A 57,671-nucleotide genomic window follows, 5' to 3' on the forward strand; every position below is an offset into this window, starting at 1 on the left:
CGCATAAATATTGCATAACTATTCTGCGAAAGGTACTATCTGCGGCTTCAATAGCTATCAGACTGCCTGTATACGAGTGTCAATGAGTATTCAATTAAACGGCATTAATTGCTTTTACGGCGCGCATCAGGCGCTGTTCGATATCACGCTGGATTGCCCCGAAGGCGAAACGCTGGTGTTGCTTGGCCCAAGCGGGGCGGGTAAAAGTTCGCTGCTGCGTGTACTCAATCTGCTTGAGATGCCGCGCTCCGGCACTCTGACTATCGCCGGGAACCATTTTGACTTTACGAAAACGCCGTCCGATAAGGCGATTCGTGAGCTACGTCAAAATGTCGGAATGGTCTTTCAGCAATATAATCTTTGGCCGCATCTCACCGTTGTGCAGAATCTGATTGAAGCGCCCTGCCGCGTACTGGGTCTGACAAAAGATCAGGCGCTGGCGCGCGCAGAAAAGCTGCTGGAGCGTTTACGTCTGAAGCCATATAGCGATCGTTATCCGTTGCACCTTTCCGGCGGTCAGCAGCAGCGCGTCGCGATTGCCCGCGCGCTGATGATGGAACCGCAGGTGCTGCTGTTTGATGAACCGACCGCCGCGCTGGACCCGGAAATTACCGCTCAAATCGTCAGCATTATTCATGAGCTGGCGGAAACGAACATTACTCAGGTGATCGTTACGCATGAAGTCGAAGTGGCGCGTAAGACCGCCAGTCGTGTGATTTATATGGAAAATGGTCACATCGTCGAGCACGGTGATGCGGGTTGCTTTGCCCACCCTCAGACCGAAGCGTTCAAAAACTATCTCTCTCACTAAGATTCGGGACAATGACAATGAAAAAAGTTCTGATTGCCGCGCTAATTGCAGGCTTTAGCCTTTCCGCTACAGCAGCCCAGACCATTCGTTTTGCGACCGAAGCGTCCTATCCGCCGTTCGAATCGATGGATGCTAATAACAAGATTGTCGGCTTTGACGTCGACCTGGCCAACGCGCTATGTAAAGAGATCGACGCCTCCTGTACCTTTACCAATCAGGCGTTCGACAGCCTGATCCCCAGCCTGAAATTCCGCCGCTTCGACGCTGTAATGGCGGGAATGGATATCACGCCGGAACGTGAAAAGCAGGTGCTGTTTACCACGCCATATTACGACAACTCCGCGCTGTTCGTGGGTCAGCAGGGCAAATACACCAGCGTTGATCAACTGAAAGGCAAGAAAGTCGGCGTGCAGAACGGTACGACGCACCAGAAATTCATCATGGATAAGCATCCGGAAATCACCACTGTACCGTATGACAGCTATCAGAACGCGAAGCTGGATCTACAAAATGGCCGTATCGACGCTGTTTTCGGCGACACGGCGGTCGTGACCGAATGGCTGAAAGCCAATCCTAAGCTGGCGCCGGTCGGCGATAAAGTCACCGATAAAGATTATTTCGGCACCGGCCTGGGTATCGCGGTACGTCAGGGCAACACCGAGCTGCAGCAGAAATTCAATACTGCGCTGGAAAAAGTGAAGAAAGATGGGACTTACGAGACCATCTATAACAAATGGTTCCAGAAGTAATCTTTGATGAACGAATTTTTTCCTTTAGCAAGCGCCGCCGGGATGACCGTCGGCCTTGCCGTCTGCGCGCTGATCATTGGCCTCGCGTTAGCCATGTTCTTTGCCGTCTGGGAGTCCGTAAAATGGCGCCCGATTGCCTGGATAGGCTCCGCGCTGGTCACTATTTTACGCGGCCTGCCGGAAATTCTGGTGGTGCTGTTTATCTATTTCGGCTCCTCACAACTCCTGCTTACGCTGTCTGACGGGTTTACCCTCCATCTCGGCTTTACGCAGATCCCGGTGCAAATGGAGATTGAGAACTTTGACGTCAGTCCGTTCCTGTGCGGCGTGATTGCGTTGTCCCTGCTGTATGCGGCCTATGCGTCGCAGACGCTACGCGGCGCGCTGAAAGCCGTTCCGTCTGGTCAGTGGGAGTCGGGTCAGGCACTGGGATTATCAAAGACGGCGATTTTTTTCCGTCTGGTGATGCCGCAGATGTGGCGTCACGCCCTGCCAGGGCTGGGTAATCAGTGGCTGGTGTTGCTAAAAGATACGGCTCTGGTCAGCCTTATCAGCGTTAACGATCTGATGTTGCAGACCAAAAGTATTGCCACACGCACCCAGGAACCGTTTAACTGGTACATTATTGCGGCGGCTATTTACCTGGTCATTACGCTGATCAGTCAGTACATTCTCAAACGCATAGACCTGCGCGCGACACGTTTTGAGCGGAGGCCGGACTAATGCTTGAGTACTTACCTGAACTGCTAAAAGGGCTACACACCAGCCTGACGCTGACCGTGGCTTCTATTGCCGTCGCTTTGGTGCTGGCGTTAGTTTTTACCATTATCCTGACACTAAAAACGCCGTTCGTGGTGTGGCTGGTGCGCGGCTATATCACGTTGTTTACCGGTACGCCGTTGTTGGTGCAAATTTTCCTGATCTACTACGGACCCGGTCAATTCCCGACACTGCAAGAGTATCCGCTACTCTGGCATCTACTGTCTGAACCGTGGCTGTGCGCACTGATCGCGTTGTCGCTAAACAGCGCCGCTTACACCACGCAGCTATTTTATGGCGCGATTCGCGCGATTCCGGAAGGTCAGTGGCAGTCCTGCGGCGCGCTGGGGATGAGTAAGAAAGATACGCTGGCGATTTTGTTGCCCTATGCGTTTAAACGCGCCCTCTCCTCCTATTCTAATGAGGTGGTACTGGTCTTCAAAAGTACCTCGCTGGCCTATACCATCACCTTGATGGAAGTCATGGGGTACAGTCAGTTGCTCTATGGTCGTACCTACGATGTGGTGGTATTTGGCGCGGCAGGCGTAATTTACCTGGTCGTCAACGGTCTATTGACGCTGATGATGCGTTTGATTGAGCGTAAAGCCCTGGCGTTTGAGCGGCGCAATTAACCAGGCAGGATAAGGCATTCTCGCCGCCGTTCGACAATGGTCAGATGGCGCTGCGCTTATCAAACCTACGATGCATAATATTGAATAAATCCGACGGACAAGTGGTTAACCTGTCCGTCTTTTTTTATCAATTTTAAAATATTTAATCATTTTTATTGCATACAAATTCAATTAATGGCATTGTAAATCTATGCCGCAGACACGGCGCATAATCATAAGATTACGGGAGTGACATCATGAAAAAATTAGTTCTGGCTGCATTACTCGCCTCTTTCGCCACTGGCAGCATCGCCGCTGAAAAAATCAATTTCGGGGTTTCCGCCACCTATCCCCCGTTTGAATCCCTGGATGCGAGTAATAAAATTGTGGGCTTCGATATCGATCTGGCAACCGCATTATGCAAGCAAATGCAGGCAGAATGTACTTTTACCAATCATGCTTTCGATAGTCTTATCCCGGCGCTGAAATTCAGAAAATATGATGCCGTCATTTCCGGAATGGACATTACCCCGGAGCGCAGTAAGCAGGTCGCCTTTAGCAATCCCTATTATGCGAACTCCGCGCTGGTGATTGCCAAAAAAGACACCTATAAAACCTTTACCGATCTAAAAGGTAAGCGTATCGGTATGGAAAATGGCACCACGCATCAAAAATATCTCCAGGATAAACATCCGGAGGTCAAAACCGTGGCCTACGACAGCTACCAGAATGCGATTATCGACCTGAAAAATGGCCGTATTGACGGCGTCTTTGGCGATACCGCAGTGGTCAATGAGTGGCTGAAAACGAATCCGCAACTGGGTCCGGCAACAGAGAAAGTGACCGATCCGCAATACTTCGGTACCGGACTTGGCATCGCGGTGCGCCCGGACAATAAGGCGTTGCTGGAAAAACTGAATAATGCGCTGGCCGCCATTAAAGCGGACGGCACTTATCAGAAAATCAGCGATCAGTGGTTCCCGCAGTAAAACATATGTGATTAGCCCACCGTGTTGCGAAATGGCAGTATAAATACCTTATTCAGCCCACGGGCCGCCATCGGAAACTATCCTGGCCTGATAAGCACAGCGCCATTGAGCATTCTACAGTTTGTCATCAGTCTCAAACGCCTGCATCAACAGGCGATTCGGACTAATACTTGCCGGGTGACGCTGACGCGTACCCGGCTTACAACATTGTTACGTTTTAGATAACATCCAGACCCAGACGGCGATACTGCTCCGCCGGAGCATCATTTTCTTTCATCAAACGGATAAGTAAGTTGATCATCCTTGCTTCGATGGCCTCATCATGAATAGGATGTTGCTGCTGCGGATCGTCTCTGAGATCAAACAAGAGATGACCAAAGCTATTCACACCTTTATATTTTTCCCTGGCCGGAATACGTAATACCTGAAGCCCTTTAGTAAAGTTAAACGGAGGTGCCAGAGATAATTTTCCCAGTTCATCCACATCATAACGCGCATTCATCTTGATCGGCATTAACGTGTAGTTCGCAATGTCATGCTCACGCCCCGGCTGCGCGGCCCGCATATAAACATAGCGTCCGTCGGTAACATTAACATGTCCGCTAAACACGCCAAACAGCGCGCCTTCCCTGACGGGTTCATCACTGGCAATGACTTTCGCCAGCGGTTGGCCCTGCATATCTGCGGGAATAGGTTGCTGAAAATAATCCAGTAGCGTTGGCGCCCAGTCAATCATCTGCACCAGCGACTGCCGTCGCGCTCCGCATACCGCGCTGCGCGGGTCCCAGATAAACAGCGGGTTATTCGCCACCTCGTTATAATAGGGCATTTGATTTTTAGCCCACCAACCGTGCTCCCCCAGCAAGAAGCCGTGATCGGTACCGACAATCAGCATCGTATCGCGCCAGAGATCGTGTTCATCCATCAGATCAAGGATACGTCCCAGATTGCGGTCGCACATGGAAACCAGGGCCCGATAACGACAGCGAATATGCGCTATCGCCTCCTCGCTTTCACTGACTTTGCCGCGCGGCCAGTCATAATGCGGGCCTTGCCACTCATCGTCATAGAGCGATAAATATTCCTCGGTGGTATAAAACGGCTCATGCGGATCAAACGTCTCAACCTGCAATAACCAGTTATCTTCGGCATGATTTTTATGGATAAAATCGCACCCGGCGTCAAAAACTTTCGTCTGGGGAAAATCGGCTTCCTGCTGGATGTATTCGCGGTTCGCCCAGTCATGACGCCATAGCCCGGAAACGCCGCCTCCGGTTTGTTTTTGTGGAACGCGCAGTACTTCCGGAATGGGCGGCTCGCCAACGCTCGCCTTCCAGTGATCGCCCTCCTGACCGCGTACTACGTCCCAGGAGCTATAGCGGTTATGGTAGTTACCGCCGCCGTCTTCCCAGTAATGCAGATGATCGCTGATAAGATGGGTGTAGATCCCCGCTTTTTTCAATAATTCCGGCATGGAATCATCAAAGGGTTCCAGCGGCCCCCACTCACGATGCAGGAAATTATAGCGCCCGGTGTGCAGTTCCCGACGGGCTGGCATACAGGGCATACTGCCGACATAACTATTGTCAAAGGTGGCGGCATGTGCCGCCAGGCGTTGAAAGTTAGGCGCTTTCGTTAGCAAATCACCATAGGGCGGCAAATAGTTTTTATTCAGACTGTCAAACAGCAGAATAATCGCTTTCATGACTCACCCTCATTTGTTGAGCAGGTGCGGAAAATTTTTCTCTACCACATCGTAAATCTGTTTACCTATTGATTCGCCATCCATGATATTTTCAATGGGAATAAGATATTGTCCGTGTTTAGGGTCAAGGCTAACGACATCAAGCAATTTTTTCGAAATCGCATAAATATCTGCCCAGTCGGTAAATCCACCGACCTCTCCCGCTGCCGTATGCTCCATATCAAAAGAGAAGTCATATTTTGCTAACGCTTTTTTAACAACAGTCTGTAACATTACGCTACTGCCTACACCATAACCGCATACGAATAAAATATTTACAGAATCTTTCATAATAAAATCCTTTATATAAACCGAATCAATTAAATGGAATAAGGACCAAGATGGAACGTTGAAGCAATAAATTTCAGTAATTCACAAATCGCAGGCCACAGAGTCGCCCAGTCAAATATTCCCGTCCAGCCCACGCCTTCTTTTGCCAGCCCGGTTAAAGGAATGGCCCATACCGTACCGAAAGTCTGAATAATCCCTAACAGGAAAGTACAAATAATAACGGAACGATATCCCCCCATTCGGTTGGCTAATACGCCGATGGGACCGCCGGAAAAGAAGAGCGGAACAAAACCAGGCAATACCATAATAGGGCTATGGATGAGCAGCAGAATGCCCATGGAAAAAATCGTGCCGAAGGTACAAAAGACGAATCCCAGCGTGGCCGCGTTCGGCGAAAAAGGTAATAAAGCAGCAACATCCACAGCCGGTATGGCGTTAGGAATAAAACGATCCTGCCATCCTTTAAACGAACCGTTAATTTCGCCTACCATCATCCGCACGCCCTGCAGCAAGATGACCATATACATAGAGAATTGCAGGCCCAGATTGATAATATAGATATACCAGGGTTTGCCTTTCGCCATTAACTGTACGTTATCGATCCCTGTCGCCAATAGAAAACCGCCAACGAAGAGCGTCATCACAATGGCGATTGCCGTCACGTTGTGGTTAAAAATGGCTAACCAACCGGGAAGTTTCAGGTTTTCGGCGTCATGCTTTTCCGGATCGCCGAATTTATGCGCGAATTTCGAGAAAAACCACAGTCCCAGCATCTGGTTATGCGCAATGGTAAAACCGGCGTTATTGGTCACTTTGGCGATGGGTTTAACAATAAGCGTAGTTGAAAACGCCCAAAAGACCCCGGTCAATACCCCGGCAATTACAATGGATTGTACCCAACCGAACCCCAGCCAGAAGACGATTAACCACAGTACTGCCTGTGAATGAGAGACCCCGGTATTACCGGTAAGAAATATACCTTTTGCGCCGGTATAACGGCCAAATAAAACTAATAACAGGTTAGTAAAAAACGCCAGTACAAAAACGTATCCTACATAGCCGAAATTATCGCCCAGCGCTATTTGCGTCGCGGCTTTCATGGCGTATGAATCCATTAAGTATCCATGCACGCCATAAGCCTTGCTGACTGCCTCTGCAACCGGTTTAAAAGTGGCTGAAAATTGAAAGCCGCCAAATAACACCATCATCAAACCGACCATCGCGCTGATCATACCGGTGATAATTTTTATAGGCGTCTTTTTATCCAGCGCATAGCCAACACCGACTAATATCCCAATTAATATTGCCGGTTCAGTTAAAAACGTTTGAATAACATCTATAAATTTGGCAAACATCGTCTGAACGCCCTCCATAAGCGTGCCTATTCGTTGTCATGATTGACCCCTTTACTGACGTTACGTATTGCTTCGCTGATGCTATTGAAAGTTACCCGATAAACCACCTTGTCTGATTTTGCCTTACACGCACTGTAATAATCAAAAGTAGTCATTAAAAGATTTAAAGTGATTATTTGTGATTTGATTTGCAAAAATAGGGTAATATATAAATACAACCAATTGAATTAAATAATCAATTGATTGTATTTATTATTTTTATGAAATAGTTAAGGGATAAAAATAAATATTGTGAATAGATTATATTGACCTGCGCAGTAACGTTAAAACCTCATAATGCGCGGTATGCGGGAACATATCGAAAAGCTGAACACGTTGAATACGGTAGTTCGGCAGATGACGAATATCCTGCGCCATCGTCTGCGCGTTACAGCTCGAATAAATGATAAAACGCGGCGCCATTTGTGCAAGGTAATCGCACAACGGCTTGCCAATGCCGCGGCGGGGAGGATTCACCAACACCAGGTCGGGCGTTTCGCCTTGTGCGGTGGCGAATTGGGTGGAATCCAGCGCCTGGAAATGAAGGCGGGTCAATCCCAGCTCGGCAGCGGATTGCTTCGCGCAGGCAATCGCCTCCGGCGCGATCTCAATACCGGTTAATTGCATCTGCGGCGTCGCGCAGTGCAGGCCGAATCCGCCCACTCCGCAAAAAAGATCCCACATATGGCGTACCGGCAGTTGCCCTACCCAGTCGCGCGCCGTTGCATATAATCGGCTGGCGACCGTAGGGTTGGTCTGAAAGAAACTTTGCGGACGAATCCACAGCGGCACATCGTTAAAACGTTCCGCCAGCGCCTGCTGATCCGTCAGGTAGATTTCCGTCTCCCCTTCCATAATCGCCATATGTACCGGCTGGATATTCGCGGTGATCACTCTGAGCTGCGGCAGTTGCGCGCGCAGCCACGGTAACGCCGCGCGCAGTTGCGTAAGTTTGGTTTCTGAACGCAACACGAAGCGTAGCATCATACCGCCATCGAACTGACTTTCCGTCAGCAACAGGTATTTCAGTTCGCCGCGTTTTCGCGCCACGTTATAAGGCGTGAGTCCGGCACGGGCAATAAAAGGTTTTAGCGCGCTGAATACGGGGGCAAAGGAGGCGGGATACAGCGGGCAGCCGCAAAGATCGACCGGCGTACCGTCGCGATGCAGCATCCCGAAGAGCGGTTTTTCTACACTACCGCTCACGACCATTTTCGCTTTGTTGCGGAAATGCTGTTCCGGGCCGCTAATCGGCGCGCACCACTGTTCAACAGGCAGCCCGGCCAGCAAACGATGTAAATCGGCTGTTTTTGCGGAAAGTTGTTCGTTAACCGACTGCGTAATCCATTGACAGGAACGGCAGCGACCCGCGTCATAGAGTGCGCACTGCATACCAAAAAACCTTCATATTATCCGGGGCGACGATTATACACATTATTGCAGCCGGAAGAACCGACGGCTGGGAGCGGGAATAAACAGCAGAAACAGAATTAAAAGATCGGGGAGTTTTTGCATGACCAGGGAATGCAGGATATCACGCTTCGATTCTCCCGCGATGCTAAACAACTCCGGATACCCGTAGCCTAACGACGCCGCCCACAGATACCCACTTACAATAATTTGTGTCGCCAGGTACACCCAGCGCGCCCAGCTACGGCCTTTCACCAGCGAAAACGCACAATAAATTTCAATAAAGACCAGCACTAAGCTGGCCAGAAAGACCAGGGTTAAGCTCCACGTCTGCACGCTGCGATGAATAAACTCGCCCATCCCGCGTATGCCGAGGGTATTCATAATCATCAGCACATCGAGACCGCGAATCAAAATAATCGCCATAGCCGCAACCTGCACCAGCGTAGGCACATTTAAACGGGCATGTGATGAGGTTGATTGCTTTATAAATCCCAATGAATGTCTTCCCTGAAAATGATGCCGCGACCCGCGCGGCAACGCATTGCCATAGTGGAAGATTTTAGTGGCTTCAGCCGCGTCTTGCACGCTGGATATCGCGAATCCGCTGTTTTTCCGCTCGCGCCATCAGGTACCAGGCAATAAATCCGACGATTCCTACCACGCCGAGGATTAACGTCGCCAGCGCGTTGATTTCCGGGTTCACGCCCATGCGCACGCTGGAGAAAACCAGCATCGGTAGCGTGGTAGCGCCGGGACCGGAAACGAAGCTGGCAATCACCAGATCGTCAAGGGAAAGCGTAAAGGCCAACAGCCAGCCCGAGATCACCGCTGGCATGATCATCGGTAACGTAATGACAAAAAAGACTTTCAACGGCGGCGCGCCAAGATCCATCGCCGCCTCTTCAATCGAACGATCCAGTTCGCGTAATCGCGAAGCGATCACCACTGCCACGTAGGCGGTACAGAACGTGACGTGCGCCAACCAGATGGTCAGCATCCCGCGATCGGAGGGCCAGCCGATAGCATGACCGAGCGCAACAAACAACAGCAGCAGCGACAGCCCGGTAATCACATCCGGCATCACCAGCGGCGCGGTGATCATAAACGCAAAGCCGTTTGCGCCGCGAAACCGTCCAAATCGCACCATCACCACCGCAGCAATGGTACCGAGCACCACCGCCATCGTCGCCGCGCAGGCGGCAATTGTCAGGCTTAGTCCCACTGCGCTCATCATGGCGGTATCCCGAAAGAGCTCGCCATACCAGCGCGTCGACCATCCCGCCCACACCGTCACCAGCTTCGAACTGTTAAACGAGTAAATCACCAACATTAACATCGGCGCATAGAGAAAAGTAAACCCCAGCACCAGAATCAGAATGCGCCAGGGCGAGCGAACGACCGGTAAGTTATTCATCCGTGCTCCCCCACACTTTTTTGCTGATGTTTATGGAACCACATGATCGGGACTATCAGCAGCAGCAACATAATAATGGCGACCGCAGAAGCCACCGGCCAGTCGCGGTTATTGAAAAACTCCTGCCACAGGACGCGACCAATCATGATACTGTCCGGCCCACCAAGCAGTTCCGGGATCACGAACTCGCCCACTGCCGGGATAAAAACCAGCATCGAGCCGGCGATGATTCCGCCTTTGGTGAGCGGGACAATGATGCTAAAAAACGTTTTCAGCGGTCGGGCGCCGAGATCCAGCGACGCTTCCACCAGCGAATAATCAATGCGCGTCAACGCGGTATAAATGGGCAGAACCATAAACGGCAGATAAGCATAAACAATGCCGATATAAACGGCCAGGTTAGTGTGCAGGATCGTCAGCGGCTGATCGATAACCCCTAGCCACAGCAACACATTGTTCAGCACGCCGTTGTTTTTCAAAATGCCCATCCAGGCATAGACGCGTATTAAAAAAGACGTCCACGAGGGCAGAATCACCAACAGCAGCAGGATATTGCGCGTGGAGGGCTTGCTGTGCGCCACCGCCCACGCCAGCGGGTAGCCCAGCAGCAGGCAGCAGATTGTGGAAATACCGGCAATTTGTAACGATTGTAGATAGGCTTCGAAATAGAGCGGATCGTCGGTCAGTTGCAAAAAATTGCCGAGGTTGAGCGTAATCGACAACTGACCGTCAGCCCATTCCAGCAGATCGGTATACGGCGGGATCGCCCGCGCCATTTCCGCCAGACTTATCTTAAAGACGATAAGAAACGGCAGTAAAAACAGCAGAATGAGCCAGATATAAGGCAAAGCAATAACCAGCTTACGCCCATGTTTCATTTGCATTCGCGCCAACCATAGCGCCGCGCCGCCAGGTTTACTGATGCGTGCCGGAGGTTCAAGTGCGCTCATGTTTCCCCCTTATACCGTCAGGACCACGCAGCTATCCGCTTCCCAGCACAAACGCACTTCATCGCCCCAGGTCGGTAACCCTTTCCGGTAACGGTGCGCATTCTGCAGTTGAGCGCTGATCATCTGCCCGCTTTTTAGCCGCACGTGATAAATAGACAGATCGCCGAGATACGCAATATGCGCCACTTCGCCGACGGCGAAATTATAGCCATCGGCAGGCAGCGACTCACACAGCATGATTTTTTCCGGACGTAGCGCCACATATACCGGCACATTATCAACGACAGAGGCATCCGCATCGACTTTTAACGGATGTACCAAACCGGGCGCGTCAATGACCAGACCGTCCTCTTCACGCGCTTTCAGTAAGCCCTCAAAAACATTTACCGATCCGATAAATTCGGCGCTATAGCGGGTCGTCGGATGCTCGTAAATCTCCTCCGGTTCGCCAATTTGCACAAATTTTCCACGGTTCATGATGGCAATGCGCCCCGCCATCGTCATCGCTTCTTCCTGATCGTGCGTCACCATGACGCAGGTCACGCCGACGCGCTCAAGGATATCCACCACTTCAAGCTGCATCCGGTCGCGTAATTTTTTATCCAGCGCGCCCATCGGTTCATCCAACAAGAGCAGTTTAGGACGTTTCGCCAGGCTGCGCGCCAGGGCCACGCGCTGGCGCTGACCGCCGGAAAGCTGATGCGGCTTACGTTTTGCAAACTCCTGCATGTGCACCAGACCCAGCATCTCATTGACGCGGCTGGTAATCTCCGCCTTCGGCAGTTTGTCCTGCTTCAGACCAAAAGCGATGTTCTGCTCTACCGTCATATGCGGAAACAACGCATAGGACTGAAACATCATATTAATCGGACGCTGATACGGCGGAACATGCGCCAGATCGACGCCGTCGAGCATAATTTGCCCGCTGCTCGGCGGTTCAAAACCTGCCAGCATCCGTAGCAGAGTCGATTTTCCACAACCTGACGCGCCCAGCAGGGCAAAAATCTCGCCTTTATAGATAGTCAGACTGACATCATCGACAGCATGTTGCCCGTCGAATGACTTCGTCAGGTTGCGAATTTCCAGAAGCGGCGTCAGCGCTTTACGGGTTTTCACCTGCGGGCGGTGGGGGACATCATTCACAAGGCGCTCTCCGGCATAACACAATCAAACGATACAAACGGTGGAATGCCCGATAGCGCACGCTTATCAGGCCATACCGTTAATAAATTACTTACCGCTTTTCACCTTCGTCCATGCGCGGGTGCGGACGCGATCGATCTTCGGCTCCTGCACTTTCAGGGTAAACAACTTGGCCCGCACATCCGCCGGCGGATAAATTCCCGGGTTATCGCGCACCTGCTGGCTGACCAGCGCCGTCGCCTCTTTATTCGCATTGGCGTAGAAAACGTGATCGGAAATATGGGCAATCACATCAGGGCGCAGCAGATAATTAAGGAACTGGTAGGCCTCGTCTTTATTTTTGGCGTCAGCCGGCATGGCAAACACATCAAAAAACGCCATTGCCCCCTCTTTGGGGATCGAGAAAGAGATATTGACGCCATTTTTCGCCTCTTTCGCCCGGTTAGCGGCCTGCCAGACATCGCCCGCCCAGCCAATGGCTACACAAGTATCGCCATTAGCCAGATCGTTAATGTATTGCGAGGAGTGGAAATAGCGAATGTTTGGCCGTAGCTTCAACAACAGATCGGTTGCCGGGCCGGTGTAGTCATCCGCTTTGCTGCTATTCGGATCTTTATCCAGATAGTTCAGCACAGTGGCAAAAATTTCTTCAGGCGCATCAAGGAAAGAGACACCGCAGCTTTTTAGCTTCTCCAGATTTTCCGGCTTGAGGACTAAATCCCAGCTATTCACTGGCGCATCATCCCCCAGCACCGCTTTCACTTTATCAACGTTATAGCCAATGCCCGTCGTGGCCCACATATAGGGCATGGCGTATTTGTTGTCAGGATCGTGCTTCGCTACCAGTTTCAGCAGTTCAGGATCGAGGTTTTTCCAGCCGGGAAGTTTGCTTTTATCCAGCGGCTGAAAAACGCCCGCGGTGAGCTGGCGCTCAAGAAAACTGGCCGATGGCACCACCAGATCGAACCCGGTGCTGCCTGCCATTAACTTGCCTTCCAGCACTTCGTTAGAGTCAAAGACATCATAGATAACGTTAATCCCGGTCTCTTTTTCAAAGTTCGCCACCGTGTCCGGCGCGATATAATCTGACCAGTTATAAATGTGCAGCGTTTTTTGTTCGGCAGCGAGCGTGCCGACAGAGACGACCATCAGAGCACCCGCAACCAGACCCGATAGCCATTTTTTCTTTAAGGCGGTCATCATCGCTTTCCTTCTGAAATCCGTTAACAAATGAACCCATTAGGCGTGGTTTAAAACATGCCTGAAATGTGCATACCTTTTCATTTGATACAAATGAAGAAGAGAGGTCGCCCTCCCTGCCATCAAGCTCGCTATAGAAGCTTCGCAAGAATAACTTTAGCTAAGGTTTGAGGCTATAGCCCAGATTAAAAAACGCCTTTTATCAATTTTTTATGCAGGTTTTGTCTATGTGATAAAGCGAAATGGTCAGAAAGGAGGTGAATAATTCTTTAAATAAAGGTTAATAGCAGCATAAAAAAACGTAAACAGCAGCCGCGCTGGCAGCGACTGCCTGATTATCGGAAGGGATTAGTGAAGAAAATGGTCAACTGCGCTGGTTTTTTGCGCGTCTTCTTCCGCGTTAAACAGAAGCTGATGCGCCCCGGCCTCAAGGATCACCATAGAAATCTGCTCTTCACTTTGGCGAACAAACCATTCGAACTGTTCGTAGGTGACGCCTTGCATAACGGATAAAGACTGGCACACAACCAGTTTTGGTAGATTATCATCCTGCATATCGAGAAAGGCTTTTACCGTCAACGAACTGGCGTTGATAGCAGAGAGATCGGCTGCCAGCGGCAGCAACGCGGAAGGCCTGACCTCCGCCATCGCGGAAAAAAGAATGGTGTTGTCCACCAAATCGATTTTAGCATCGTAGACGCCGTCAAAATTCTGCATATGCGGCAAATGCAGCGCCTGGCAGGTATCACATTCGAAGAAATTCATGCCCAGGTCGTCGAGCCATTGACGCAACGTATCCAGAGTGGGAACGACCAGTGATATCATAATAATGTGCTACCTCTTACGATGACGATGAAAAATTACCGGCACAGCTTACGCAAAAAGCGTGCTTCGTACTACGGCGGAATCCACGATTGCGATTAGCCGCCGATTTTAAGGCAAAATTCAGGTGTAGCGTGACGTTCTATCCACTGAATCATTCGCCCCGCGATATCTACGCCCGTAGTCTTTTCGATACCTTCCAGTCCCGGCGAGGCATTCACCTCCATCACCAGCGGCCCGCGCGCGGCGCGTAAAATATCGACGCCCGCCACATCCAGCCCCAGCGTTTGTGCGGCTTTGATGGCGATATCCCGTTCACGAGGCGTGATCGTCGCGATGCTGGCCACCCCGCCACGATGAAGATTGGAGCGAAAATCACCGGCTTTCGCGCACCGCTCAATCGCCGCCACAACCTCATTGCCGACGACCAGACAACGAATATCGCATCCTTTAGCTTCGGCAATGTATTCCTGAACCAGGATATGGGCATTCAGCCCCCGAAACGCATCAATAACGCTTTCAGCAGCCTGACGCGTCTCCGCCAATACCACGCCGATCCCTTGCGTGCCTTCTACCAGCTTCACGACCAGCGGCGCCCCGCCAACCATCTTAATAAGATCGCTGGTATCATCCGGCGAATGGGCGATCCCGGTAATGGGGAGATCGATCCCCTGGCGCGCCAGAAGTTGTAGCGATCGCAGCTTATCGCGCGCGCGGGTAATAGCGACGGATTCATTCAGCGGATAGCTACCCAGTAGCTCAAACTGACGTAGCGCAGCGGTACCATAAAAGGTAATGGCCGAACCAATACGGGGAATAACGGCGTCAAAATGGGGCAGACGACGCCCCTTGTAATGGATCGACGACGCAGCCGGATTAATATTCATATAGCAGGAAAGAGGATCGAGTATCTCGACCAGATGGCCGCGCCGCATCGCCGCTTCGCGCAGACGTTTGCAAGAATAGAGCGTTCCATCCCTGGACAATATGGCAATTTTCACCCTGCACCTCGCTGAAAACCCTGAAAAGCCCGCGTATCATACACTGGCCCGCAGGTTTTAGCGCGTCGCCCAGCCCTGTTTATGCAAATATTCAAGGATAAATGGGCGATTTTCTTTAATCAGGGTGCGACGGATATGATCGCTCCAGGTATCGCGTCGCGTATTACTGCCGCGGGTCAGATAATACTCAGCCAACTGCTCGTCATAGCGCGCCAGCAGCTTTTCATCAAGCGGTTGATACTGGTTCTCATGAACCACAAGCTCGGCAGGCAGGCGCGGTTTCAGATCCGGATTATCCGCAGGCCATCCCAAACACAGGCCAAAGAGCGGCAATACATGCTTCGGCAATTTTAATAGTTCGGTAACAGACTCAATATTGTTACGGATGCCGCCGATATACACGCCGCCTAATCCCAGTGATTCCGCCGCCGTCAGCGCATTTTGCCCCATCATCGCCGTATCGACGACACCGAGCAGCAGTTGTTCGGCAAGCCCCAACTGCGCGTCAGGACAGATCTGCAAATGACGATTAAAATCGGCGCAAAATACCCAGAACTCAGCGGCCTGCGCCACATGCTTTTGCCCGCCCGTCAGGGGCACTAACGCCTCGCGCAGCGCCCTATCGGTAATACGGATAATAGAGCTGCACTGTAAAAAACTGGAACTGGACGTGCTGCGCGCGGCGGCAATAATGGCCTCTCGCTGCGCGTCAGTCACGGGTTCATCGGTGAAATGGCGAATAGAACGATGGCCACAAAGAAGTTCAATGGTCGGACTCATTATGCTTTTCTCTATCTGAACGGGAAGAAATGTCGGGTGGACGTTTCATCAACTGCGGCGCCAGTAACTGCGCAATACGCCACATCATCGCCACCGCGGCGGGGAGGATCAACACGACGCCCAGGAAAACCATCAATACGCCAGCCAGCGGCGTATTGAACGGCGCGGGCAGCGTAAGGTAATGATTAAGCGATAGCAGAGCAAGCGCCAGCAAAATCATACCGAGGCATTCCAGTATCAGTACGCTTTTGGGTAACACGCCAATCGTGCGCATATCAAGCCTCCCGGTTAACTGACGCACAGTGTAGAACGTTCTGGTCCGGCGTGCTTAACAGATATAGCCCTGGGTTATCAAAGGAACAGGCGTAACCTGCTTTTCATCTGCCGTAAATCGCGGCATGATAACACCTGTTCGCCGTCTGGCTTTATGTTCGAGGAGAGATATGTTTACTGTTATTTTTGGCCGCCCAGGGTGCCCTTATTGCGTGCGTGCAAAAGAGTTGGCGGAAAAACTGAGCAAAGAACGCGACGATTTCAACTACCGCTATATTGATATCCATGCTGAAGGCATTACTAAAGCGGATTTGGAAAAAACCGTAGGTAAACCTGTAGAAACCGTACCGCAGATTTTTGTCGATCAAAAACATATCGGCGGCTGTACGGATTTTGAAGCATGGGCAAAAGAAAATCTGAATCTTTTCGCCTGATTGCTCTGGCAACGCCCTCTGACGGAGGGCGCTATCGGCGTTTTTTTCGCCGGTGGCTAAACAGGCTGCTAATAAACAAATAGCAGAGCGCGCCTAACGCACACCAGAATACGGCGCTAAATAACCACGCCAGTTCTTGCCAAAACGATCGGGTAGGCATAAATACCACGCGCATTAACACCAGGCAAAACGGCGCCGCCAGCATCGCCCCGATCAGCGGTCGGATCACCTCGCGTCGGTGAGAACAAAAACTGGCCACCGCACCAGGCAACGTAAAAAATAACAGTCCAATCTCAGGATGCCCTGCCGCGCGAAAAGCGCCTTGTACATGCATAGTTAATGAAAGACACACCACAATAAAGAGTACAAAGCAGCAGACAACGCTTGCCCACCCGTGTTTATGTTTCAATCGTTCCTCCTGACACTCTCTATCGAACACGCTTTCCGCCGTGAGGCATCCAGTCAGATAAAGTCATGTGGCATTCCATGCCAAAAACACACCTGCACGATTCTTATAGCCGTTAGTACGCAATAAGATTAAACTAGCAGGATATATTGTTGTGTTGTTTTTATTTGGATGCTGTATGCAATACGATTGCACCCTTAATTCATGATAAAAACAGTAGCGTAAATTACCATTTCTTTCAACAGCTTACTCGTAAACAAGAAGTTAGTCTCCGTGAATATAAACGTCGCAGATTTGTTAAATGGGAATTACATCCTGTTATTATTTGTGGTCCTGGCTCTTGGCCTGTGTCTTGGCAAGTTACGTCTGGGTTCAGTCCAACTTGGTAATTCCATTGGCGTTTTAGTGGTCTCTCTATTATTAGGGCAGCAACACTTTAGTATTAACACCGACGCGCTAAATCTGGGATTTATGCTGTTTATTTTTTGTGTCGGCGTCGAGGCTGGCCCCAACTTTTTTTCGATTTTTTTTCGCGACGGTAAAAATTATCTGATGCTTGCCCTGGTCATGGTCGGTAGCGCTCTGCTAATCGCCTTAGGCCTTGGTAAGCTATTCGGCTGGGATATCGGCCTGACGGCCGGTATGCTGGCCGGCTCAATGACATCCACGCCCGTGCTGGTTGGCGCAGGCGATACCCTGCGACATTCCGGCATCGCCAGCACCCAACTCTCCTCCGCTCTTGATAATCTGAGCCTGGGTTATGCCCTGACCTATCTGATTGGGTTGGTCAGTCTGATCGTGGGCGCGCGTTACTTGCCTAAACTACAGCATCAGGATTTGCAAACCAGCGCCCAGCAAATTGCTCGCGAGCGCGGTCTGGATACCGATGCTAATCGCAAGGTTTATTTGCCGGTTATCCGCGCCTATCGGGTTGGCCCGGAACTGGTGGCCTGGACTGACGGTAAAAACCTGCGCGAGCTGGGTATTTACCGCCAGACAGGCTGCTATATCGAACGTATTCGCCGTAACGGTATTCTGGCGAACCCGGATGGCGATGCGGTGCTGCAAATGGGCGATGAGATTGCGCTGGTCGGCTATCCGGACGCGCACGCCAGGCTCGATCCCAGCTTCCGTAATGGTAAGGAAGTGTTTGATCGCGATCTGCTTGATATGCGCATCGTGACGGAAGAAATTGTGGTGAAAAACCACAATGCGGTCGGTCGCCGCCTCGCTCAGCTCAAGCTGACCGATCATGGCTGCTTCCTTAACCGCGTCATCCGCAGCCAGATCGAAATGCCTATCGACGATAACGTCGTGCTGAATAAAGGCGACGTGTTACAGGTGAGCGGCGACGCCAGACGCGTAAAAACCATCGCCGATCGCATTGGTTTTATTTCGATTCATAGTCAGGTGACGGACCTGCTTGCCTTCTGCGCTTTTTTTATCATCGGGTTAATGATCGGGATGATTACCTTCCAGTTCAGCAATTTTAGTTTCGGTATCGGCAACGCGGCCGGATTGCTGTTCGCCGGGATCATGCTCGGTTTCCTGCGCGCTAACCATCCTACCTTTGGTTATATTCCGCAGGGCGCGCTTAATATGGTGAAAGAATTCGGCTTGATGGTGTTTATGGCAGGCGTTGGTTTAAGCGCCGGCAGCGGTATCAGCAACGGTCTGGGCGCGGTCGGCGGACAAATGCTGATCGCCGGGCTTGTCGTCAGCCTGGTACCGGTGGTGATCTGCTTCTTGTTTGGCGCTTATGTGCTGCGCATGAACCGGGCGCTGCTGTTCGGTGCCATGATGGGCGCGCGTACCTGCGCCCCGGCGATGGAAATCATTAGCGATACGGCGCGCAGTAATATTCCAGCGCTGGGTTATGCGGGGACTTACGCCATCGCCAACGTTCTGCTCACGCTGGCGGGGACGCTTATTGTCATCATCTGGCCGGGGTTAGGATAAAACTGAAGTTTGCCTTTAAGTGAAAAAATTTTGCCAATAGGTCGAACTTTTCGTTAAAGCATCAGTCATACCTATTGCCACTGCTTTTCTTTGATGTCCCCATTTTGTGGAGCCCATCAACCCCGCCATTTCGGTTCAAGGTTGGTGGGTTTTTTGTTGCCTGACGCAGAGTGACACGACATTGACTCTCCGGCGATTCGCTTTACCATCTGTAAAATCGCTTCACGCGCCAGCGGCGTTCGATCCGTTACAAAATGCAGCGTCATCCCCTCGATAAACGCATCCAGCGCGCGGGCGGTCTGCGCGTCAAACCACTGCGCCAGCGTATTCTGGCTACGCTGCATCCAGTTTTGCATGACTATTTTTAACGCTGGCTTATCGCTGGCATAGGCATATAACTGATACATTAACGCCATATTATCCGGCGTCGTAACCTGCGAGCCGTAAATCATTTCCGTTATCGCCTGGCACGCCCCCTCCGCATCCGTCACCTGCGCAAAAAAGTCCTGGTATTGACGCGACATGTTCTCGGTGAAAAGTGTAAAAGCTTCACTCAATAACGCATCCATACCGGCAAAATAGTAGGTCATCGAGCCAAGCGGCACCTGAGCGATAGCGGCGATTTTCCGGTGCGTCACGGCATGAACGCCATAGGTCTTTACCGCTTCCAGTGTGGCCTGAATTATTTTTTCCCGTCGCTTAGGATCATTGGCGCGTCTTACGGCATTTTCTTTCATGATGAGTTCCACATCTCATTCAGGATGCAGGCGATAGTAGCCTGCCGTTTACGCTGAAAAAACAGACAGTAAAAACTGTCTGCACAATGAAGTATGACGATGATATGTACAAATGTACACAAGCTTGCTAATGTTTACCTCTCGCTTCTATTTTCTGGCCTGACGCTATGACCGTCCTCTCCTCACGTAACGCCTTAAAACGCCGTACCTGGGCGCTGTTTATGTTCTTCTTTTTACCCGGACTGCTGATGGCCTCCTGGGCAACCCGAACGCCTGCTATTCGGGATATTCTTTCCGTCTCTACCGCGGAAATGGGGGCGGTCTTATTCGGGCTTTCTATCGGTTCAATGAGCGGTATTCTTTGTTCCGCCTGGCTGGTGAAACGATTTGGCACCCGGAAGGTTATTCGCACGACGATGACCTGCGCAGTAGGCGGGATGGTCATTCTTAGCGTCGCGTTGTGGTGCGCCTCGCCGCTGATTTTTGCCCTTGGATTAGCCGTTTTCGGCGCCAGTTTTGGCGCCGCCGAAGTGGCGATTAATGTCGAAGGCGCGGCGGTCGAACGCGAGCTGAATAAAACCGTTCTGCCGATGATGCATGGTTTCTACAGTTTCGGCACGCTGGCGGGCGCTGGTGTCGGCATGGCGTTAACCGCATTAAGCGTCCCGGCTAACATCCATATCATCCTCGCGGCTGCCGTGGCGATCGCGCCCATTTTTATCGCCATTCGGGCGATCCCTGACGGTACGGGTAAAAACGCATCGGAAGATGCTCACCTTCAGGAAAAAGGATTACCTTTTTATCGGGACATCCAGCTTTTGCTTATTGGCGTGGTGGTGCTGGCAATGGCATTCGCCGAAGGCTCTGCGAATGACTGGCTGCCGCTACTGATGGTAGACGGACACGGTTTTAGCCCAACCTCCGGCTCTCTGATCTACGCCGGTTTCACGCTTGGTATGACCGTTGGCCGCTTTACCGGCGGCAGGTTTATTGACCGCTATAGCCGGGTGACGGTTGTTCGCGCCAGCGCGTTGATGGGAGCGCTGGGCATTGGCCTGATTATTTTTGTCGATAGCGACTGGGTCGCCGGCGTCTCGGTCATTCTTTGGGGCTTAGGCGCTTCGCTCGGCTTCCCGCTGACCATTTCCGCCGCCAGCGATACCGGTCCCGACGCGCCGACGCGCGTGAGCGTTGTCGCCACGACCGGCTATCTGGCGTTTTTGGTCGGGCCGCCGCTGTTGGGCTATCTGGGAGAGCATTATGGATTACGCAGCGCCATGATGGTTGTGCTGGCGCTGGTTATTCTGGCGGCGCTGGTGGCGAAGGCCGTCGCCAAACCTGTATCGACTCCGCAACCGGTGATGGAGCATAACGCATGAGTATCAAATTAATCGCCGTCGACATGGACGGCACTTTTCTGAGCGATCAAAAAACCTATAACCGTGACCGGTTTATGGCGCAGTACCAACAAATGAAGCGGCAAGGCATTCGCTTTGTCGTGGCCAGCGGCAACCAGTATTACCAGTTAATCTCGTTCTTTCCGGAAATTGCGCACGAAATCGCTTTTGTCGCGGAAAACGGCGGCTGGGTGGTCAGCGAAGGCGAGGATATTTTTAACGGCGAGCTGACAAAAGCCGACTTCCAGGCGGTTGTCGAACACCTGCTCACACGCGCCGATGTGGAGATCATCGCCTGTGGAAAAAACAGCGCCTACACGCTGAAACGCTACGACGATGCGTTAAAAGCCGTTGCGGCAATGTATTATCATCGTCTGGAGTTTGTGGATAATTTTAATAATATCAACGATGTCTTTTTCAAATTCGGCCTTAATATTACCGATGAACGGATACCGGAAGTACAGGCGGCGCTGCACGACGCCATTGGCGATATCATGGTTCCCGTTCATACCGGCTATGGCAGTATTGATTTAATTATTCCCGGCGTGCATAAAGCCAACGGCCTGCGTCTGTTACAGCAGCGCTGGGGCATTCATGATAGTGAAGTGGTGGTATTCGGCGACGGCGGCAACGATATTGAGATGCTGCGTCAGGCCGGGTTTAGTTTTGCCATGTCGCACGCCAGCGAAGCAGTCGCGGCGGCGGCGAAATACCGCGCCGGATCGAACAACCAGGAAGGCGTGCTGGATATTATCGACAGCGTATTAAACAACGAGCCGCCGTTCAACGTCTAGCGGATGCCTCTCTATGCCTGATAACAGAAAGCTTATCAGGCGTAGCCGCTCTCTCAGACTGTTTGCAAATTCCCCGTCCGCTTATCTTTTAAGAAGACCAGCATCAGCAGTAGCCAAAGAATACCGTTTGCCAGATTAAACAGGCTAAATAGCCCATTGCCGCCGCTTAACCAGGCGTGTTTACTGACTTCAATGCCAACGGTAAAAATCAGCATTTGTAGCATTCCCATCGCCGCCGAGACCGTTCCTTTACTCATATCGCTGGAAAAGAGCGTCAGACGCACCAGTCCGGCATTCGCCAGCCCAATGCCAAAAGCGTATACGCTTAATCCCGCCGTCATCCATAAATAAGCATGGGATGAAACCACCGTCGCCGCCGCGGCGATGATCAGCCCCGCGACGATAGGCCAGCCGCCCATCACGATCAGCGAGCGAACCGTACGTCGGGAGGTTAAACGCGCTAACACCAGATTACCGGCAATGAGCGCGCCAAAAACGGGCACCTGCAGCAGACCATATTCATAGCTGCTGAGCTGTTCGCCGCTAATGATGATAATCGGCGACTGCGCAATCCAGGCCAACAGCGGCAGGCTGACAAATCCCAGCGCTAACGCCCCTGCGACGAACCGCCGGTTTTTTATCACCAGTCGATAATCCCGGCCCAGCGCCTTAAATGACAGCGTTTCGCCCCGCCGCGTGGCGGTCTCCGGCATTGCGCGCTGTAGCCCGAAAAAGGCGATAGCGGCCAGTGCGGCAAATAAAATAAACATCCCCTCCCACGGCAGAACATGCACCCATGCCGCCCCAACCAGTGGTCCCAGTAGCGGCGCGATTAACGCCACGTTCGCCATCAGCGCGGTAATTTTTATACACACCGCCTCCTCAAAGGACTCCTGAATCGCGGCATACCCTACAGCGCCGATAAAACACAGGCTAATCCCTTGCAAAAAACGCAGGAAAGTAAATTGTTCGATGTTTTTCGCCAGTAACGTCGCCAGGCAGGTGACAATAAACCACACGACGCCCGCCAGCATCACGGGACGACGGCCAATCCGGTCAGACAACGGGCCAAGCAGCCACTGTAAGAACATACCGCCCGCCAGATAAGCGGTCATGGACGTCGGAACCCAGTCCAGGCCCGCCTGATACTGCTCAACCACCGCCAGCATACCCGGCTGGATCATGTCGTTGCCAATATAAGTAGAAAATTCGTACAGCACCAGACAGAGAGGAAAAAGCAGCGCCTGACGTCCCAGCCTGCCGCCTGATTGTAAACGATTCTGCATACCATCTCTTCGCCAATAAAAACCGCGCAGAGTGTAATGAAAGTCGGGGAACTGAGATAGCGAATTATGAGGCTGCAAGGGAAATAGCGCACATTTTTACAGAAAGCCACTTAGCGCTTGCATACTTTAAGGTTAATTTAAGTTTGCGCCGTTATCATCAACGTTATTTTATGCCATTGTCTTAAATCTCTTCATGTTGCCGCCAAATAAGACAATACTGCTTTTCCTCTCTGTTACGCTGCATTTATGCTCAGTTTGCACGGGGATGAGCTGGCTATCCCTTTTGATTTCATTGCTCCGAGCCTGGATGTTATGCTGGAAAACCTTAACAACTCGCTGTTTTATTTTATTAACGCCACGCCTGATTCCGCGCAGTGGACGATTTCGCTCGCTATCTTTATCGCCAAAGATGTCATCAACATCGTCCCGCTCTTAGCCGTTGTACTCTGGCTGTGGGGGCCCCGCGATCGGGTCTGCGCCCAGCGTCAGCTGATCGTTAAAATCGGCATCGCGCTGATTATCAGTCTGGCGGTCTCCTGGACAATGGGACACCTTTTCCCGCACGACCGTCCGTTTGTCGATCATATCGGCTATAACTTCCTGCATCATGCCGCCGATGACTCGTTCCCCAGCGATCACGGTACGGTGATTTTTACCTTTGCGCTGGCGTTTTTGTTCTGGCACCGCCTCTGGTCAGGCATCGTGATGATGGCGATAGCCATGACCATCGCCTGGTCGCGCGTCTATCTCGGCGTACACTGGCCGTTAGATATGATTGGCGCGCTGCTGGTAGCGATGCTTGGCTGCCTGAGCGCACAGCTGATCTGGCAATGGTACGGCGCGCCGCTCTACCAGGCGCTGCAACGTTGTTACCGTTTCTGTTTCGCATTGCCCATTCGAAAAGGCTGGGTACGTGACTAACCAGCGAAAAAAAGAGTAATATTAAGCGCTCTGTATGGTGCGGAGCGCTTATTTAACTCTCCAGGGGAACTATGGAAACGCGACGCGACGAGCGTATTGGTCAATTGCTGCAGGCCTTAAAACGCAGCGATAAACTTCATCTTAAAGAAGCCGCGACCCTGTTGGGCGTCTCTGAAATGACCATTCGTCGCGACCTGAACCATAAAAGCGCGCCTGTCGTGTTGCTGGGCGGCTATATCGTACTGGAGCCCCGCAGCGCCAGCCATTATCTGTTAAGCGATCAAAAATCTCGTCTGGTGGAAGAAAAACGCCGAGCCGCTCAGTTGGCTGCGGGCCTGGTACAAGCCCATCAGACGGTATTTATTGACTGTGGCACCACCACGCCGTGGATCATTGAAGCCATTGATAATGACCTTCCCTTTACGGCGGTGTGCTATTCACTTAATACCTTTCTGGCGCTGCAGGACAAACCCCATTGCCGCGCCATCCTCAGCGGCGGGGAGTTTCACGCCAGCAACGCCATTTTCAAACCGCTTGATTTCCATGAAACGTTAAACAATATTTGTCCGGATATCGCGTTTTATTCCGCCGCTGGCGTTCATACCAGTAAAGGCGCTACCTGCTTTAATCTGGAAGAGCTGCCGGTAAAACATTGGGCAATGACAATGGCACAGTGCCATGTACTGGTGGTGGATCACAGTAAATTCGGCAAGGTACGTCCGGCGCGGATGGGGGAATTATCACGCTTTGATACGATTATCAGCGACCGCCGTCCCGATGAGGCCTTTGTGGCCTACGCTAAAGCGCAACAAATTACTCTGATGTATTAACCGCCCGTAGCCGGATGCGACGCGCACCCGGCAACGGAGTTATTTTACGAGAACCAACTGCCAAACCACTGATGGAGTTTCATCAGCACAAAATCCCACATCCGGCTGAAAAATCCCCCCTCCTCGACGTTTTCCATCACCATTAACGGGCGTTGCTCAATGGATTTTCCGTTAAGCTGGAAATCGATGGTGCCGACAACCTGCCCTTTCTTCAACGGCGCCGTGAGCTGTGGTTCGTTCAACGTAAAGCTGGCCTTCAGGTTTTTAAGCTGCCCACGCGGAATCGTCACAGACCCCGCATCGCCCGCCCCCAAATTGACCTCACGCTTATCGCCAAACCAGACCCGTTGCGTCACGAATGTCGCGTCAGGTTTAATCGGCGTGACCGTTTCAAAGAAGCGGAAACCCCAGGTCAGCAGTTTTTCTGACTCATTAAAACGAATACGGTCCGTTTTCGCCCCCAGCACGACAGAGATCAGGCGCATATCGCCCTGAGTGGCGGAGGCGACAAGGTTATACCCAGCGCCAGCCGTTGTCCCCGTTTTCATGCCGTCGACATGCAGATTGGTACTCCACAACAGGCGGTTGCGGTTTGGCTGACGAATATTATTAAAAGTAAATTCTTTCTCTTTATGAATGGCGTATTCGTCAGGCACATCGTGAATCAAGGCCTTGCCGAGCAGCGCCATATCGCGAGCGGTACTGAACTGCCCTGGCGCATCAAGGCCGTGTACCGTCTGGAAGGTTGTATTGGTTAACCCCAGTCGTTTCGCATAGGCGTTCATCAGGCCGATAAAGGACTCCTGGCTTCCGGCGACGTAGTCGGCAAGCGCGATACAGGCATCGTTACCTGACTGAATGATGATGCCTTTATTAAGATCCGCAACCGACACCTGATCGCCTGGCTTCAGAAACATCACCGACGACCCACGTAGCGCCGGGTTCCCCGTCGCCCAGGCATCTTTGCCCACCGTCACCATATCGGTCAGCTTGATTTTCCCTGCCTTCAGCGCCTGGCCCACCACGTAGCTGGTCATAATTTTTGTCAAACTGGCAGGGTCGAGTTTCTCATCGGCGTTGCCTTCCGCCAGTACTTTACCGCTGGCGTAATCCATTAAGATCCAGGCTCGCGCATCAACGCCCGGCGGCGCGATCGTTTGTTCCTCTGCCTTTACAGGCGAAGCGAAAAGGAATAAGAGAACCGAACCTGCCGCGAGGCTACGAAGGGAAGAAGCGTATTGCGTCATAGTACCACCCGAGTATCCATTCCAAAAACACACGTCACACCACCGTGTAATAAGTGCGGTGAGTAATAACGCACTCACGACGTTAAAGAAACCGTAACTTGGTAAAGTTTTTAAAGTTTATGCAATAACATCCCGTTACGCTTCCTTCATAACGATTTTTTTACAGACCATTGTGTAAATGTTAGGTTTATCTCACGGTAGGCCGATTACTGTCATCATCCTGATAAAACGGAAGGGGTAAATATGATTACGCTGTGGGGCCGGAACAACTCGACTAATGTTAAAAAAGTGTTGTGGACGCTTGAAGAGCTGGAACTGCCATACGATCAAATTCTGGCAGGCGGAAAATTCGGCGTTAACCAGGATGCCGACTATCTGGCGATGAATCCTAATGGGCTGGTGCCGCTGCTTAAAGATGATGAAACCGACCTGTTATTGTGGGAATCCAATGCCATTGTCCGCTATCTGGCGGCGCAATACGGCCAGAACCGGCTATGGGTTGATAATCCGGCGCGGCGTGCGGAGGGCGAAAAATGGATGGACTGGGCGAATCAAACGTTAAGCCCGGCGCACCGCGTGATCCTGATGGGACTGGTCAGAACCCCGCCGGAAAAACGCGACCAGGCGGCAATTGAAGCTGGTATCGAAAAGTGTGATGGCCTGTTTGCGCTTCTTGATGATGCGCTGGCCCACCAGCCGTGGTTCTCAGGGGATAACTTTGGCACCGGCGATATCGCCATTGCGCCTTTCGTCTATAACCTGTTGAACGTGGGTCTGAAGTGGACGCCGCGCCCGAATCTGGAACGCTGGTATCAACAGCTTACCGAGCGCCCTGCTTTTCGCAAAGTGGTGATGATCCCAGTCACCTAACGCGTAGCCGCGGCCTCAAGTGAAGGACTTACCTTGAGTAACTGCCCGTCGGACTCATCGGTTAACACATATAAGTAGCCGTCAGGTCCGACACGCACATCGTAGATACGTTGCTTTCTGTCACTCAAAATACAGTCTTCTTCCGTCACCGTATTGCCATTGACGCGCATCACAATAACCTCTTTATCTTTTAGCGCGCCGATAAACAGTTTATGCCGTCACGGCACAAAAACGTCGCTGATATAAAGGCCATCCCGCTAATTGCCGGAGAATCCTTCCAGTAGTAAACCGACTGCTCCGTTCCTTCGACAATTTCACCTTTGGTTTCCGGCACTTTCAGACCACTATAGTTGACGCCCCATGTGGCCAGCGGCCAGCCATAATTTTTGCCTTTTTTCGGTATGTTAATTTCATCGCCGCCGCGCAGACCGTGTTCATGCAGCCATAGCGCGCCGCTCCAGGGATTGACTGCCAGTCCCTGCGGATTACGAATACCGGCATTGTACATGGCAAGATCAACAACCTGCTCTTTCATGCCGGGCTGACAGGCGCGGTATTCATAGTCGACCTGAAAGCTGCGGCAACATGCCTGACAGCGGTAATGCTGGTGCCCTGCACTCCCCGGACCATACTTTTTAACGGGTGCCGTTTGCGCGCAAAACGGGCATTTCACATCGACTTTAGCCATCATAAATCCTGCGATAAAAGTCGGTATTCGAAACGATAATCACCGATTGAATACATGATCGTTTTCTGGGGATTTCACTGCATGTCATGATGGTTTACTCCTGCGATGAATAAGAGAACGGCGTTTAACCGTAAAATCAACATGCAGCGGGTCGAGAATAAAGATTATTAACGGAGTGATACCGACTTGAATCCGCCAAGTACTTTTTAGAGTATGTTCCATTCTTCGCGCCGGAATCCCTGAGTAATAGCCTGTCTGATCTAAAATGGAGATCAGAAAAATATGACACAAGCTGTTGCATAACATGGATAAAATGGGTAGTCATGCAAGCGAGATAAGACAATGAATGTATTCATTACTGATGCTGGTCGCTTATCGTGGTTACAGTGTGATCCTTTTTGCTCCGCTGGTAGCACTTGGCGCAGTTCTGTTCACCCGTCCAGTGACGGTCGCCCCGGTTTTCAGTGATATATTTATGGATAAGTTGATCGGTTTTGTAAAACTTTATTTTCCTGTCTTTCTGCTGGGTGCAGTATTTGGCAAGCTGATTGAATTTGCTGGTTTTTACTACTCAATTGTCAGTGCTGTGACCTGTATGGTGGGCCAGAACAAAGCCATGCCGATGATTATTCTTGTATGCGCTTTATTGACCTATGGAGGCGTATCATTGTTTGTGGTGGCGTTTGCCAATCTGTTCTTTACTTGGCTGATTCCACATATTTACGGTGATCAGTTTATGATAAATCTGCCGGGGCTGAAAAAACCGCTGTAAACGGGTTAACCTGATGACCACGGGGAGCAGGTATTAGCATCTACGTTACAACGGTTCCGACAATATGTCTGACCTGACCCCCTGTCAGCGGTCACCAGCGTCCTACCAGATCCGCCCCGGATCATGGTAGGGCGGTGACACCGTCAGCCTACATTTTGTAGTTATCTCGACGTGACAGGAATTCGGATAGGCCGAAATACTCAGTCTGACTGAGTCTATAAAAAAGCAGCACACTGTATTATACGTTAATTATGAGCCACAACGATGCACTTTGATATAAAAGATTTAAAATTATTCCTTGCTATCAGTGAAGAAGGGAGCATAACACGTGGAGCGGAAAAAACTTACATGTCTGCCGCATCTGGTAGCGTGCGTATACGTAATCTTGAACAGAGTATCAATCTGAGATTGCTGTATCGTAGTAGCAAGGGGATAACGTTATCCTCTGCTGGTGAAACATTTAAACACCACGCCAGCCTTATTGTGAATCAGATGGAAATGTTACGTAGCGATATGCAGGAGCATGTTAAAGGCATCAAAGGACATGTCAGAATATTTTCCAGTATAACTGCTATTGCAGAGTATCTCCCCCCATTGTTGAGCCATTTCCTTACACTATATAACGATGTGAATATTGATCTCAGGGAGTATCCAAGTCCGGAAATTGTACGTTCTGTTATTGAGGGGAAAACTGATCTCGGAATTGTTGCTGGTAATATTACAACAGATAATCTTGAAATACTGCCGTTCCGTACTGATAGGCTAGTGCTTATCACCGCGACAGACCATCCCTTTGCTGACAGAAAAAGCGTGACCTTTCATGAATTAATTCAATATGAACAAATCAGCCTGCCTGAAGGGACAGGAATGTTTGAATTTATCCGAAAAAAGGCAGAACTAGTACCATCTAAACTGAAAATTAGAATACAGGTCGGCAACTTTGAAACATTTTGCCGTATGGTTGAAGCAAAAGTGGGCATTGGTATAATGCCTCACTCTGCTGCATCCCGTTTGCGTCAGTTGCATGAATTTTCGATTATTGATCTTGATGAATTTTGGTCATTAAGAAAATTACAAATCTGCGCCAGAAGCTTTGACAAATTACCCGGCTTCACACAAAAACTGGTTACTATGCTCACAGCTCAGAATGAGTGATAGCGTTACATCCCTGTATAATTTGGTCCGTTGCCACCTTCAGGCGTAGTCCAGGTTATATTTTGTTTAGGATCTTTAATGTCACAAACTTTACAGTGAATACAGTTCTGTGAATTTATTTGCAGACGCATGTTTTGTGTTTCACTATCCTGTAAAAATTCATATACTCCGGCAGGGCAATATCGTTCTTCGGGGCCACCATAAATATCCAGATTAATGGATATAGGGATATTCTGATCACTGATTTTCAAATGTACTGGCTGGTCGTCATCATGCCAGGTGTTACTGAGATAGACGGATGACAAAATATCAAACGTCAGTTTACCGTCAGGTTTGTCGTACAGTTTTTTCTGGCTTTTGTTGGCCGGTTGCAGAGTGATATTGTCCGGTCGGTTATTTTTTACACGCCAGGGGATTTTTTTTATACCCATTCGGGGAAGCAGCCAATGCTCAATGCCAGTCATGATAAAACCTATCACACGCCCTTTTTTAAACCAGGGTTTGAAATTACTACCATTTTCCAGTTCCTGCCAAAGCCAGCTCTGTCGCAGTAATGTTTGATATTCTGTCAGTATGTCGTTTTTCCTGTTGTCCAGCAAAGCATTAAATATAGCGTCAGCCGCTATCATGCCACTTTTGATAGCTGTATGGATGCCCTTGATTCTACTTGCATTGAGCGTACCGGCATTACAACCAATCAGCAGACCACCAGGTAAACAGGGATCAGGCATAGACGCAATCCCGCCGTTATTGATTGCTCTTGCGCCATAACCAATACGCTTACCCCGGTCAATGTATTTGCGTATAGAAGGGTGTGTTTTCAGGCGCTGCATTTCCTGAAAAGGGCTTAACCAGGGATTTGAATAATCAAGTCCCACAACCAAACCTAGTGCAATTTTATTATCATTAAGATGATAGAGAAACCCACCCCCGAACGACTCTTTATCCAGAGGCCAACCTGTGGTGTGAATTACAAGCCCCGGATGGGACTGGTCTGATGGAACCTCCCACAACTCTTTTATGCCTATGCTAAAACTCTGGGGTGCTTTGCCTGTATCAAGATGAAATTTTTTGATCAGTTCTTTAGCCAGACTACCGCGGGCCCCTTCGGCAAAAATTGTATATTTTGCCAGAATTTCTATTCCACTCTGGAACCCCTCTTTCTTGCTGCCATCCCGATGACGTCCCATATCACCAGTTACTACACCGATAATGTTAGTATCCTGATCATACAGTATCTCAGTTGCCGAAAAGCCTGCATAAATATCCACGCCTGACGTTTCTGCCTGACCGGCGAGCCATTTAATGAGATTACCGAGGCTTACGATAAAGTTTCCATGGTTGCGAAAATTATCAGGAATCAATGCATCCGGCAAATTAATACATTTTTCATTCGTCAGTAACAGTAATTTATCCTGAGTAACAGGCTGTTTAATGGGTGCGCCTCTTTCCTGCCAATCAGGAATTAGTTCATTCAGCGCTCGGGGATCCATGACTGCCCCACTGAGAATATGAGAACCAGGCTCAGCTCCTTTATCAAGGACGATAATGGACAGTTCTTTTCCTGCATCATTTGCCTGTAATTTAAGTTTAAGAGCTGCAGATAATCCGGCGGGTCCTGCTCCCACAATAAGAACATCACATTCTATTGTCTCACGTGATTGCTGGGTATTAGAAAGTGTATCGTTCATTATTAACTCCTTAATTTTTCAGCACCGTAGGAACAGCTATATTATGTAAATAAAATTGCATTCATATTGTAACCAATGAAATAAATATCATAGTGATAAAACAGATGAAATGGTATAGGAATGTTCAACCTTAGAAAAAGGTGCCTATAAGACTATATAGCCAGTTATCAACTATTAAAAAAATGTCGGTGATGATGAAGCATTCCATAACATTTATATTTAGCTTTCTCCCTCAGATGAAAAAGAATATACACAAATCATTTTTAAGCCGTTCATCATAATTGCAGGAAAAGTCCCTGTTTTCTTGGCATTCTATTATAGTTACCCGCGAGAAATAATCAGCCAACTGTCGGGTACAGAAGGGAGTGGCAATGACATGTTCAATCGAGACTATAATGACTCCGGACAGAGGTAACTGTTTCATAATATTTTTCCAATTGATTTGACATCAGAATGAACGTGGCATCTCCAGCACATGCTCAGCGATATAGCTCAGGATCAGGTTGGTAGATATGGGAGCAACCTGATATAAACGTGTTTCTCTAAACTTTCGTTCGATATCATACTCACAGGCAAAACCATATCCACCATGAAATTGCAGGCAGGCATTGGCTGCTTCCCAGCTGGCTTTCGCAGCAAGGTATTTCGCCATATTAGCCTGTGCTCCACAATCAAGATGCTGATCAAAAAGCTCGCACGCTTTAAAACGCATCAGATTAGCCGCTTCCACTGCAATAAATGCTTCTGCAATAGGAAACTGCACCCCCTGGTTCTGACCAATGGGACGACCAAAAACCTCACGCTCGCAGGTATAGCGGGTAACACGATCCATAAACCAATATCCATCGCCTATACATTCTGCCGCAATCAAGGTACGCTCTGCATTTAAACCATCAAGTATGTAATGAAAACCCATACCCTCTTCACCAATAAGATTTTCTTCGGGAATTTCCAGGTTGTCAAAAAAGAGCTCGTTGGTTTCATGATTGACCATATTGGGAATAGGTCGTACTGTCATTCCATTTTTCATAGCTTCTTTAATATCAACCATGAAAATAGACATCCCTTCGGATTTACGTTTTACATTTGCAAGCGGAGTAGTTCGAACCAGAAGAATCATCCAGTCTGAATGTTGAACACGTGAAATCCAGACTTTTTGTCCGTTTATCACATACCGGTCTTCTCTTTTTACAGCTGTAGTTTTAATTCTGGTGGTATCTGTACCTGCTGTGGGTTCTGTGACGCCCATCGACTGCAGGCGCCATTCACCAGTAGCTATCCGTGGCAGCCAGAATTCTTTCTGTTTATCGGATCCATGACGTAACAACGTATTCATGTTATACATCTGACCATGGCAGGCTCCAGAGTTTCCACCCGATCTATTGATCTCTTCCATGATAATAGATGCTTCAGTTAAACCAAGCCCTGACCCTCCAAATTCCTCCGGGATGAGCGCAGCCAGCCAACCAGCTTTGGTTAGTTTATTAACAAACTCTTCAGGATAGGCTTTTGCTTCATCTATCTTACGGTGATATTTATCATCAAATTCACTACATAATGAACGAACCGCATCACGAATATCCTGATATTTATCCCTTTCAATACTTTTCATAATTTTTTCCTCAATAAACCAGCGCCAACAGGGGGTAGAAAATGACCTTTTATCGGATGACCATCAGCAGATAGATCTGACTGGCGGTCGACAGGAAGAAAATAGAGCCAGTGCCATAATTCTGGCAGAACGCCCCCCCCCTCTTTAAAGATTTTGATGTCTTTATCCAGAGTGGCGGCCAGCAGCTTAGCGGGACCGGGGTTAAGATAATCGGTGTTGCGCAGAATGCCAGGCTGCCAAATTTGAATATCAGTATATTGCATAAAAGTTACCTTTAAGGAGGAAAAAATATGATTTATAATTTATCGATAAGTTCAGGTACAGCTTTGAAAATATCAGCTACCAAACCATAATCCGCAATAGAAAAGATAGGAGCGTCAGGATCCTTATTAATAGCGACAATGACGCCTGACTCTTTCATCCCGGCAAGATGTTGTATGGCGCCAGAAATTCCCAGAGCAATATAAAGTTGAGGCGCAACGATTTTTCCGGTCTGGCCAATCTGATAATCATTTGGTGCATAACCAGCATCTACAGCAGCCCGGCTTGCCCCCACGGCAGCGCCTAATTTATCTGCCAGGTTATCAACAAGTTCTTTGAATGCCTGTGCACTTCCTACTCCTCGTCCACCTGATACTACAACTCTGGCGGATTGTAAGTCTGGACGGTTACTTTTATTAACATGTTGGCTAATAAATTTTACCTGATCTGAACCAAGAACAACCTCTGTAAATTCAATGGGGGCTTTTCCCTCATCTTCCGCAACCGCAGCCGCAAATGAGGTAGGACGAACAGTTATTACTTTACATTCATCATCACTGTGTACTGTGGCAATAGCGTTACCCGCATAGATTGGACGTTCAAAGGTATGTTGATCAATGACACGCGTAATATCACTAATCTGAGATACATCAAGTTTTGCTGCTAAGCGTGGCGCACAGTTTTTTCCAAAAGAGCTTGCAGGAAAAAGAATGGACTGATAATGATTTTTCCCACTATTCAAAAAATAGCTGATCTGTTTTTCCACATTCTCTGCCAGAAGGTGTTCGAATAGTGGGCTGTCAGCAACAAATACAGTGGATATTCCCTGAATATGACTGGCTTTAACTGCAATACTTTCTATACCATATCCTAACATAAGTATATCTATATCACTATTAATGGCTTTTGCCGCAGTGATAGTACTGAGTGTTGAAGGTAAAAGAGTATTGCCGTTATGTTCAGCAATAACTAAAGAAGCCATATTTTTCTCCTTAAATTACTTTTTCTTCGTTTTTTAATTTATCTAGCAGTGTGTTAATATCTGGAACGATTATGCCTGCTTTCCTTCTTGCTGGCTCATCAACTTTGATAATAGTCAATCTGGATGACGGGTTAATACCAAGTGAATCGAAATCTATCTCCTTAACAGGTTTCTTTTTGGCTTTAATAACATTCGGCAAACTGATATTCCTCGGTGTATTCAGACGTAGATCTGTAGTGAGTACTGCAGGCAGGGATAAATTTAACGTTTCTAATCCTCCATCAACCTCACGAACAGCAGTTAATGAATTATCAGAAATAGTAATTTCACTAACATTAGTGGCTTGGGGAAGATCGAGTAATGCTGCCAGCATTTGGCCTACCTGATTACAATCATCGTCAATAGCTTGCTTGCCTAATAATATAATATCGGGTTTTTCATTCCGGGTAATAGCGGTGATAGTTTTGGCCACAATTAGTGGTGTAAGAGAGTTTTTTGTTAATATGTGTATTGCCCTGTCTGCCCCTGCTGCCAGTGCTGTACGCAATACGTCCCCTACACCTGTGTTTCCTATAGACACTACAACAACCTCACTGATTAATCCCCGTTCTTTTAAACGTACTGCTTCTTCAACTGCAATTTCATCAAATGGATTGATACTGAGTTTTGAATCAGAAATATCAACATCAGAATGATCTCGCTTTATTCTAATTCTAACGTTATGATCGACAACTTGTTTTACACAAACTAAAGCTTTCATTGGTGACTCCTTCATATATTTACTAAATGCTATGAGCCAAAATCCTTTTTGCTTTTTCCAGTAACGGTTTATCCACCATTTGCCCTTCATGACTGAACGCTCCATGGGGATATTGAGCCAGTCGCATAATCTGGGGAACCCACTCGATTTCTTGTTTTAAATAGCTGAATGCTCTGTTTACATGTGAAATTTGTGGAGGGTGAATACATACCTTGCCACTGAACCCCATTTTACAGGAGTGAATAGCATTTTGTATTGTCAACTCGTTTTTCATAAATTCAGTTGTGATACCGTCAACAGAAGGATATGATCCAGCCAGGCGTGAAGTTATTACAATTTTTGCACGTACAGCAATCAGTACTTTTTCATCATTACTCATGAAATTCAGAGCATTTTCTCTGGCAATTATTTTTTTCTCAGATGACACCGCATTTTCTAAATCAAGGATTACGCTATCAGCACAACTGCTATTTGCTTTTTCAAATCGTTCAGGTTGGTCCCCCGTAACGAAAAGAAAAAACCGTTCTAACGTTTGCATTCTCGTCTCTCATTTGAATGGAGCATCTGATAATTCAATATATCTTAAAAAAATAATTTTCTGAATTAGCTTTTATCTAACCCCCCATTAAAATTGGTTCAGGTTCGCTGATAACAGAAAGAAACATGTAATTTATTGTTACAATAACAAAGATAAAAATAAAATTTAATTATTTGATATAAATAACGTTTCAGAATAGTAAACGGCCGACATTCCGTACCTGTTTCAGGAGTGAATTCGACTATACCGTTCCCTAAGAACATCAACGATTGTCTGGTGAACCGAATTTAGTCACCTTTGGCGGAAAACAGGCTGGCATATAGGAGAGCATGACAACCCGGGTCATTCCCTCCGTGATTTTTTAGTAACACGCTGAAAAAGTATCTGAAACTTCATTCTGCAAGTGAGACTTTCCCCGAAGTCGATCGATACGTTTTATCTTGTGCCTGACCGATGCTACTCCTGACAAATCACGCCCAATACTGAATAAGTGTAAGAGATGCACCGTTAATCACTACACTGGTAGCCTCAATCAGAGATTGACGGCGGTAAAGGTGCAAAGGCTCCAGTATATTTTTAAAGGATTTTTGGCATAATGAACGAGCAGGCATAGTGATGATTTCCTTGAAAGTGTTAGCGCAATCAATTAGATCACATAACACTATGCCTGTCCTGGTTTGCTGGGGATTCCTCAGGAGTCGCCTCCCCCTTGTTCAGACCTGTATAAGCGGTGAATGTGCTTTCAGACTCTGAATACTCAGCGTCAAAGTTGTCAGACAGTTTTCAAGTTTATCTGCGTTGACGGCAATAAAGGTCGGACAATCATGGTGTCCGCTCATTAAACAAACGGCGGCGGCTGCAAGCGCGCCTTCGGCACGGCGCAGCGCGTTCCACTCTTCCTGATCGAGATGCAGTCCCTGCCGTAAAGCGTGATCGTGGAGCTCGCGATTCAGTTCAAAAAAATTGTCACGCAGAGTGTCACTTTCGCTGACTGACATATACCCCTTCGCTTTTCGCAATTGCAGATAAGCGGCAAGATCGATACGCGCGTTTATCAGCTTGTTGAGAAGATCGGTTCTCAGTCTGTCAACGACCATACCTTTTTTCCTCCTCTTTTCTACCAGGGTTCAACTTAATAGTATGGTCGTTTTTTAGACAAAGGGGTGTCAGAGATCAAGAATTTTCTTAGAATTGCCCTTTTTCACCTTTTGCTGATAACCACAACGGTTGATGCCGCCGCTCCCGATGAGATTGCGATACAATTTTTGTTCGGATATCTGTAGAATCCCTGCCCTGACCATTCCAATAAATGAACACTTTTTAAGCTATGAGTAATGTAACCCACCAGCCAAAGATCGGCTTCGTTTCCCTGGGCTGTCCGAAAAACCTCGTTGATTCGGAACGCATCCTGACTGAGCTGCGTACCGAAGGCTATGACGTTGTGCCACGCTATGACGATGCGGATATGGTTATCGTTAATACCTGTGGCTTTATTGACAGCGCGGTACAAGAGTCACTGGAAGCCATTGGCGAAGCGCTGAACGAAAACGGTAAGGTAATCGTCACCGGCTGCCTGGGCGCAAAAGAAGATCAGATCCGCGAAGTGCATCCGAAAGTACTGGAAATCACCGGGCCGCATAGCTATGAGCAAGTTCTGCAGCACGTACATCATTACGTACCGAAGCCGAAGCACAATCCATTTTTAAGCCTCGTACCAGAACAGGGTGTAAAACTGACGCCGCGCCATTATGCGTATCTGAAAATTTCTGAAGGCTGTAATCACCGCTGCACGTTCTGCATCATCCCGTCGATGCGCGGGGATCTGGTCAGCCGCCCGATTGGCGACGTATTAAGCGAAGCGAAACGTCTGGTTGATGCCGGGGTCAAAGAGATTCTGGTGATTTCGCAAGATACCTCCGCCTACGGCGTAGATGTGAAGCACCGCACCGGATTCCATAATGGCGAACCGGTGAAAACCAGTATGGTGAGCCTGTGCGAGCAGTTATCAAAACTGGGCGTCTGGACACGTCTGCACTACGTCTACCCCTACCCACACGTTGATGATGTGATTCCGCTAATGGCGGAAGGCAAAATCCTGCCTTATCTGGACATTCCGCTGCAACATGCCAGCCCGCGGATTCTTAAACTGATGAAACGTCCCGGTTCCGTTGACCGCCAGTTGGCGCGCATTAAGCAGTGGCGCGAAATCTGCCCGGAACTGACCCTACGCTCCACCTTTATTGTCGGCTTCCCCGGCGAAACGGAAGAAGACTTCCAGATGCTGCTCGACTTCCTGAAAGAAGCGCGCCTCGATCGTGTAGGCTGCTTCAAGTACAGCCCGGTGGAAGGCGCAGGCGCGAATGAGCTGCCGGATCAGGTGCCGGAAGAGGTGAAAGAAGAGCGCTGGAACCGCTTTATGCAACTGCAACAGCAAATCTCCGCTGAGCGCTTGCAGGAAAAAGTGGGCCGCGAAATTCTGGTGATCGTCGATGAGGTTGACGAAGAAGGCGCTATCGGGCGTAGCATGGCGGATGCGCCGGAAATTGACGGCGCGGTCTATTTGAACGGTGAAACCAACGTCAAGCCGGGCGATATCGTGCGCGTGAAAGTGGAAAACGCCGACGAATATGATTTGTGGGGCAGCCGGGTTTAACGCCACCTCCCCCGGCGCGGGTGCCGGATGTGTTATCCCGCCTGGCGAGCCCGTTCCAGGCCCGCCAGGCGTCAACGCCACCGGGCTGGCTTACCCCTTAATCTTCGGGTCCAGCGCATCGCGCAACCCGTCGCCTAACAGGTTAAACGCCAGCACAGTCAGGAAAATCGCCACCGCCGGGAAGAGCGCTACGTGCGGCGCGATGACCATATCCGCCCGCGCTTCATTGAGCATCGCTCCCCACTCCGGCGTTGGCGGCTGCGCGCCTAATCCGAGAAATGACAGGCTTGCCGCGGAAATAATTGACGTACCGATACGCATCGTAAAGAAAACCACAATTGACGAGACCGTTCCCGGCAAGATATGGCTAAACAAAATCGTCGTGTCGCTGGCGCCGATACTGCGGGCAGACTCAATAAACGTCTGCTGTTTTAAGACCAGGGTATTTCCGCGCACCAGACGAGCAAACGCCGGAATAGAAAAAATCGCCACCGCAACGATCACATTAGCAATACCGCTGCCTAACACCGCCACAACGGCAATCGCCAGCAAAATGCCGGGGAAGGCGAACAGCACATCGCAAATGCGCATAATAAAACGATCCCACCAGCCTTCATAATATCCCGCCAGCAATCCCAACACCGTACCAATTATCGCGCCGATAAATACCGCGAACACGCCCGCCGCCAGTGAGATCTGCGCGCCAACGAGAACCCGGCTAAAGATGTCTCTTCCCAGCGAGTCAACGCCAAACCAGTGCTGCAAAGAGGGGCCATTGTTCAGGCTATCGTAGTCAAAATAGTTTTCCGCATCGTAGGGCGTCAGCCAGCGGGCAAAAATCGCCACCAGAATTAACGCCAGTACGAATCCCCCGGCGACCAACGCGACATGCTGGCGGCGAAAACGACGCCAGAACTCCCGCCACGGCGTGCGTATCTGGTCGGGTTTTACCACCGGCATAGCATGTAAAATCGCCTGACGGCGCCAGTTAAATAATCGCATCCTTACTTATACCTGATAGCCGGATTAATGGCGGCATAGAGGACATCCACCACTAAGTTGATAAGAATAAATTCCAGAGAAAACAGCAGCACTTCCGCCTGAATCACGGGGTAGTCGCGCATGTCGACGGAGTCGACCAGTAACCGCCCAAGCCCCGGCCAGTTAAACACTTTTTCAACGACGATCGATCCGCCAAGCAGAAAGCCAAATTGCAGTCCCATCATGGTGACGACCGGGATCATTGCATTGCGCAGGCCATGTTTTAACACCACCCACGTTTCACTGACGCCTTTCGCCCGCGCGGTCCTCATGTAATCCTCGCTCAGCACATCGACAAACGAGGAGCGCGTAAAACGCGCCATGACGGATGCCACCGCCGCACCAAGCGTCAGGGAGGGTAAAATATAATGTTGCCAGCTATCCGCCCCCACGGTCGGTAGCCAGCCCAGATCCACGGAAAAAATCTGCATTAACAACATTCCCAGCGCAAAAGCCGGGAAAGAAATGCCGGTCACGGCAAGCGTCATTCCTACCCGGTCAGGCCAGCGATTACGCCACACGGCGGCGGCGATGCCGATCGCCATGCCAAACAGCACCGCCCATATCATACTGGTTATCGTCAGCCACAGCGTCGGCAAAAAGCGGCTGGCGATCTCCTCAGAAACCGGGCGGCGGGAAACCATTGACGTCCCGAAATCGCCTTGTAAAACATGGGTGATGTAATGCCAAAACTGGACATGAAGCGGCTGATCAAGCCCCAGCTGCTGACGAACCAGCGCGATCACCTGCGCGTCGGCTTCCGGTCCGGCTATCAGCCGCGCCGGGTCGCCGGGCAACAAATGAACAAATAAAAACACCAGCACTGCCACAATCAACAGCGTAGGAATTAATCCCAGCAGGCGCTTGAGAACATAGTTAAGCATCACACGAACCTTTTACCGGATGGCGGACAACGCGCGCGCCATCCAGCCCCATCGCATTACTTACTTCAAATCCGCATCGTCAAAGCTGAAACCGGTATCCGGCATAATCCAGAAACCGGTCAAATTTTTACTGTGCGCAGAAACCAATTTCTCCACCACCAACGGTATCCAGGGCGACTCTTTCCAGATAATATCCTGCGCCTCTTTGTACAATCGTGTTTTCTCCTGCGGATCGTTGGTCTTTAAGGCCGCCGCCAAATCGCTGTCGACCTGCTTGTTGCTGTAAAAAGCGGTATTAAACTGCGTCGGCGGCCAGTTTTGTGATGCGAAGAGCGGCGATAACGCCCAGTCAGCTTCGCCCGTCGACGCCGACCAGCCGGTATAGAACATTCGCACGCCGCTCTCTTTTTGCCCTTTGCCCTCGACTTCCGCGGCGCGCTGGCCGGCGTCCATCGCGGTTATCCGGGCTTTAATGCCAATCTGCGCCAGTTGCTGTTGGGTAAACTGCAACACTTTTTGCGCGGTGCTATGGTTGTGCGATGACCACAGCGTGGTACTGAAACCGTCTGGATACCCCGCCTCTTTCAACAGTTCGCGCGCTTTAGCCGGATCATAGGGCCATGGCTGATAGCTTTGCGCATAGGCTATCGACGGCGGCACCACGCCCGTCGCCGGCGTGGCGTATCCGGCAAACGCCACTTTAACCAGCGCCTGACGATTGATAGCGTAATTCAACGCCTCACGCACCTTAGGATTATCAAACGGCTTCTGCGTCACATTCATACTGATATAACGCTGCATAATGGACGGGCTGGCGACCAGTTCGAGGTTTTTATTTTTCGCCAATAACGCGGCCTGCTCATAAGGGATAGGAAAAGCAAATTGCGCTTCGCCGGTTTGCAGCATCGCCGCGCGGGTATTGTTGTCAGTAACCGGACGCCAGGTAATAGAATCCAGCTTGGGTAAGCCCTGCTGCCAGTAACCGGCGAACTTCTTCACTTTGACAAAGTCGGTCTGATTCCAGGTTTCAAGCTGGTATGGACCGGTACCGACCGGATGAAAACCAATATCCTTGCCATATTTTTCCAGCGCTTGCGGCGAGATCATCGCCGTCGCCGGGTGTGCCAGAATATTAATGAAAGCGGAGAACGGCTGTTTCAGGGTAATTTTTACCGTTGCCGGATCGACGACCTCCGTTTTTGCGATATTTTTATACAGGTTATAACGCTTGAGGTGGTTATCCGGATTGCTGGCGCGATCGAGATTCGCTTTCACCGCCGCCGCATCAAAATCCGCGCCGTCCTGAAATTTCACCCCCTGCCGTAGGGTAATGGTGTAGGTCAGACCGTCATCAGAAACGGTATAGCCTTTCGCCAGGACGTTTTTTACCTTCATGTCTTTATCCAGGCCAAACAGCCCCTGATAAAATGACTTCGCCACCGCCTGCGAGAGCGTATCGTTAGCGTCATACGGATCGAGCGTGGTGAAATTAGACCCTACCGCCACCACCACATCTTTGGCCGCCAGGGCCGGAAAAGCCGCAATGGATGAGGCCAGTCCCAGCGCCGCCAGCCATTTATGCGTAATAAATTGCGTCATGTTGTTCTCCTGAAACCCTGCCTGTCTGAATGTTATAAGCGCGAGAGCGCATTATCCTGCAGCGGCCGCGCAACATAATGTCCCGGCCCGACCAACTGTAATGAAACGGCGGGCGTCTCTTCGCCACGTTTATGAATATTGCTGGGTATATCATCTGATAGCAGAACGCGCCGCGGCCGGTGTCTGGAGGGATCGGCAACCGGCACCGCCGCCATCAATTTACGCGTATAAGGATGCTGAGGATTTTCAAAAACGGCGCGCCGCGGCCCCATCTCAACAATTTGACCAAGATACATCACCGCCACGCGATGGCTAATTCGCTCCACGACCGCCATATCATGCGAAATAAACAGGTAGGCGATCCCCATTTCCCGTTGTAAATCGAGCAGTAAATTAATGATCTGCCCGCGAACGGAAACATCCAGCGCGGAGACCGCCTCATCGGCAATAATCACTTTAGGATTCAATGCCAGCGCGCGAGCTATGCAGATGCGCTGACGTTGACCGCCGGAAAACTCGTGCGGATAACGCCAGGCATGTTCAGGACGTAATCCGACACGCTCAAGCAACCAGGCCACGCGCTTTGCCGCAGCGTCCCCCTGCCCCAGGCCATGAATCCGTAAAGGTTCCATAATGGAATACCCCACGGTCTGGCGCGGGTCGAGCGAGGCGTAAGGGTCCTGGAAAATACATTGAATATCGCGGCGCAACGGCTGGAGTTTACCCGCAGACAGCGTGTCAATGCGCTGGCCGTTAAAGATAATCTCCCCCTGCCGGGATTCAACCAACCGCAGCAGCGCGCGTCCGGTCGTCGATTTTCCGCTACCGGACTCGCCCACCAGCGATAGCGTTTCGCCCGGCCAGAGATCGAAACTGATATTCTCAACGGCATGAACTTCACGCGTAATGCGGTTAAAGAGACCGCTACGCAGCGGGAATCGCGTCACCAGCCCCCGAACCTGAAGAATAGGCTCGCCTTCCACCACCGTGTCTTGCTCAATCTGCGATTCATAAAGGGCCGGTTCGTCAGCGGAAATCAACGGGAAACGGCGTGGCAGCGAGTGGCCGCGCATCGCGCCAAGCTGAGGGACGGCGGCCAGCAACGTTTGGGTATAAGGATGCGTCGGCGCATGGAAAATCTGCTCTACGCTGCCGGTTTCCACGGCCTCGCCTTGATACATCACCAGCACGCGATCGGCAATATCCGCCACGACGCCCATGTCGTGGGTGATAAAAATCACGCCCATCGACATCTCTTGCTGCAACACTTTGATAAGTTGCAGAATTTGCGCCTGGATAGTGACATCCAGCGCCGTGGTGGGTTCATCGGCAATCAATACCGCCGGACGGCAGGATAGCGCCATCGCGATCATGACTCGCTGGCGCATCCCGCCGGAAAGCTGATGCGGATAACGCGATAAAATCGCCTGCGACTCCGGGATCCGTACCTGATCGAGCATACGTTTCGCTTCCGCCAGCGCCTCTTCGTGGCTGGCCCCCTGATGCAAACGAATAGATTCGGCAATTTGCTCGCCAACGGTAAATACCGGGTTGAGCGAGGTCATTGGCTCCTGGAAAATCATGGCGATATCCGCGCCGCGCACACGCCGCATCTGCGCGTCACTCTGCTCAGACAACTCAATCACCTGGCGATTACGCCGACGCAACAGCATTTCGCCGCAGCGCACGTTCGCGCCCGACTGCTCAATCAGCCGCATTAACGCCAGCGCCGTCACCGATTTTCCCGAGCCCGACTCGCCGACAATCGCCAGAGTCTCTCCACGCTTCAGGCGTAATGACACATTACGCACGGCGTCTACCTGTTGCCCTTCGTGGTGAAACGCGATATTCAGGCCACTGACGGACAGAACATCGCGGCTATCCAGTTCATCGCTGTGCGGCACCTGCGGCTCCTTATTCCCGGTAAATTCCTGTGGTAGGCGTATCCCCGGCATATCCCCAGGCGCGATACATCCCTTCGCTGTTAAACGGCAACGCGACATTGCCTTCGTGATCAACGGCGATTAATCCACCGCTGCCGCCCAGCGCCGGTAATTTTTCCATCACCACGCGCTCACAGGCGTCGGCAAGGCTGAGTCCGCCATATTCCATCAATGCGGCGATATCGTAAGCCGCGAGCGTGCGAATAAAGACCTCTCCCGTTCCGGTACAGGAAACGGCGACGCTGGCGTTGTTGGCATAACACCCGGCGCCGACCAGCGGGCTGTCGCCGACGCGCCCGGGCAATTTATTGGTCATCCCGCCGGTAGACGTTGCCGCCGCCAGATTACCGAATTTATCCCGCGCCACTGCGCCGACTGTACCCATTTTTTTCGTTTCGTCCAGCGGCGCGCCGCTGTGATCGAGCGCCATTTCACCCGCCGCACGCGCCGCCAGCAATTGCTCGTAACGCGCCGGGGTGGAAAAGATATCCGGCGAAACGCGCGCCATCCCCTGTGAAAAGGCAAAATTTTCCGCCCCTTCCCCCACCATGAGTACATGCGGGCTGCGCTCCATCACCAGTCTGGCGGCGAGCACAGGATGGCGAACATGACTCACGCCCGCGACGGCTCCGGCCTTCAGGGTATTGCCGTCCATCACGCAGGCATCCAGTTCATGAGTTCCGTCTCGGGTATAGACCGCGCCGATACCCGCATTGAAGAGCGGACACGCTTCCAGCAGGCGCACCGCTTCCGTCACTACATCAAGCGCGCTGTCACCCGCTTCCAGCATCTTTTGCCCGCTTTCGACAATCTCTGACAGCGCCTGGATATAGCGTAGCTCCTGCTCATGGCTCATTTGCGCGCGAGCAATCGCGCCTGCGCCGCCGTGAATCGCAATCACTGCTTTATTCATTTTTAGGGTCCATTAACGGTGGCACACAACTTTTACTATAACTATCAGAATTGTTGTGAGTTATTCATTCGATTTTTGAATATAGAAAGATGCGTAAGGTATGTAAAGGCGCAAGGCCGTCTCTAAGACCGAGGTAGCATACTGCCCGCCTCTGTTTTCTGACATAATAGCCGGATTCGATTTTGCCTCGCAGGAGTATGTTCATGGAATTTTCCGCCGGATTGATGCCGCTTGAAACGGCGCTGACCCAGATGCTTTCACGTATTACCCCGCTCACCGCCGTAGAAACGTTGCCGCTGGTGAACTGCTTTGGCCGCATCCTGGCGACCGATATCGTTTCTCCCCTCGATGTCCCCGGCTTTGATAATTCAGCTATGGATGGTTATGCGGTACGTATGGCGGATTTGTCCGCCGATAAGCCGCTGCCCGTCGTCGGCAAAGCATTTGCCGGTCAGCCTTACCAGGGAGAGTGGCCTGCGGGCACCTGCATTCGCATTATGACCGGCGCCCCGGTGCCGACAGGTTGCGAGGCGGTAGTTATGCAAGAGCAGACGGAACAAACCGATGACGGCGTGCGTTTTACCGCCGATGTTCGTTGCGGACAAAACATCCGCCGCCGCGGCGAGGATATTCGCCAGGATGCGGTGGTCTTTCCGGCCGGTACGCGCCTGACTACTGCCGAACTGCCAGTGCTGGCGTCGCTGGGAATTGCCGATGCGCAGGTTGTACGTAAAGTGCGCGTAGCGCTGTTCTCGACCGGCGACGAGCTCCAGCTTCCGGGCCAGCCGTTGGAGGCGGGGCAAATTTATGACACTAACCGTCTAACTATACATTTGATGCTGCAACAGCTTGGCTGCGAAGTGATCAATTTAGGCATTATTCCTGACGATCCCGGTAAGCTTCGCGCCGCGTTTATCGACGCCGACAGCCAGGCCGATGTAGTGATAAGCTCCGGCGGCGTCTCGGTTGGTGAAGCGGACTATACCAAAACCATCCTTGAGGAGCTGGGCGAAATCGCCTTCTGGAAGCTGGCTATCAAGCCAGGCAAACCGTTTGCCTTCGGCAAACTCAGTAATAGCTGGTTCTGTGGCCTGCCGGGGAATCCAGTCTCTGCGGCGCTCACGTTTTATCAACTGGTTCAGCCTTTACTGGCGAAGCTTGGCGGCAACACGGCAAGCGCTGTACCGCCGCGCCAGCGTGTACGCACAGCATCTCGCCTGAAGAAAACGCCGGGGCGTCTCGATTTCCAGCGCGGCATTCTGCAACGTAGCGCCAACGGCGAACTGGAGGTCACGACCACCGGACACCAGGGTTCACATATTTTCAGCTCGTTTAGTCTGGGCAACTGCTTTATTGTGCTGGAGCGTGAACGCGGCAATGTTGAGCCGGGAGAATGGGTGGAAGTCGAGCCGTTTAATGCTCTGTTCGGAGGCCTGTAATGGCGGAACTTAGCGACCAGGAGATGCTGCGCTATAACCGACAAATTATTCTGCGCGGCTTCGATTTTGAAGGGCAGGAAGCGTTAAAAGATGCGCGGGTATTAGTGGTCGGGCTGGGCGGACTCGGCTGCGCGGCAACGCAGTATCTGGCCGGCGCTGGCGTCGGGCAACTGACGCTACTCGATTTTGATACCGTTTCCGTTTCCAATCTCCAGCGTCAAACCTTGCACAGCGACGCCACGGTCGGGCAGCCAAAGGTAGAGTCCGCCCGCGACGCGCTGGCGCGTATCAACCCGCATATTACCATTACGCCCGTTAACGCGCGGCTGGACGACGACGCTATGACCAGCCTGATTGCCGGGCATTCGCTGGTGCTGGACTGTACCGATAACGTTAGCGTACGTAATCAACTTAACGCCGGGTGCTATACCGCGAAAGTGCCGCTAATCTCCGGCGCGGCCATTCGTATGGAAGGACAAGTTACCGTCTTTACGTATCGGGAAAACGAACCCTGTTACCGCTGCCTGAGCCGTCTGTTTGGCGAAAACGCTCTGACCTGCGTAGAGGCAGGGGTGATGGCGCCGCTGATTGGCGTGATCGGTTCGCTACAGGCAATGGAGGCCATTAAGCTACTGGCGCATTACGGTCAGCCTGCCAGCGGAAAAATCGTCATGTACGATGCGATGACCTGTCAGTTCCGCGAAATGAAGTTGATACGCAACCCCGGCTGTGAAGTCTGCGGACAGTAGCCACTTTACGGATAAACATACCGAAGCACGGTTTATGGCCGTGCTGTATCAACAGATAATTACTGTCATCAGACGCAAAGCCAGCTTACCCAAGCTCCGACTGACGATCGGCTCAAGCAGCGCGGCATCATCTTAAACGCCATACCACAACCTCAAACCGTGATGTTGTACCTCATTTAACGCCTCTTTGTCAGAACCTCTCCATTCGTTGACGCACATCAAGATAACTTTCATTCGAAAGTAATTTAATCTTTATATGAAATAAGAGAGGCCGTTTATGATCTTCAATATTCAGCGCTATTCTACCCACGATGGCCCCGGTATCCGTACCGTAGTATTTCTCAAAGGCTGTTCGTTGGGCTGTCGCTGGTGCCAGAACCCGGAAAGCCGCGCCTGCGCTCAGGATCTGTTATACGATGCGCGGCTGTGTCTCGAAGGATGCGACCTGTGCGCGCAAGCCGCGCCGGACGTCATTGAGCGCGCGCTAAACGGCCTGCTCATCCATCGCGAGAAACTGACCGACGCCCATTTTTCCGTCCTGGCGCATTGTTGCCCCACACAGGCGTTAACCGTGTGCGGCGAAATAAAAAGCGTGGATGAAATCATGGCGACGGTACTGCGCGATAAACCTTTTTACGATCGCAGCGGCGGCGGTCTGACGCTTTCCGGCGGCGAACCGTTTATGCAGCCGGAGCTGGCGGCAGAGCTGTTTAAAGCCAGCCATGACGCCGGTATTCATACGGCGGTTGAGACCTGTCTGCATGTTCCATGGAAATACATTGCGCCCTCACTGCCTTATATCGATCTGTTTCTGGCTGATTTGAAACATGTCGCCGACGGGCCGTTTAAGCAGTGGACCGATGGCAGCGCCTCGCGGGTGCTGGAAAATCTCAGGAAACTCGCCGCCGCGGGCAAAAAAATGGTGATTCGCGTCCCGCTGATTCAGGGATTTAATGCCGATGAGGAGACCATTAAAGCCATTACCGACTTTGCCGCCGACGAACTGCACGTCGGGGAAATTCATTTTCTGCCCTACCACACGCTGGGCATCAATAAATACCACTTACTCAGTCAGCCCTATCATGCCCCGGATAAACCACTGGATGCACCGGCGTTACTTGATTTTGCCCAGAAGTACGCCTGCCAAAAAGGTTTAACCGCGACCCTACGAGGATAATTATCATGACCCAACTGAAACTGGACACGCTCAGTGACCGCATTAAGGCGCACAAAACCGCGCTGGTACATATCGTGAAACCGCCGGTCTGTACCGAGCGCGCGCAGCATTATACCGAAATGTATCAGCAGCATCTGGATAAACCGATTCCGGTACGCCGCGCGCTGGCGCTGGCCCATCACCTGGCGGAACGCACTATCTGGATAAAACACGATGAACTGATCGTCGGCAACCAGGCAAGTGAAGTCCGCGCCGCGCCGATTTTCCCGGAATATACCGTCTCGTGGATTGAAAAAGAGATCGACGACCTGGCAGACCGGCCCGGCGCAGGTTTTTCCGTAAGTGAAGAAAACAAGCGTATTCTGCACGACGTCTGTCCATGGTGGCGCGGTCAAACCGTCCAGGATCGCTGCTACGGCATGTTTACCGATGAACAAAAAGGGCTTCTGGCGACTGGCATTATCAAAGCCGAAGGTAATATGACTTCCGGTGACGCGCACCTGGCGGTGAACTTCCCGCTGCTGCTGGAAAAAGGGCTTGATGGCCTGCGCGATAAAGTCGCCGAGCGCCGCTCACGCATCAACCTTACCGTGCTGGAAGATCTGCATGGCGAGCAGTTCCTGAAGGCGATTGATATTGTGCTGGATGCGGTAAGCCAGCACATCACGCGCTTTGCCGCGCTGGCGCGCCAGATGGCAGGCGAAGAGTCCCGTGAAAGCCGTCGTAAAGAGCTACTTACCATCGCCGAAAACTGCGAGGTGATCGCCCACCAACCGCCGCAGACCTTCTGGCAAGCACTGCAATTGTGCTACTTCATCCAACTGATTCTACAAATTGAGTCTAACGGTCACTCGGTGTCATTTGGTCGTATGGACCAGTATCTTTACCCCTATTATCGTCGCGATGTCGAACTAAACCAGACTCTGGATCGTGAGCACGCCATTGAACTGCTGCACAGCTGCTGGCTGAAACTGCTGGAAGTAAACAAGATCCGCTCCAGTTCGCACTCCAAAGCTTCCGCGGGCAGCCCGCTGTATCAAAACGTCACCATTGGCGGTCAGAATCTCATCAACGGTCAGCCAGTGGACGCAGTGAATCCGCTGTCTTACGCCATTCTGGAGTCCTGCGGACGTTTGCGTTCTACCCAGCCCAACCTCAGTGTGCGTTATCACGCCGGAATGAGTAACGATTTCCTTGACGCCTGCGTCCAGGTCATCCGCTGCGGCTTTGGGATGCCGGCGTTTAACAATGATGAAATCGTCATCCCGGAATTTATCAAGTTGGGGATCGAACCACAGGACGCTTACGATTACGCGGCGATCGGCTGTATCGAAACCGCCGTCGGCGGGAAATGGGGTTATCGCTGCACCGGCATGAGCTTTATTAACTTCGCCCGCGTCATGCTGGCGGCGCTGGAAGGCGGTCGCGACGCCACCAGCGGCAAGGTATTTCTGCCGCAGGAAAAGGCGCTCTCCGCAGGCAACTTTAACAATTTTGACGAAGTGATGGCCGCCTGGGATACCCAAATTCGCTACTACACGCGCAAATCGATCGAAATTGAGTATGTGGTCGACACCATGCTGGAAGAGAACGTCCACGATATTCTCTGCTCAGCGCTGGTAGATGACTGTATTGAACGCGCGAAAAGTATCAAGCAAGGCGGCGCGAAATATGACTGGGTATCCGGTCTCCAGGTCGGTATCGCCAACCTGGGCAACAGCCTCGCTGCCGTGAAAAAACTGGTCTTCGAACAGGGCGTTATCGGTCAACAGCAGCTTGCCGCCGCGCTGGCCGATGACTTTGACGGGCTGCCCCATGAGCAGCTGCGCCAGCGTCTGATTAACGGCGCGCCGAAGTACGGTAACGACGATGACAGTGTCGATACCCTGCTGGCGCGCGCTTATCAGACCTATATTGATGAGCTGAAGCAATACCATAACCCGCGCTATGGTCGTGGCCCTGTGGGCGGCAACTATTACGCCGGTACGTCCTCTATCTCAGCAAACGTGCCATTTGGCGCCGCGACTATGGCTACCCCGGATGGTCGCAAAGCGCATACACCGCTGGCGGAAGGCGCAAGCCCTGCATCAGGTACGGATCATCTCGGCCCGACGGCGGTGATCGGTTCCGTAGGCAAATTACCTACCGGTTCCATTCTCGGCGGCGTGCTGCTCAATCAGAAACTGAACCCAACGACGCTGGAAAACGAATCCGACAAACAGAAACTGATGGTTCTGCTACGGACGTTCTTTGAGGTGCATAAAGGCTGGCATATTCAGTACAACATCGTGTCACGCGAAACGCTGCTGGATGCGAAAAAACATCCGGATCAGTACCGCGATCTGGTCGTGCGTGTGGCAGGCTACTCCGCCTTCTTCACCGCGCTGTCGCCGGACGCGCAGGACGATATCATCGCCCGTACCGAACATATGCTGTAATTTGCCCTGGCGCCATCGGCAATATGTCCGAACTGCCTGATGGCGCTACGTTTAACAGGCCTGCGCAGGCCTGTTAATCAGAAGGGATCGGTGCCGTCAAGCACGGCCTGAATGACGTTGAGCGCGCCTTGATGGTTATTATCATCAGTGTGATAACGTGAAAGCGCTTTGATATTGTCTGCGGCATTGCCCATGGCAAAAGAGTAATGCGCCATTTTCAACATTTCCGCATCATTACCGCTGTCGCCAATGGCGACGACATTCTGTGGCGACCTGTTCCAGCGCTTTAACAGACGACTGATGCCATTCGCTTTATGCAGTCCCGGGATAATCAGGTCGATAAAACCGAAGCCACTGGTGACGGGCTTCATGATGCCATCCAAAGATACGTGCAGTTTGTCGATAACCAGCGGAATTTGTTCATCGGGCAAATTCAGGGAGAACTTAAACAGGATATCGTCAATGTCGTGATAATCGTTTACCGGCTGCAGGCGGTGATAATGTTTGGCCATCAGCGCCACGAAAGTCTCGGGAGCGTTTTTGCTGACATAAGCGCTTTTCAGACCGCAGGCGACGAAGTTAAGCTGCTTATCCTTCAGCAGTTCGCCAATCACAATCCGCGATTCATGCCGGGTTAGCTCCCCGTGAAACAACTGCTTGCCATGTTCATACACCAGCGCGCCATTTTCTGCGACAAAGGAAATTTCGTCTTTCAGCTCGGGGAAGAAGGAGATCAACTGGTAGTACTGATTACCGCTGGCGACCACAAATTCGATATTACGTTTTTTCAGTTCCTGGTATTGCGCCATGAAGCGTACACGATCGTACTGCTTGGCATCGTCGAGAAAAGTGCCGTCCATATCTGTAACGACAACGTTAACGGTCATACTTAAGCTCCTGGCTGTAACTGCGACCAGAAACATTTTAATAACAATGTGAGCAGAACCACAAATTTATTTCGAATGAAAAGTGGCTGAACGAAAGGAATAGCCGCACAAGACATTAAGGCGTCCTGGCCACCTTACGTTTTCCTCTCGCTTCCCTCTTTGTGCGCTCCTGCAATATTTTAAACTTACATTAACCTTATTTTAACTTAAAGTATCACATGTAACTAATTTTACTTTCGAACGAAAGACGATGAGGTTGATATGACAACTCCTTTTACCCACGAAACGCTGCCCGCCGACCCAAAAGCGGCCATTCGTCAGATGAAGCAGGCGCTACGCGCGCAAATCGGCGACGTACAGGCGGTGTTCGACCGTTTGAGCGCCACCATAGCAGCCCGGGTGGCGGAAATTAACGATCTGAAGGCGCAGGGACAGCCGGTATGGCCAATTATCCCTTTTAGCGAACTGGCGATGGGCAACATTAGCGATGCCACCCGCGCCGAGGTTAAGCGCCGCGGGTGCGCGGTGATTAAAGGTCATTTTCCACGCGAACAGGCGCTGGCATGGGACCAGTCGATGCTCGACTATCTGGACAAGAACCATTTTGACGAGGTGTATAAAGGACCGGGGGATAATTTTTTCGGTACGCTGAGCGCCTCCCGGCCTGAAATCTATCCTGTCTACTGGTCGCAGGCGCAAATGCAGGCCCGCCAAAGTGAAGAGATGGCGCTGGCGCAGTCGTTTCTCAACCGTCTATGGCAGGTAGAGCACGACGGCAAGCGATGGTTTAATCCGGATATCAGCATCATTTACCCGGATCGCATCCGCCGTCGCCCGCCGGGCACCACATCCAAAGGACTGGGAGCGCATACCGACTCCGGCGCGCTGGAGCGCTGGCTGCTACCAGCCTATCAGCAGGTATTCGCCAGCGTGTTTAACGGCAACGTCGAGCAGTACGATCCGTGGAATGCGGCGCACCGTACCGAAGTTGAAGAGTATACGGTGGATAATACCACCAAATGCTCGGTATTTCGCACCTTCCAGGGCTGGACCGCGCTCTCCGATATGCTGCCCGGCCAGGGGTTGCTTCATGTCGTCCCTATCCCGGAGGCGATGGCGTATATTCTGCTGCGCCCGCTGCTGGATGATGTCCCGGAAGATGAATTATGCGGCGTCGCGCCGGGCAGGGTGCTGCCGGTTTCTGAACAGTGGCATCCTTTACTGATGGCGGCGTTAACCAGCATTCCGCCGCTGGAAGCCGGGGATTCCGTGTGGTGGCATTGCGATGTCATCCACTCCGTCGCCCCCGTCGAAAATCAGCAGGGCTGGGGCAATGTGATGTACATTCCTGCCGCGCCAATGTGTGAGAAGAATCTGGCCTATGCGCGTAAGGTGAAAGCGGCGCTGGAGACAGGCGCATCACCGGGCGATTTCCCGCGCGAGGACTATGAAACCACCTGGGAAGGGCGCTTCACGCTGCGCGATCTGAATATTCACGGTAAACGGGCATTAGGTATGGACGTTTGACGGTCGTACCGCCCTGCCCGCTTAACTGCGGTGCGCCCTTTGTCTGGGCGCACCCGTCTTACCGGACCTACGCGCCAGGATACGTAGGCCCGGTAAACACAACGCCACCGGGCGTCAGTGTTTAGCTTTCAATCCCTTTACTACGCAAATAATCGTCGTAGTTGCCGCTGAAGTCCACCACGCGCTCCGGCGTAATTTCAGGAACTGAAAAAGCGCGGCATTGAGTTCGTTGTCGCCAGCGGTAATCAGTATTACCAGCTTATTTCGTTCTTTCCTGAGCTAAAGGATGAGATCTCTTTTGTCGCGGAAAACGGCGCACTGGTTTACGAACATGGCAAGCAACTGTTCCACGGCGAACTGACCTGACATGAATCGCGGATTGTTATTGGCGAGTTGCTGAAATATAAGCAACTTAATTTTGTCGCCTGCGGTCTGCAAAGTGCATATGTCAGCGAAAATGCGCCAGAAGCACTCGTTACCCTGATGGCAAAACACTACCATCGCCTGAAACCCGTAAAAGATTATCAGGAGATTGATGACGTACTGTTCAAGTTTTCGCTCAACCTACCGGATGAACAAATCCCGTTAGTGATCGACAAACTACACGTTACGCTCGATGGCATTATGAAGCCCGCCACAAGTGGTTTTGACTTTATCGATCTGATTATTCCCGGCCTGCATAAAGCAAACGGTATTTCGCGGTTACTGAAACGCTGGGATCTGTCGCCACAGAATGTCGTCGCCATTGGCGACAGCGGCAATGACGCAGAGATGCTTAAAATGGCGCGTTATTCCTTTGCGATGGACAATGCCGCAGAAAACATTAAATAAATCGCCCGTTACGCTACCGATAATAATAATCATGAAGGCGCACTGAATGTGATTCAGGCTGTGCTGGAAAATAAAGTGCCGTTTACACTTTAACGAGAGTCGGGGCAATTGCCCCGATTTCTCAATGAGCATTACACTCATCTTCTTCAATCAGTTCAACCACTAATGTGGTTCCAGGCCCCTGTAAGTAATATTCATCGTCAAGGGGATCGCGCAGTTTCATAAATGTCGTTTTACCGACTTGCATGGTATGCCCGGCAGCCATTTTTGCTCCACTTTCAAGCAGGTAACGCAGAACATTATTGAAAATATCAGAATATTTTTGCCCTTCGTGATGACCTTGTGCGTGTGCTGCGAAATCTGGTAGCCCAAAGCAATCAGCACCATAGGTACGCATCCATACGCCTTCGATATCCTCAACTTCATATTTCACAAATCCACAAAATAGAGAGGTCAGCGGGAAACCTTCACGCAACATTTCCAGACTATGCTTACCCAACTCCTGAGACTTAAATACCCCCGCAGGTAATGAAGTGTGAGCCGATTCATTTAATACAGCGACAGCCCCCATGCTACTTAATGCACCTGCAACCACAGCCAACGCAACATATTGCTCTAAAGGTGAAGTATCATACCCCTTATAATATAAAATAATATTTGCACTGGTTGCCCGTACTTGCTCTTTTACTTCCTGGGGATAATGAGCTGGCGCGACGCATTGTTCGATTGATTCCTGAGGGTAAGGCGTTTTAAATCCAACCATCGATATTACATGCTTACCCCATCCTGCTAAACCAAAAAAATCCAGTTCAGGGACAAGTTCACACGTTGCCTGTTTCATACTGGAGTGATAATTACGCAACAAGCGGGTGAGTTCTTTTGAATTATTTTCCGGGAGAGTATCAAATACAACAACTAAACTTAGTGGGTTATCAATTTCAGCATTCGCTACTAAAACACCTTGTATATTAGATGAGTTTTTTTCTTTACGGCCAAAAAAGCGTTCCAAAATGCTCATATTTATTCCTTTTGTTGAACAATAAAGGAATATAAAATAGCACTTGAATTCTTATAAAGAAAATAACATTACAATATGTTTACCACAAAATATATTCGCAATTTTTATGATAGATCCTCTTCTTTCATTTAATTTTAAAATAGAATATTAAGAGCCTATCCCACCAGGCGTTATTGGCGCAGCCAGTTTGGACACGGACAGCGCGCAAAAACCGGAGCGTACACGTAGTACGTGAGGATTTTGAGCACTGCCCAGGTCCAAAATGGCAAGTAAAATAGCCCTAATGGGATAGGCTCTAAGAGTATATATAATTTTCACATTGCATTCGGAAAAAATAAAAATTACCTTGTTAACATTCTGTAACCCCGACGCTATCGGGGTTACAGACAATAACTTACTCGATCCCTTTACTACGCAAATAATCGTCGTAGTTGCCGCTGAAGTCCACCACGCGCTCCGGCGTAATTTCAATGACGCGGGTTGCCAGCGAGCTGACGAACTCACGGTCGTGCGAAACAAAGATCAGCGTGCCCTGATACAGCTCCAGCGCCATATTCAGCGATTCGATCGACTCCATATCCAGGTGGTTAGTCGGTTCGTCCATGATCAGGATATTCGGCTTTTGCATCATCAGTTTGCCGAACAGCATACGGCCCTTCTCGCCACCGGAGAGGACTTTCGCAGGCTTTTTGATATCATCCTGGCTAAATAACAGGCGGCCCAGAATACTGCGCACTGCCTGCTCGTCGTCGCCTTCCTGCTTCCACTGACTCATCCATTCAAACACCGTCAGGTCATTTTCGAATTCATATTCGTGGTCCTGCGCGTAGTAACCAATACGCGCGTTTTCCGACCATTTAACGGTGCCGTGATCGGCGTCCAGATCGCCAACCAGCGTCTTCAGCAGCGTAGATTTACCCACGCCATTGGTGCCGAGTACCGCCAGCTTCTCCCCGACTTCGAGCAGCAAATTGACATTTTTAAACAGCGGACCGTTATCAAAACCTTTCGTCAGCGCCTCCACTTCCAGAGCGTTACGGAACAGTTTTTTATCCTGCTCAAAACGGATGAACGGGTTCTGACGGCTGGAGGCTTTCACCTCTTCCAGCTTGATTTTATCAATCTGCCGCGCGCGCGACGTTGCCTGACGCGATTTAGAGGCATTGGCGCTAAAACGGCTAACAAAAGATTGCAGCTCGGCAATTTGCGCTTTTTTCTTCGCATTATCGGCCAACAGACGTTCACGCGCCTGGGTCGCCGCCGTCATATACTCATCATAGTTACCCGGATAGACGCGCAAGTCGCCGTAATCCAGATCCGCCATATGCGTACAAACCATGTTCAGGAAGTGACGGTCGTGCGAAATGATGATCATCGTGCTATCGCGCTCGTTCAGCACCTGCTCCAGCCAACGGATAGTATCAATATCCAGGTTGTTGGTCGGTTCGTCGAGCAACAGGATGTCCGGATTAGAGAATAACGCCTGCGCCAGCAGCACACGCAATTTCCAGCCTGGCGCGACTTCACTCATCAGACCGTAATGCTGCTCCAGCGGGATGCCCACCCCCAACAGCAGTTCGCCCGCGCGCGCCTCAGCGGAATAACCGTCCATCTCGCCGTATTTTACTTCCAGATCGGCGACTTTATAGCCGTCTTCTTCGCTCATTTCCGGCAAGGCGTAGATACGGTCGCGCTCCTGCTTGACTTCCCACAGTTCGCCATGCCCCATAATGACAGTATCAAGTACGGTGAATGTTTCAAAAGCGAACTGGTCCTGACGCAGCTTACCGATGCGCTCATTCGGATCGAGGGAAACATTGCCCAGCGTCGGCTCCAGGTCGCCGCCGAGGATTTTCATAAAAGTGGACTTTCCGCTACCGTTGGCGCCAATCAGGCCGTAACGGTTGCCGCCGCCAAATTTGACGGAAATGTTTTCGAACAGCGGCTTACTGCCGAACTGCATGGTAACGTTGCTGGAAACTAACACAGGCTTATCCTGAAAAAAGATGTGACAAACCGCTTATTATGCCACAAGTCTGAAATAAGATCGCGCCCTGTACAAAGGGCTACACTGAACCGTAAGGGAAAAAAACGTGATTTCGTACACATCTGAATTCCCTGTTTACTGGAATGCACCTATAATGCGCTCCCAACATGACAGAATTCTCAACCTACTAGCCTGCTTGGCACAGAATCTCGCATAACATGAATATGAAATTAACAACGCTTTTCGCGGCGGCTTTCGCTGTAGTTGGTTTTTGTAAAACAGCCTCAGCAGTCACTTACCCGCTGCCTACCGATGGTAGCCGTTTAATTGGGCAAAATCAGGTCATCACCGTTCCGGAGGGCAATACCCAGCCGCTGGAGTATTTTGCCGCGGAGTACCAGATGGGGCTCTCCAACATGCTGGAAGCCAACCCTGGCGTGGATACCTTCCTGCCGAAGGGCGGTACCGTGCTGAATATTCCGCAGCAGCTGATCCTGCCGGATACCGTACACGAAGGCATTATCATCAATAGCGCGGAAATGCGCCTCTATTACTACCCGAAAGGCACAAACACCGTTATCGTCCTGCCGATTGGGATCGGTCAGTTAGGTAAAGACACGCCTATCAACTGGACGACCAAAGTTGAACGTAAAAAAGCCGGTCCGACCTGGACGCCTACGGCAAAAATGCACGCTGAATATCGCGCCGCCGGCGAGCCGCTGCCTGCCGTCGTACCTGCGGGCCCGGATAACCCGATGGGCCTGTACGCGCTGTACATCGGTCGCCTGTATGCTATTCACGGCACCAACGCCAACTTCGGCATCGGGCTTCGCGTGAGCCACGGCTGCGTGCGTCTGCGCAACGACGATATCAAATTCCTGTTTGAAAATGTGCCGGTCGG

General features: G+C 50.9%; 53 protein-coding genes and 5 pseudogenes (1 of these 58 cut by a window edge). 22 read left to right on the forward strand and 36 right to left on the reverse strand.

The features are described 5' to 3' along the window. Nucleotides 1–82: 82 nt before the first annotated feature. From artP to artJ, 5 genes are all read left to right on the forward strand, one after another. The gene (artP, locus tag HV477_RS04485; RefSeq protein WP_000027186.1) at nt 83–811 is read left to right on the forward strand and encodes an arginine ABC transporter ATP-binding protein ArtP; all 729 of its coding nucleotides are present in this window, start codon (nt 83–85) and stop codon (nt 809–811) included. 17 nt (nt 812–828) lie between these two features. Then, on the forward strand, nt 829–1,560 hold the full coding sequence (gene artI / locus HV477_RS04490) for an arginine ABC transporter substrate-binding protein ArtI (RefSeq protein ID WP_000756586.1): 732 nt from the start codon (nt 829–831) through the stop codon (nt 1,558–1,560). 6 nt (nt 1,561–1,566) lie between these two features. Next, a complete protein-coding gene (gene artQ, locus HV477_RS04495) occupies nt 1,567–2,283 on the forward strand; it encodes an arginine ABC transporter permease ArtQ (protein ID WP_001001677.1) in 717 nt (238 codons plus the stop codon). Continuing rightward, nucleotides 2,283–2,951, forward strand: coding sequence for an arginine ABC transporter permease ArtM (gene artM, locus HV477_RS04500; protein WP_000895396.1), 669 nt, complete (start codon nt 2,283–2,285; stop codon nt 2,949–2,951). Before artQ ends, artM begins: the two co-directional genes overlap by 1 nt. Nucleotides 2,952–3,187: 236 nt before the next feature. Continuing rightward, nucleotides 3,188–3,919 (forward strand): arginine ABC transporter substrate-binding protein ArtJ, encoded by a 732-nt coding sequence (artJ, locus tag HV477_RS04505; RefSeq protein WP_000737538.1) that lies wholly within the window; start codon nt 3,188–3,190, stop codon nt 3,917–3,919. A 217-nt stretch (nt 3,920–4,136) separates the two neighbouring features. On the opposite strand, the gene HV477_RS04510 is transcribed toward artJ, so the two are convergent. The 13 genes from HV477_RS04510 to HV477_RS04570 all read right to left on the reverse strand — a co-directional run bounded on the left by HV477_RS04510 (nt 4,137) and on the right by HV477_RS04570 (nt 16,345). After that, a complete protein-coding gene (locus HV477_RS04510; protein ID WP_000644019.1) occupies nt 4,137–5,624 on the reverse strand; it encodes a sulfatase in 1,488 nt (495 codons plus the stop codon). Nucleotides 5,625–5,633: 9 nt separating this feature from the next. Beyond that, nucleotides 5,634–5,954: a PTS sugar transporter subunit IIB gene (locus HV477_RS04515; protein WP_000655399.1), complete on the reverse strand. Its 321-nt coding sequence runs from the start codon at nt 5,952–5,954 to the stop codon at nt 5,634–5,636. 29 nt (nt 5,955–5,983) lie between these two features. Beyond that, the gene (locus HV477_RS04520; protein WP_000399323.1) at nt 5,984–7,327 is read right to left on the reverse strand and encodes a PTS sugar transporter subunit IIC; all 1,344 of its coding nucleotides are present in this window, start codon (nt 7,325–7,327) and stop codon (nt 5,984–5,986) included. Nucleotides 7,328–7,609: 282 nt separating this feature from the next. Further along, nucleotides 7,610–8,740 (reverse strand): 23S rRNA (uracil(747)-C(5))-methyltransferase RlmC, encoded by a 1,131-nt coding sequence (gene rlmC / locus HV477_RS04525; RefSeq protein ID WP_079899363.1) that lies wholly within the window; start codon nt 8,738–8,740, stop codon nt 7,610–7,612. Nucleotides 8,741–8,782: 42 nt separating this feature from the next. Beyond that, nucleotides 8,783–9,256 (reverse strand): YbjO family protein, encoded by a 474-nt coding sequence (locus tag HV477_RS04530; protein ID WP_001668047.1) that lies wholly within the window; start codon nt 9,254–9,256, stop codon nt 8,783–8,785. Between the two features lie 73 nt (nt 9,257–9,329). Next, the gene (gene potI / locus HV477_RS04535; protein WP_001061632.1) at nt 9,330–10,175 is read right to left on the reverse strand and encodes a putrescine ABC transporter permease PotI; all 846 of its coding nucleotides are present in this window, start codon (nt 10,173–10,175) and stop codon (nt 9,330–9,332) included. Further along, nucleotides 10,172–11,125, reverse strand: a complete 954-nt coding sequence (gene potH, locus HV477_RS04540; RefSeq protein ID WP_079899364.1) for a putrescine ABC transporter permease PotH — start codon at nt 11,123–11,125, stop codon at nt 10,172–10,174. The genes potI and potH overlap by 4 nt, the downstream gene beginning before the upstream one ends. Nucleotides 11,126–11,134: 9 nt before the next feature. Then, complete coding sequence (gene potG / locus HV477_RS04545) at nt 11,135–12,268, reverse strand: putrescine ABC transporter ATP-binding subunit PotG (RefSeq protein ID WP_079826052.1); 1,134 nt, start codon at nt 12,266–12,268, stop codon at nt 11,135–11,137. 87 nt (nt 12,269–12,355) lie between these two features. Then, nucleotides 12,356–13,468, reverse strand: a complete 1,113-nt coding sequence (gene potF / locus HV477_RS04550) for a spermidine/putrescine ABC transporter substrate-binding protein PotF (RefSeq protein WP_000125764.1) — start codon at nt 13,466–13,468, stop codon at nt 12,356–12,358. Between the two features lie 348 nt (nt 13,469–13,816). Beyond that, nucleotides 13,817–14,293 (reverse strand): YbjN domain-containing protein, encoded by a 477-nt coding sequence (locus tag HV477_RS04555; RefSeq protein ID WP_000624810.1) that lies wholly within the window; start codon nt 14,291–14,293, stop codon nt 13,817–13,819. A gap of 95 nt (nt 14,294–14,388) precedes the next feature. Continuing rightward, complete coding sequence (rimK, locus tag HV477_RS04560) at nt 14,389–15,291, reverse strand: 30S ribosomal protein S6--L-glutamate ligase (protein WP_000684361.1); 903 nt, start codon at nt 15,289–15,291, stop codon at nt 14,389–14,391. A 57-nt stretch (nt 15,292–15,348) separates the two neighbouring features. Next, nucleotides 15,349–16,071: a nitroreductase NfsA gene (gene nfsA, locus HV477_RS04565; RefSeq protein WP_000075300.1), complete on the reverse strand. Its 723-nt coding sequence runs from the start codon at nt 16,069–16,071 to the stop codon at nt 15,349–15,351. After that, nucleotides 16,055–16,345, reverse strand: a complete 291-nt coding sequence (locus tag HV477_RS04570; RefSeq protein ID WP_001259131.1) for a YbjC family protein — start codon at nt 16,343–16,345, stop codon at nt 16,055–16,057. The genes nfsA and HV477_RS04570 overlap by 17 nt, the downstream gene beginning before the upstream one ends. Nucleotides 16,346–16,514: 169 nt before the next feature. Between HV477_RS04570 and HV477_RS04575 the strand changes: the two genes are divergently transcribed. After that, nucleotides 16,515–16,778 (forward strand): GrxA family glutaredoxin, encoded by a 264-nt coding sequence (locus HV477_RS04575; protein ID WP_000495513.1) that lies wholly within the window; start codon nt 16,515–16,517, stop codon nt 16,776–16,778. 31 nt (nt 16,779–16,809) lie between these two features. On the opposite strand, the gene HV477_RS04580 is transcribed toward HV477_RS04575, so the two are convergent. Beyond that, nucleotides 16,810–17,187 carry an inner membrane protein YbjM gene (locus tag HV477_RS04580; protein ID WP_000680850.1) on the reverse strand — a complete coding sequence of 126 codons (378 nt, stop codon included), beginning with the start codon at nt 17,185–17,187 and terminating at the stop codon, nt 16,810–16,812. Nucleotides 17,188–17,457: 270 nt separating this feature from the next. Here HV477_RS04580 and HV477_RS04585 point away from each other — a divergent pair, with 270 nt between their 5' ends. After that, the gene (locus tag HV477_RS04585; protein ID WP_001024853.1) at nt 17,458–19,143 is read left to right on the forward strand and encodes an aspartate:alanine antiporter; all 1,686 of its coding nucleotides are present in this window, start codon (nt 17,458–17,460) and stop codon (nt 19,141–19,143) included. A gap of 116 nt (nt 19,144–19,259) precedes the next feature. On the opposite strand, the gene HV477_RS04590 is transcribed toward HV477_RS04585, so the two are convergent. After that, nucleotides 19,260–19,880 carry a TetR/AcrR family transcriptional regulator gene (locus HV477_RS04590; protein ID WP_000661873.1) on the reverse strand — a complete coding sequence of 207 codons (621 nt, stop codon included), beginning with the start codon at nt 19,878–19,880 and terminating at the stop codon, nt 19,260–19,262. A 167-nt stretch (nt 19,881–20,047) separates the two neighbouring features. On the opposite strand from HV477_RS04590, the gene HV477_RS04595 reads away from it, so the two are divergent. Continuing rightward, nucleotides 20,048–21,259 carry an MFS transporter gene (locus HV477_RS04595; protein ID WP_079899230.1) on the forward strand — a complete coding sequence of 404 codons (1,212 nt, stop codon included), beginning with the start codon at nt 20,048–20,050 and terminating at the stop codon, nt 21,257–21,259. Beyond that, complete coding sequence (locus tag HV477_RS04600; RefSeq protein WP_000023547.1) at nt 21,256–22,071, forward strand: Cof-type HAD-IIB family hydrolase; 816 nt, start codon at nt 21,256–21,258, stop codon at nt 22,069–22,071. Before HV477_RS04595 ends, HV477_RS04600 begins: the two co-directional genes overlap by 4 nt. A gap of 53 nt (nt 22,072–22,124) precedes the next feature. Here HV477_RS04600 and HV477_RS04605 read toward each other — a convergent pair whose 3' ends face one another. Next, nucleotides 22,125–23,357 carry an MFS transporter gene (locus tag HV477_RS04605; protein ID WP_001181284.1) on the reverse strand — a complete coding sequence of 411 codons (1,233 nt, stop codon included), beginning with the start codon at nt 23,355–23,357 and terminating at the stop codon, nt 22,125–22,127. A 312-nt stretch (nt 23,358–23,669) separates the two neighbouring features. Here HV477_RS04605 and ybjG point away from each other — a divergent pair, with 312 nt between their 5' ends. Further along, nucleotides 23,670–24,278, forward strand: a complete 609-nt coding sequence (gene ybjG, locus HV477_RS04610) for an undecaprenyl-diphosphate phosphatase (protein WP_023181381.1) — start codon at nt 23,670–23,672, stop codon at nt 24,276–24,278. 71 nt (nt 24,279–24,349) lie between these two features. Further along, complete coding sequence (deoR, locus tag HV477_RS04615) at nt 24,350–25,108, forward strand: DNA-binding transcriptional repressor DeoR (protein WP_000450103.1); 759 nt, start codon at nt 24,350–24,352, stop codon at nt 25,106–25,108. A gap of 44 nt (nt 25,109–25,152) precedes the next feature. On the opposite strand, the gene dacC is transcribed toward deoR, so the two are convergent. Further along, nucleotides 25,153–26,355 carry a serine-type D-Ala-D-Ala carboxypeptidase gene (gene dacC, locus HV477_RS04620; protein WP_000195712.1) on the reverse strand — a complete coding sequence of 401 codons (1,203 nt, stop codon included), beginning with the start codon at nt 26,353–26,355 and terminating at the stop codon, nt 25,153–25,155. Nucleotides 26,356–26,598: 243 nt separating this feature from the next. Here dacC and HV477_RS04625 point away from each other — a divergent pair, with 243 nt between their 5' ends. Next, complete coding sequence (locus HV477_RS04625) at nt 26,599–27,225, forward strand: glutathione S-transferase family protein (protein WP_000631902.1); 627 nt, start codon at nt 26,599–26,601, stop codon at nt 27,223–27,225. On the opposite strand, the pseudogene HV477_RS28365 reads toward HV477_RS04625, so the two are convergent. Further along, nucleotides 27,222–27,724: pseudogene (locus HV477_RS28365) on the reverse strand (PQQ-dependent sugar dehydrogenase); the annotation flags it as partial. The gene HV477_RS04625 and the pseudogene HV477_RS28365 overlap by 4 nt on opposite strands. Next, a pseudogene (locus HV477_RS28370) lies at nt 27,710–27,913 on the reverse strand (IS1 family transposase); the annotation flags it as partial. The pseudogenes HV477_RS28370 and HV477_RS28365, both read right to left, overlap by 15 nt. Nucleotides 27,914–28,259: 346 nt before the next feature. On the opposite strand from HV477_RS28370, the gene HV477_RS04640 reads away from it, so the two are divergent. Together HV477_RS04640 and HV477_RS04645 are read left to right on the forward strand one after the other, a co-directional pair. Next, nucleotides 28,260–28,685, forward strand: a complete 426-nt coding sequence (locus HV477_RS04640) for a GntP family permease (protein ID WP_000287110.1) — start codon at nt 28,260–28,262, stop codon at nt 28,683–28,685. Between the two features lie 264 nt (nt 28,686–28,949). Continuing rightward, complete coding sequence (locus HV477_RS04645) at nt 28,950–29,840, forward strand: LysR family transcriptional regulator (protein WP_000545326.1); 891 nt, start codon at nt 28,950–28,952, stop codon at nt 29,838–29,840. Between the two features lie 5 nt (nt 29,841–29,845). Here HV477_RS04645 and HV477_RS04650 read toward each other — a convergent pair whose 3' ends face one another. From HV477_RS04650 to bssR, 8 genes and pseudogenes are all read right to left on the reverse strand, one after another. After that, nucleotides 29,846–31,531, reverse strand: a complete 1,686-nt coding sequence (locus HV477_RS04650; protein ID WP_001000306.1) for an electron transfer flavoprotein-ubiquinone oxidoreductase — start codon at nt 31,529–31,531, stop codon at nt 29,846–29,848. 448 nt (nt 31,532–31,979) lie between these two features. Then, nucleotides 31,980–33,143, reverse strand: a complete 1,164-nt coding sequence (locus tag HV477_RS04655) for an acyl-CoA dehydrogenase family protein (RefSeq protein WP_000835399.1) — start codon at nt 33,141–33,143, stop codon at nt 31,980–31,982. Continuing rightward, nucleotides 33,140–33,406, reverse strand: coding sequence for a hypothetical protein (locus HV477_RS04660; RefSeq protein ID WP_001539573.1), 267 nt, complete (start codon nt 33,404–33,406; stop codon nt 33,140–33,142). Before HV477_RS04660 ends, HV477_RS04655 begins: the two co-directional genes overlap by 4 nt. 32 nt (nt 33,407–33,438) lie before the next feature. Next, complete coding sequence (locus HV477_RS04665) at nt 33,439–34,386, reverse strand: electron transfer flavoprotein subunit alpha/FixB family protein (protein ID WP_079899229.1); 948 nt, start codon at nt 34,384–34,386, stop codon at nt 33,439–33,441. 10 nt (nt 34,387–34,396) lie between these two features. Continuing rightward, nucleotides 34,397–35,146 carry an electron transfer flavoprotein subunit beta/FixA family protein gene (locus HV477_RS04670; protein ID WP_001521753.1) on the reverse strand — a complete coding sequence of 250 codons (750 nt, stop codon included), beginning with the start codon at nt 35,144–35,146 and terminating at the stop codon, nt 34,397–34,399. A gap of 22 nt (nt 35,147–35,168) precedes the next feature. Further along, entirely contained in the window at nt 35,169–35,684 is a 516-nt protein-coding gene (locus HV477_RS04675; RefSeq protein WP_001521476.1) for a CoA ester lyase, read from the reverse strand. A gap of 325 nt (nt 35,685–36,009) precedes the next feature. Beyond that, nucleotides 36,010–36,295, reverse strand: a pseudogene (locus tag HV477_RS28375) (IS4 family transposase); the annotation flags it as partial. A gap of 102 nt (nt 36,296–36,397) precedes the next feature. Next, nucleotides 36,398–36,781 carry a biofilm formation regulator BssR gene (gene bssR / locus HV477_RS04680; RefSeq protein WP_079899228.1) on the reverse strand — a complete coding sequence of 128 codons (384 nt, stop codon included), beginning with the start codon at nt 36,779–36,781 and terminating at the stop codon, nt 36,398–36,400. Nucleotides 36,782–37,011: 230 nt separating this feature from the next. On the opposite strand from bssR, the gene rimO reads away from it, so the two are divergent. Next, a complete protein-coding gene (gene rimO, locus HV477_RS04685; protein WP_000073317.1) occupies nt 37,012–38,337 on the forward strand; it encodes a 30S ribosomal protein S12 methylthiotransferase RimO in 1,326 nt (441 codons plus the stop codon). 90 nt (nt 38,338–38,427) lie between these two features. Here the strand turns inward: rimO and gsiD are convergent, their stop codons facing one another. From gsiD to iaaA, 5 genes are read right to left on the reverse strand one after another with little or no spacing between them, the layout of a single operon-like run. Beyond that, a complete protein-coding gene (gene gsiD, locus HV477_RS04690; protein ID WP_001236024.1) occupies nt 38,428–39,339 on the reverse strand; it encodes a glutathione ABC transporter permease GsiD in 912 nt (303 codons plus the stop codon). Between the two features lie 2 nt (nt 39,340–39,341). After that, on the reverse strand, nt 39,342–40,262 hold the full coding sequence (gene gsiC, locus HV477_RS04695) for a glutathione ABC transporter permease GsiC (RefSeq protein WP_000936066.1): 921 nt from the start codon (nt 40,260–40,262) through the stop codon (nt 39,342–39,344). Between the two features lie 60 nt (nt 40,263–40,322). Further along, complete coding sequence (gene gsiB, locus HV477_RS04700) at nt 40,323–41,861, reverse strand: glutathione ABC transporter substrate-binding protein GsiB (RefSeq protein ID WP_000191439.1); 1,539 nt, start codon at nt 41,859–41,861, stop codon at nt 40,323–40,325. A gap of 32 nt (nt 41,862–41,893) precedes the next feature. Beyond that, nucleotides 41,894–43,765: a glutathione ABC transporter ATP-binding protein GsiA gene (gsiA, locus tag HV477_RS04705; protein ID WP_001120589.1), complete on the reverse strand. Its 1,872-nt coding sequence runs from the start codon at nt 43,763–43,765 to the stop codon at nt 41,894–41,896. Between the two features lie 10 nt (nt 43,766–43,775). Further along, nucleotides 43,776–44,717 carry a beta-aspartyl-peptidase gene (gene iaaA / locus HV477_RS04710; RefSeq protein WP_001030503.1) on the reverse strand — a complete coding sequence of 314 codons (942 nt, stop codon included), beginning with the start codon at nt 44,715–44,717 and terminating at the stop codon, nt 43,776–43,778. A gap of 203 nt (nt 44,718–44,920) precedes the next feature. Between iaaA and moeA the strand changes: the two genes are divergently transcribed. From moeA to HV477_RS04730, 4 genes are all read left to right on the forward strand, one after another. Further along, on the forward strand, nt 44,921–46,156 hold the full coding sequence (gene moeA / locus HV477_RS04715) for a molybdopterin molybdotransferase MoeA (protein ID WP_114063899.1): 1,236 nt from the start codon (nt 44,921–44,923) through the stop codon (nt 46,154–46,156). After that, the gene (gene moeB / locus HV477_RS04720) at nt 46,156–46,905 is read left to right on the forward strand and encodes a molybdopterin-synthase adenylyltransferase MoeB (RefSeq protein ID WP_000829278.1); all 750 of its coding nucleotides are present in this window, start codon (nt 46,156–46,158) and stop codon (nt 46,903–46,905) included. Before moeA ends, moeB begins: the two co-directional genes overlap by 1 nt. Before the next feature lie 277 nt (nt 46,906–47,182). Beyond that, nucleotides 47,183–48,082 (forward strand): glycyl-radical enzyme activating protein, encoded by a 900-nt coding sequence (locus tag HV477_RS04725; protein ID WP_175064927.1) that lies wholly within the window; start codon nt 47,183–47,185, stop codon nt 48,080–48,082. 5 nt (nt 48,083–48,087) lie between these two features. After that, nucleotides 48,088–50,520: a glycyl radical protein gene (locus HV477_RS04730; RefSeq protein WP_079899226.1), complete on the forward strand. Its 2,433-nt coding sequence runs from the start codon at nt 48,088–48,090 to the stop codon at nt 50,518–50,520. Nucleotides 50,521–50,597: 77 nt separating this feature from the next. On the opposite strand, the gene HV477_RS04735 is transcribed toward HV477_RS04730, so the two are convergent. After that, on the reverse strand, nt 50,598–51,407 hold the full coding sequence (locus HV477_RS04735; RefSeq protein WP_000217910.1) for a Cof-type HAD-IIB family hydrolase: 810 nt from the start codon (nt 51,405–51,407) through the stop codon (nt 50,598–50,600). A 261-nt stretch (nt 51,408–51,668) separates the two neighbouring features. On the opposite strand from HV477_RS04735, the gene HV477_RS04740 reads away from it, so the two are divergent. After that, nucleotides 51,669–52,934 carry a DUF1479 domain-containing protein gene (locus tag HV477_RS04740; protein WP_000210952.1) on the forward strand — a complete coding sequence of 422 codons (1,266 nt, stop codon included), beginning with the start codon at nt 51,669–51,671 and terminating at the stop codon, nt 52,932–52,934. A 121-nt stretch (nt 52,935–53,055) separates the two neighbouring features. Here HV477_RS04740 and HV477_RS28970 read toward each other — a convergent pair. After that, nucleotides 53,056–53,139: pseudogene (locus tag HV477_RS28970) on the reverse strand (hypothetical protein); the annotation flags it as partial. On the opposite strand from HV477_RS28970, the pseudogene HV477_RS04745 reads away from it, so the two are divergent. Further along, nucleotides 53,130–53,858, forward strand: a pseudogene (locus HV477_RS04745) (Cof-type HAD-IIB family hydrolase); the annotation flags it as partial. The pseudogenes HV477_RS28970 and HV477_RS04745 sit on opposite strands and share 10 nt — an antisense overlap. Nucleotides 53,859–53,886: 28 nt before the next feature. On the opposite strand, the gene HV477_RS04750 reads toward HV477_RS04745, so the two are convergent. Continuing rightward, complete coding sequence (locus HV477_RS04750) at nt 53,887–54,630, reverse strand: DUF4261 domain-containing protein (RefSeq protein WP_079899232.1); 744 nt, start codon at nt 54,628–54,630, stop codon at nt 53,887–53,889. 547 nt (nt 54,631–55,177) lie between these two features. After that, entirely contained in the window at nt 55,178–56,770 is a 1,593-nt protein-coding gene (locus HV477_RS04755; protein WP_000961479.1) for an ABC-F family ATPase, read from the reverse strand. Between the two features lie 218 nt (nt 56,771–56,988). Between HV477_RS04755 and ldtB the strand changes: the two genes are divergently transcribed. Beyond that, nucleotides 56,989–57,671, forward strand: the 5' portion of a protein-coding gene (gene ldtB, locus HV477_RS04760; RefSeq protein WP_001056404.1) for a L,D-transpeptidase. Its footprint extends 238 nt past the window's final position; 683 of the gene's 921 nt are visible here — the first part of the coding sequence; the start codon lies at nt 56,989–56,991; its stop codon lies beyond the right edge, outside the window.

It is taken from the genome of Salmonella sp. SG203 (assembly GCF_013350575.1).
Classification (GTDB): Bacteria; Pseudomonadota; Gammaproteobacteria; order Enterobacterales; family Enterobacteriaceae; genus Salmonella; species Salmonella enterica.

Coding starts and splice junctions, on each gene's coding strand:
- HV477_RS04730 (WP_079899226.1), top strand. CDS start 48,088: ATGACCCAACTGAAACTGGACACGCTCAGTGACCGCATTAAGGCGCAC.
- potH (WP_079899364.1), bottom strand. CDS start 11,125: ATGAGCGCACTTGAACCTCCGGCACGCATCAGTAAACCTGGCGGCGCG.
- HV477_RS04625 (WP_000631902.1), top strand. CDS start 26,599: ATGATTACGCTGTGGGGCCGGAACAACTCGACTAATGTTAAAAAAGTG.
- HV477_RS04510 (WP_000644019.1), bottom strand. CDS start 5,624: ATGAAAGCGATTATTCTGCTGTTTGACAGTCTGAATAAAAACTATTTG.
- HV477_RS04670 (WP_001521753.1), bottom strand. CDS start 35,146: ATGAAAGCTTTAGTTTGTGTAAAACAAGTTGTCGATCATAACGTTAGA.
- artQ (WP_001001677.1), top strand. CDS start 1,567: ATGAACGAATTTTTTCCTTTAGCAAGCGCCGCCGGGATGACCGTCGGC.
- iaaA (WP_001030503.1), bottom strand. CDS start 44,717: ATGAATAAAGCAGTGATTGCGATTCACGGCGGCGCAGGCGCGATTGCT.
- rimO (WP_000073317.1), top strand. CDS start 37,012: ATGAGTAATGTAACCCACCAGCCAAAGATCGGCTTCGTTTCCCTGGGC.
- artM (WP_000895396.1), top strand. CDS start 2,283: ATGCTTGAGTACTTACCTGAACTGCTAAAAGGGCTACACACCAGCCTG.
- HV477_RS04605 (WP_001181284.1), bottom strand. CDS start 23,357: ATGCAGAATCGTTTACAATCAGGCGGCAGGCTGGGACGTCAGGCGCTG.
- artP (WP_000027186.1), top strand. CDS start 83: ATGAGTATTCAATTAAACGGCATTAATTGCTTTTACGGCGCGCATCAG.
- HV477_RS04725 (WP_175064927.1), top strand. CDS start 47,183: ATGATCTTCAATATTCAGCGCTATTCTACCCACGATGGCCCCGGTATC.
- bssR (WP_079899228.1), bottom strand. CDS start 36,781: ATGGTCGTTGACAGACTGAGAACCGATCTTCTCAACAAGCTGATAAAC.
- HV477_RS04640 (WP_000287110.1), top strand. CDS start 28,260: ATGTATTCATTACTGATGCTGGTCGCTTATCGTGGTTACAGTGTGATC.
- deoR (WP_000450103.1), top strand. CDS start 24,350: ATGGAAACGCGACGCGACGAGCGTATTGGTCAATTGCTGCAGGCCTTA.
- HV477_RS04575 (WP_000495513.1), top strand. CDS start 16,515: ATGTTTACTGTTATTTTTGGCCGCCCAGGGTGCCCTTATTGCGTGCGT.
- potI (WP_001061632.1), bottom strand. CDS start 10,175: ATGAATAACTTACCGGTCGTTCGCTCGCCCTGGCGCATTCTGATTCTG.
- HV477_RS04515 (WP_000655399.1), bottom strand. CDS start 5,954: ATGAAAGATTCTGTAAATATTTTATTCGTATGCGGTTATGGTGTAGGC.
- nfsA (WP_000075300.1), bottom strand. CDS start 16,071: ATGAGTCCGACCATTGAACTTCTTTGTGGCCATCGTTCTATTCGCCAT.
- HV477_RS04735 (WP_000217910.1), bottom strand. CDS start 51,407: ATGACCGTTAACGTTGTCGTTACAGATATGGACGGCACTTTTCTCGAC.
- gsiC (WP_000936066.1), bottom strand. CDS start 40,262: ATGCTTAACTATGTTCTCAAGCGCCTGCTGGGATTAATTCCTACGCTG.
- potF (WP_000125764.1), bottom strand. CDS start 13,468: ATGACCGCCTTAAAGAAAAAATGGCTATCGGGTCTGGTTGCGGGTGCT.
- HV477_RS04570 (WP_001259131.1), bottom strand. CDS start 16,345: ATGCGCACGATTGGCGTGTTACCCAAAAGCGTACTGATACTGGAATGC.
- gsiB (WP_000191439.1), bottom strand. CDS start 41,861: ATGACGCAATTTATTACGCATAAATGGCTGGCGGCGCTGGGACTGGCC.
- HV477_RS04665 (WP_079899229.1), bottom strand. CDS start 34,386: ATGGCTTCTTTAGTTATTGCTGAACATAACGGCAATACTCTTTTACCT.
- HV477_RS04600 (WP_000023547.1), top strand. CDS start 21,256: ATGAGTATCAAATTAATCGCCGTCGACATGGACGGCACTTTTCTGAGC.
- HV477_RS04675 (WP_001521476.1), bottom strand. CDS start 35,684: ATGCAAACGTTAGAACGGTTTTTTCTTTTCGTTACGGGGGACCAACCT.
- HV477_RS04555 (WP_000624810.1), bottom strand. CDS start 14,293: ATGATATCACTGGTCGTTCCCACTCTGGATACGTTGCGTCAATGGCTC.
- moeA (WP_114063899.1), top strand. CDS start 44,921: ATGGAATTTTCCGCCGGATTGATGCCGCTTGAAACGGCGCTGACCCAG.
- HV477_RS04645 (WP_000545326.1), top strand. CDS start 28,950: ATGCACTTTGATATAAAAGATTTAAAATTATTCCTTGCTATCAGTGAA.
- HV477_RS04590 (WP_000661873.1), bottom strand. CDS start 19,880: ATGAAAGAAAATGCCGTAAGACGCGCCAATGATCCTAAGCGACGGGAA.
- rlmC (WP_079899363.1), bottom strand. CDS start 8,740: ATGCAGTGCGCACTCTATGACGCGGGTCGCTGCCGTTCCTGTCAATGG.
- ybjG (WP_023181381.1), top strand. CDS start 23,670: ATGCTGGAAAACCTTAACAACTCGCTGTTTTATTTTATTAACGCCACG.
- HV477_RS04595 (WP_079899230.1), top strand. CDS start 20,048: ATGACCGTCCTCTCCTCACGTAACGCCTTAAAACGCCGTACCTGGGCG.
- HV477_RS04655 (WP_000835399.1), bottom strand. CDS start 33,143: ATGAAAAGTATTGAAAGGGATAAATATCAGGATATTCGTGATGCGGTT.
- HV477_RS04520 (WP_000399323.1), bottom strand. CDS start 7,327: ATGGAGGGCGTTCAGACGATGTTTGCCAAATTTATAGATGTTATTCAA.
- gsiD (WP_001236024.1), bottom strand. CDS start 39,339: ATGCGATTATTTAACTGGCGCCGTCAGGCGATTTTACATGCTATGCCG.
- artJ (WP_000737538.1), top strand. CDS start 3,188: ATGAAAAAATTAGTTCTGGCTGCATTACTCGCCTCTTTCGCCACTGGC.
- HV477_RS04740 (WP_000210952.1), top strand. CDS start 51,669: ATGACAACTCCTTTTACCCACGAAACGCTGCCCGCCGACCCAAAAGCG.
- HV477_RS04660 (WP_001539573.1), bottom strand. CDS start 33,406: ATGCAATATACTGATATTCAAATTTGGCAGCCTGGCATTCTGCGCAAC.
- HV477_RS04650 (WP_001000306.1), bottom strand. CDS start 31,531: ATGAACGATACACTTTCTAATACCCAGCAATCACGTGAGACAATAGAA.
- artI (WP_000756586.1), top strand. CDS start 829: ATGAAAAAAGTTCTGATTGCCGCGCTAATTGCAGGCTTTAGCCTTTCC.
- moeB (WP_000829278.1), top strand. CDS start 46,156: ATGGCGGAACTTAGCGACCAGGAGATGCTGCGCTATAACCGACAAATT.
- dacC (WP_000195712.1), bottom strand. CDS start 26,355: ATGACGCAATACGCTTCTTCCCTTCGTAGCCTCGCGGCAGGTTCGGTT.